The sequence below is a fragment of the Actinoplanes sp. NPDC049548 genome, assembly GCF_040676695.1.
In the GTDB taxonomy this organism is placed as follows: domain Bacteria; phylum Actinomycetota; class Actinomycetes; order Mycobacteriales; family Micromonosporaceae; genus Actinoplanes.
In genome coordinates this window covers 1-57,041 of record NZ_JBFAPM010000008.1, presented here as the reverse complement: position 1 = coordinate 57,041, position 57,041 = coordinate 1, and the positions used below count along the sequence as shown (strand labels likewise).

The 57,041-nt window shown below is 71.6% G+C and carries 51 protein-coding genes (1 of these 51 running past the window's edge); 22 read left to right on the top strand and 29 right to left on the bottom strand.

The genetic code is table 11. From position 1 onward, the window contains the following. From manA to AB0J80_RS17625, 7 genes are all read right to left on the bottom strand, one after another. On the bottom strand, nt 1–571 hold the 5' portion of the coding sequence (gene manA / locus AB0J80_RS17655; RefSeq protein ID WP_364705736.1) for a mannose-6-phosphate isomerase, class I. The gene continues 593 nt to the left of window position 1, outside the view; only the first 571 of its 1,164 coding nucleotides appear in the window; it begins with the start codon at nt 569–571; its stop codon lies off the left edge, out of view. Between the two features lie 25 nt (nt 572–596). Then, entirely contained in the window at nt 597–1,556 is a 960-nt protein-coding gene (locus AB0J80_RS17650; protein WP_364705735.1) for a cation diffusion facilitator family transporter, read from the bottom strand. Further along, entirely contained in the window at nt 1,553–2,776 is a 1,224-nt protein-coding gene (locus AB0J80_RS17645) for an SIS domain-containing protein (protein WP_364705733.1), read from the bottom strand. Before AB0J80_RS17645 ends, AB0J80_RS17650 begins: the two co-directional genes overlap by 4 nt. 148 nt (nt 2,777–2,924) lie before the next feature. Next, nucleotides 2,925–3,122 (bottom strand): Trm112 family protein, encoded by a 198-nt coding sequence (locus AB0J80_RS17640; RefSeq protein WP_364705732.1) that lies wholly within the window; start codon nt 3,120–3,122, stop codon nt 2,925–2,927. Between the two features lie 42 nt (nt 3,123–3,164). Then, on the bottom strand, nt 3,165–4,544 hold the full coding sequence (locus tag AB0J80_RS17635; RefSeq protein ID WP_364705730.1) for a phosphomannomutase/phosphoglucomutase: 1,380 nt from the start codon (nt 4,542–4,544) through the stop codon (nt 3,165–3,167). Nucleotides 4,545–4,639: 95 nt separating this feature from the next. Further along, complete coding sequence (gene nfi / locus AB0J80_RS17630; protein ID WP_364706303.1) at nt 4,640–5,260, bottom strand: deoxyribonuclease V; 621 nt, start codon at nt 5,258–5,260, stop codon at nt 4,640–4,642. Between the two features lie 29 nt (nt 5,261–5,289). Continuing rightward, a complete protein-coding gene (locus tag AB0J80_RS17625; RefSeq protein ID WP_364705728.1) occupies nt 5,290–6,723 on the bottom strand; it encodes an aldehyde dehydrogenase family protein in 1,434 nt (477 codons plus the stop codon). A gap of 108 nt (nt 6,724–6,831) precedes the next feature. Here AB0J80_RS17625 and AB0J80_RS17620 point away from each other — a divergent pair, with 108 nt between their 5' ends. The 3 genes from AB0J80_RS17620 to AB0J80_RS17610 are packed head-to-tail and all read left to right on the top strand — an operon-like array spanning nt 6,832 to nt 10,097. Then, the gene (locus AB0J80_RS17620) at nt 6,832–8,106 is read left to right on the top strand and encodes a GAF domain-containing protein (protein WP_364705726.1); all 1,275 of its coding nucleotides are present in this window, start codon (nt 6,832–6,834) and stop codon (nt 8,104–8,106) included. Nucleotides 8,107–8,145: 39 nt separating this feature from the next. Continuing rightward, a complete protein-coding gene (adh, locus tag AB0J80_RS17615) occupies nt 8,146–9,669 on the top strand; it encodes an aldehyde dehydrogenase (protein WP_364705724.1) in 1,524 nt (507 codons plus the stop codon). Further along, nucleotides 9,669–10,097, top strand: coding sequence for a DUF779 domain-containing protein (locus AB0J80_RS17610; protein ID WP_364705723.1), 429 nt, complete (start codon nt 9,669–9,671; stop codon nt 10,095–10,097). The genes adh and AB0J80_RS17610 overlap by 1 nt, the downstream gene beginning before the upstream one ends. On the opposite strand, the gene AB0J80_RS17605 is transcribed toward AB0J80_RS17610, so the two are convergent. Beyond that, the gene (locus AB0J80_RS17605; protein WP_364705722.1) at nt 10,009–10,746 is read right to left on the bottom strand and encodes a class I SAM-dependent methyltransferase; all 738 of its coding nucleotides are present in this window, start codon (nt 10,744–10,746) and stop codon (nt 10,009–10,011) included. The genes AB0J80_RS17610 and AB0J80_RS17605 overlap by 89 nt on opposite strands. A gap of 118 nt (nt 10,747–10,864) precedes the next feature. On the opposite strand from AB0J80_RS17605, the gene AB0J80_RS17600 reads away from it, so the two are divergent. Continuing rightward, nucleotides 10,865–11,767, top strand: coding sequence for a polysaccharide deacetylase family protein (locus tag AB0J80_RS17600; protein ID WP_364705720.1), 903 nt, complete (start codon nt 10,865–10,867; stop codon nt 11,765–11,767). Between the two features lie 10 nt (nt 11,768–11,777). Here the strand turns inward: AB0J80_RS17600 and AB0J80_RS17595 are convergent, their stop codons facing one another. After that, nucleotides 11,778–12,143, bottom strand: a complete 366-nt coding sequence (locus AB0J80_RS17595; RefSeq protein WP_023358955.1) for a DUF3499 domain-containing protein — start codon at nt 12,141–12,143, stop codon at nt 11,778–11,780. A gap of 291 nt (nt 12,144–12,434) precedes the next feature. Between AB0J80_RS17595 and AB0J80_RS17590 the strand changes: the two genes are divergently transcribed. Further along, nucleotides 12,435–12,815, top strand: coding sequence for a metallopeptidase family protein (locus AB0J80_RS17590; RefSeq protein ID WP_263024449.1), 381 nt, complete (start codon nt 12,435–12,437; stop codon nt 12,813–12,815). A gap of 34 nt (nt 12,816–12,849) precedes the next feature. Here the strand turns inward: AB0J80_RS17590 and AB0J80_RS17585 are convergent, their stop codons facing one another. The 3 genes from AB0J80_RS17585 to AB0J80_RS17575 all read right to left on the bottom strand — a co-directional run bounded on the left by AB0J80_RS17585 (nt 12,850) and on the right by AB0J80_RS17575 (nt 17,227). Beyond that, nucleotides 12,850–13,107: a WhiB family transcriptional regulator gene (locus tag AB0J80_RS17585; protein WP_189078882.1), complete on the bottom strand. Its 258-nt coding sequence runs from the start codon at nt 13,105–13,107 to the stop codon at nt 12,850–12,852. 560 nt (nt 13,108–13,667) lie between these two features. Beyond that, a complete protein-coding gene (locus tag AB0J80_RS17580) occupies nt 13,668–16,157 on the bottom strand; it encodes a bifunctional FO biosynthesis protein CofGH (protein WP_364706300.1) in 2,490 nt (829 codons plus the stop codon). Nucleotides 16,158–16,237: 80 nt separating this feature from the next. Beyond that, complete coding sequence (locus tag AB0J80_RS17575) at nt 16,238–17,227, bottom strand: hypothetical protein (RefSeq protein ID WP_364705718.1); 990 nt, start codon at nt 17,225–17,227, stop codon at nt 16,238–16,240. 115 nt (nt 17,228–17,342) lie between these two features. Between AB0J80_RS17575 and cofD the strand changes: the two genes are divergently transcribed. The 3 genes from cofD to AB0J80_RS17560 are packed head-to-tail and all read left to right on the top strand — an operon-like array spanning nt 17,343 to nt 19,863. Beyond that, entirely contained in the window at nt 17,343–18,299 is a 957-nt protein-coding gene (gene cofD, locus AB0J80_RS17570) for a 2-phospho-L-lactate transferase (RefSeq protein WP_364705717.1), read from the top strand. Beyond that, nucleotides 18,299–19,315, top strand: a complete 1,017-nt coding sequence (locus tag AB0J80_RS17565; protein ID WP_364705715.1) for a coenzyme F420-0:L-glutamate ligase — start codon at nt 18,299–18,301, stop codon at nt 19,313–19,315. Before cofD ends, AB0J80_RS17565 begins: the two co-directional genes overlap by 1 nt. Continuing rightward, the gene (locus AB0J80_RS17560; protein WP_364705713.1) at nt 19,312–19,863 is read left to right on the top strand and encodes an NUDIX hydrolase; all 552 of its coding nucleotides are present in this window, start codon (nt 19,312–19,314) and stop codon (nt 19,861–19,863) included. The genes AB0J80_RS17565 and AB0J80_RS17560 overlap by 4 nt, the downstream gene beginning before the upstream one ends. 4 nt (nt 19,864–19,867) lie before the next feature. Here the strand turns inward: AB0J80_RS17560 and AB0J80_RS17555 are convergent, their stop codons facing one another. Both AB0J80_RS17555 and AB0J80_RS17550 read right to left on the bottom strand, forming a co-directional pair. Further along, nucleotides 19,868–20,983 (bottom strand): sugar phosphate nucleotidyltransferase, encoded by a 1,116-nt coding sequence (locus tag AB0J80_RS17555; protein WP_364705711.1) that lies wholly within the window; start codon nt 20,981–20,983, stop codon nt 19,868–19,870. 22 nt (nt 20,984–21,005) lie between these two features. Then, nucleotides 21,006–22,151, bottom strand: coding sequence for a glycosyltransferase family 1 protein (locus AB0J80_RS17550; RefSeq protein ID WP_364705710.1), 1,146 nt, complete (start codon nt 22,149–22,151; stop codon nt 21,006–21,008). A gap of 171 nt (nt 22,152–22,322) precedes the next feature. Here AB0J80_RS17550 and AB0J80_RS17545 point away from each other — a divergent pair, with 171 nt between their 5' ends. After that, nucleotides 22,323–23,036 carry a TIGR03089 family protein gene (locus AB0J80_RS17545; RefSeq protein WP_364705708.1) on the top strand — a complete coding sequence of 238 codons (714 nt, stop codon included), beginning with the start codon at nt 22,323–22,325 and terminating at the stop codon, nt 23,034–23,036. On the opposite strand, the gene AB0J80_RS17540 is transcribed toward AB0J80_RS17545, so the two are convergent. Both AB0J80_RS17540 and AB0J80_RS17535 read right to left on the bottom strand, forming a co-directional pair. After that, on the bottom strand, nt 23,023–24,942 hold the full coding sequence (locus AB0J80_RS17540) for an acetoacetate--CoA ligase (protein ID WP_364705707.1): 1,920 nt from the start codon (nt 24,940–24,942) through the stop codon (nt 23,023–23,025). The two genes, AB0J80_RS17545 and AB0J80_RS17540, sit on opposite strands and share 14 nt — an antisense overlap. Nucleotides 24,943–24,951: 9 nt before the next feature. Then, nucleotides 24,952–25,464: an acyl-CoA thioesterase gene (locus AB0J80_RS17535; RefSeq protein ID WP_364705705.1), complete on the bottom strand. Its 513-nt coding sequence runs from the start codon at nt 25,462–25,464 to the stop codon at nt 24,952–24,954. Nucleotides 25,465–25,514: 50 nt separating this feature from the next. On the opposite strand from AB0J80_RS17535, the gene AB0J80_RS17530 reads away from it, so the two are divergent. The 4 genes from AB0J80_RS17530 (at nt 25,515) to AB0J80_RS17515 (ending at nt 28,268) form a co-directional block, all read left to right on the top strand. Continuing rightward, the gene (locus AB0J80_RS17530; RefSeq protein WP_364705704.1) at nt 25,515–26,579 is read left to right on the top strand and encodes a hypothetical protein; all 1,065 of its coding nucleotides are present in this window, start codon (nt 25,515–25,517) and stop codon (nt 26,577–26,579) included. Between the two features lie 279 nt (nt 26,580–26,858). Beyond that, nucleotides 26,859–27,281 (top strand): hypothetical protein, encoded by a 423-nt coding sequence (locus tag AB0J80_RS17525; RefSeq protein WP_364706297.1) that lies wholly within the window; start codon nt 26,859–26,861, stop codon nt 27,279–27,281. A 20-nt stretch (nt 27,282–27,301) separates the two neighbouring features. Beyond that, nucleotides 27,302–27,751 carry a SitI3 family protein gene (locus tag AB0J80_RS17520; RefSeq protein WP_364705702.1) on the top strand — a complete coding sequence of 150 codons (450 nt, stop codon included), beginning with the start codon at nt 27,302–27,304 and terminating at the stop codon, nt 27,749–27,751. Between the two features lie 10 nt (nt 27,752–27,761). Beyond that, nucleotides 27,762–28,268 (top strand): SitI3 family protein, encoded by a 507-nt coding sequence (locus tag AB0J80_RS17515; protein WP_364705700.1) that lies wholly within the window; start codon nt 27,762–27,764, stop codon nt 28,266–28,268. A 3-nt stretch (nt 28,269–28,271) separates the two neighbouring features. Here the strand turns inward: AB0J80_RS17515 and AB0J80_RS17510 are convergent, their stop codons facing one another. Further along, the gene (locus AB0J80_RS17510; protein WP_364705699.1) at nt 28,272–28,820 is read right to left on the bottom strand and encodes a Uma2 family endonuclease; all 549 of its coding nucleotides are present in this window, start codon (nt 28,818–28,820) and stop codon (nt 28,272–28,274) included. Nucleotides 28,821–28,838: 18 nt separating this feature from the next. Here AB0J80_RS17510 and AB0J80_RS17505 point away from each other — a divergent pair, with 18 nt between their 5' ends. Next, the gene (locus AB0J80_RS17505) at nt 28,839–29,432 is read left to right on the top strand and encodes a SitI3 family protein (protein ID WP_364705698.1); all 594 of its coding nucleotides are present in this window, start codon (nt 28,839–28,841) and stop codon (nt 29,430–29,432) included. A 1-nt stretch (nt 29,433) separates the two neighbouring features. On the opposite strand, the gene AB0J80_RS17500 is transcribed toward AB0J80_RS17505, so the two are convergent. Continuing rightward, the gene (locus tag AB0J80_RS17500) at nt 29,434–30,588 is read right to left on the bottom strand and encodes an acyl-CoA dehydrogenase family protein (protein WP_364705696.1); all 1,155 of its coding nucleotides are present in this window, start codon (nt 30,586–30,588) and stop codon (nt 29,434–29,436) included. A 177-nt stretch (nt 30,589–30,765) separates the two neighbouring features. Here AB0J80_RS17500 and AB0J80_RS17495 point away from each other — a divergent pair, with 177 nt between their 5' ends. Then, nucleotides 30,766–32,205 (top strand): UDP-glucose/GDP-mannose dehydrogenase family protein, encoded by a 1,440-nt coding sequence (locus AB0J80_RS17495; protein ID WP_364705694.1) that lies wholly within the window; start codon nt 30,766–30,768, stop codon nt 32,203–32,205. 135 nt (nt 32,206–32,340) lie between these two features. Beyond that, nucleotides 32,341–37,476, top strand: a complete 5,136-nt coding sequence (locus AB0J80_RS17490; RefSeq protein WP_364705693.1) for a hypothetical protein — start codon at nt 32,341–32,343, stop codon at nt 37,474–37,476. A 50-nt stretch (nt 37,477–37,526) separates the two neighbouring features. Here AB0J80_RS17490 and purE read toward each other — a convergent pair whose 3' ends face one another. The 3 genes from purE to AB0J80_RS17475 all read right to left on the bottom strand — a co-directional run bounded on the left by purE (nt 37,527) and on the right by AB0J80_RS17475 (nt 39,740). Beyond that, a complete protein-coding gene (gene purE / locus AB0J80_RS17485; protein WP_364705691.1) occupies nt 37,527–38,024 on the bottom strand; it encodes a 5-(carboxyamino)imidazole ribonucleotide mutase in 498 nt (165 codons plus the stop codon). Continuing rightward, nucleotides 38,024–39,292, bottom strand: a complete 1,269-nt coding sequence (locus tag AB0J80_RS17480) for a 5-(carboxyamino)imidazole ribonucleotide synthase (RefSeq protein ID WP_364705689.1) — start codon at nt 39,290–39,292, stop codon at nt 38,024–38,026. The genes purE and AB0J80_RS17480 overlap by 1 nt, the downstream gene beginning before the upstream one ends. 259 nt (nt 39,293–39,551) lie before the next feature. Next, nucleotides 39,552–39,740, bottom strand: a complete 189-nt coding sequence (locus AB0J80_RS17475; protein WP_364705688.1) for a hypothetical protein — start codon at nt 39,738–39,740, stop codon at nt 39,552–39,554. Between the two features lie 15 nt (nt 39,741–39,755). On the opposite strand from AB0J80_RS17475, the gene AB0J80_RS17470 reads away from it, so the two are divergent. Then, nucleotides 39,756–39,953 (top strand): hypothetical protein, encoded by a 198-nt coding sequence (locus tag AB0J80_RS17470; RefSeq protein ID WP_364705687.1) that lies wholly within the window; start codon nt 39,756–39,758, stop codon nt 39,951–39,953. 158 nt (nt 39,954–40,111) lie between these two features. Continuing rightward, nucleotides 40,112–41,347, top strand: coding sequence for a serine hydrolase domain-containing protein (locus AB0J80_RS17465; protein ID WP_364705686.1), 1,236 nt, complete (start codon nt 40,112–40,114; stop codon nt 41,345–41,347). Between the two features lie 514 nt (nt 41,348–41,861). Here the strand turns inward: AB0J80_RS17465 and AB0J80_RS17460 are convergent. The 4 genes from AB0J80_RS17460 to mca form a co-directional block, all read right to left on the bottom strand. After that, the gene (locus AB0J80_RS17460) at nt 41,862–43,889 is read right to left on the bottom strand and encodes a thioredoxin domain-containing protein (RefSeq protein WP_364705684.1); all 2,028 of its coding nucleotides are present in this window, start codon (nt 43,887–43,889) and stop codon (nt 41,862–41,864) included. A gap of 67 nt (nt 43,890–43,956) precedes the next feature. Continuing rightward, on the bottom strand, nt 43,957–46,479 hold the full coding sequence (locus AB0J80_RS17455; RefSeq protein WP_364705682.1) for a bifunctional diguanylate cyclase/phosphodiesterase: 2,523 nt from the start codon (nt 46,477–46,479) through the stop codon (nt 43,957–43,959). 880 nt (nt 46,480–47,359) lie between these two features. Next, nucleotides 47,360–47,656 (bottom strand): hypothetical protein, encoded by a 297-nt coding sequence (locus AB0J80_RS17450; RefSeq protein WP_364706294.1) that lies wholly within the window; start codon nt 47,654–47,656, stop codon nt 47,360–47,362. A gap of 426 nt (nt 47,657–48,082) precedes the next feature. Next, the gene (mca, locus tag AB0J80_RS17445) at nt 48,083–48,964 is read right to left on the bottom strand and encodes a mycothiol conjugate amidase Mca (protein WP_364705681.1); all 882 of its coding nucleotides are present in this window, start codon (nt 48,962–48,964) and stop codon (nt 48,083–48,085) included. Between the two features lie 111 nt (nt 48,965–49,075). On the opposite strand from mca, the gene AB0J80_RS17440 reads away from it, so the two are divergent. Further along, complete coding sequence (locus tag AB0J80_RS17440; protein ID WP_364705680.1) at nt 49,076–49,495, top strand: DUF4307 domain-containing protein; 420 nt, start codon at nt 49,076–49,078, stop codon at nt 49,493–49,495. A gap of 198 nt (nt 49,496–49,693) precedes the next feature. After that, nucleotides 49,694–50,188 carry a transcription elongation factor GreA gene (gene greA / locus AB0J80_RS17435; protein ID WP_364705678.1) on the top strand — a complete coding sequence of 165 codons (495 nt, stop codon included), beginning with the start codon at nt 49,694–49,696 and terminating at the stop codon, nt 50,186–50,188. A gap of 189 nt (nt 50,189–50,377) precedes the next feature. Here greA and ilvA read toward each other — a convergent pair whose 3' ends face one another. The 3 genes from ilvA to AB0J80_RS17420 are packed head-to-tail and all read right to left on the bottom strand — an operon-like array spanning nt 50,378 to nt 54,171. After that, nucleotides 50,378–51,601 (bottom strand): threonine ammonia-lyase, encoded by a 1,224-nt coding sequence (gene ilvA, locus AB0J80_RS17430; RefSeq protein WP_364705676.1) that lies wholly within the window; start codon nt 51,599–51,601, stop codon nt 50,378–50,380. Nucleotides 51,602–51,622: 21 nt separating this feature from the next. After that, nucleotides 51,623–52,990 (bottom strand): amidase family protein, encoded by a 1,368-nt coding sequence (locus AB0J80_RS17425; protein ID WP_364705675.1) that lies wholly within the window; start codon nt 52,988–52,990, stop codon nt 51,623–51,625. 29 nt (nt 52,991–53,019) lie between these two features. Further along, complete coding sequence (locus AB0J80_RS17420) at nt 53,020–54,171, bottom strand: cystathionine gamma-synthase (RefSeq protein ID WP_364705673.1); 1,152 nt, start codon at nt 54,169–54,171, stop codon at nt 53,020–53,022. Nucleotides 54,172–54,195: 24 nt separating this feature from the next. Here AB0J80_RS17420 and AB0J80_RS17415 point away from each other — a divergent pair, with 24 nt between their 5' ends. Both AB0J80_RS17415 and msrA read left to right on the top strand, forming a co-directional pair. Next, nucleotides 54,196–54,609, top strand: coding sequence for an HIT family protein (locus AB0J80_RS17415; protein ID WP_364705671.1), 414 nt, complete (start codon nt 54,196–54,198; stop codon nt 54,607–54,609). Nucleotides 54,610–54,657: 48 nt separating this feature from the next. Continuing rightward, a complete protein-coding gene (msrA, locus tag AB0J80_RS17410) occupies nt 54,658–55,317 on the top strand; it encodes a peptide-methionine (S)-S-oxide reductase MsrA (RefSeq protein WP_364706291.1) in 660 nt (219 codons plus the stop codon). Nucleotides 55,318–55,559: 242 nt separating this feature from the next. Here msrA and AB0J80_RS17405 read toward each other — a convergent pair. Continuing rightward, on the bottom strand, nt 55,560–57,041 hold a 1,482-nt coding region (locus AB0J80_RS17405; protein WP_364705669.1), incomplete at its 5' end, for a tetratricopeptide repeat protein.

Below are 57,041 nucleotides of genomic sequence, written 5' to 3'. Positions count from 1 at the left end.
CCGGCCAGGTCAGCAGGGTGCGTACCGCGTCGGCGAGGCCGGACACGCCCCGGCGCAGCGCCTCGGTGACCGGCGCGAGCCGCGCGATGCCGAGCGCCTCGAGGGCGTCGGCCGACTCCTCCGGCGGGCGGAAGCCGCACAGGGCCTCGAACGGCGTGAGCGCGACCAGCATCTCCGGCTTGTGGTGGGCGTCCGTGTAGTTCTTCGGCGCGGCCGGGTCGGCCTCCTGCGCCGCGAAGGCCCGGCGGGCGTAGTCGGCGTCCGGGTGGGCCTGCAGGGACAGCGGGGCGGCCGCGGCGAGGACCTTCATGAGGTACGGCAGCCGGGCGCCGAACTCGTCCGCGATCTCGGCGCCGAGCTGCCCCTTGGGGTCGTCGGCGATGAGCGTCGCCAGGCTGACCGGCCCGTCCGGTCCGGTGACCGTCGACGGGTCGCCGGGATGGGCGCCCAGCCACAGCTCGGCCTCGGGGCTGTCGCTGGGCGCGGGACGGCCCTGCAGCTCGGCGATCGCGGTGCGTGAGCCCCAGGCGTACGGCCGGATCACTCCGGTGAGCGGAAGTACAGCAGCCACCGGGCCGCCCCCGTTTCGTGTGTCGTCAGGTGGTGACGGCCGCGTCGGCCGAGCTCGCCGGCGTCGACTTGGCCGGGCTGTAGATGTCCGGCTCGAGGTAGATGACCCGGGCGATCGGCACGGCCTCGCGGATGCGGACCTCGGTGTCGTTGATGTGCCGGGCCACGTCCTCGGCGCGGTCGGTGGGCGGGACGGCGATCTTCGCCGCCACGAGGAGCTCCTCGGGGCCCAGGTGCAGCGTCTTCATGTGGATGATGCACTCGACGCCGTTGGTGCCGGCGATGGCCTGCTCGATCTTGGCCACGTCCTCCGGGTTGGCACCTTCGCCCAGCAGCAGGCTCTTGGTCTCCAGGGCCAGGATCGCGGCGATGGCCACGAGCAGCAGTCCGATGGCCGCCGTGCCGATGCCGTCCCAGACACCGTTGCCGGTGATCAGGGTGAGCACCACGCCGAAGAGGGCGAAGACCAGGCCGAGCAGCGCGCCGGCGTCCTCCAGCAGCACGACGGGCAGCTCGGGGGCCTTGGCCCGGCGCACGAACTCGACCCAGGAGGTCTCGCCGCGGGTGTGGTTGGACTCCTGGATGGCCGTCTTGAAGGAGAAGCCCTCCAGGCCGATGGCGATCACCAGTACGACCACCGGCACCCACTGCCACTCGTGGATGCCCTCGCGGTGCTGGATCTTGTGCCATGCCTCGTAGAGCGCGAACAGGCCACCGACGGTGAAGAGCACGATCGACACGATGAACGCGTAGATGTAGCGCTCACGGCCGTACCCGAAGGGGTGTTGCGGGGTGGCCTTGCGGGTCGCGCGCTTGCCGCCGAGCAGCAGGAGCGCCTGGTTGCCGGAGTCGGCGACCGAGTGGATGGACTCGGCCAGCATCGACGACGATCCGGTCAGGAGCCAGGCGACGAGCTTGGTGGCGGCGATGCCCAGGTTCGCGGCGAGGGCCGCGAGGATCGCCTTGGTGCCTCCGCCGGCGCTCACTGCAGTGCCTCGGGCATGGGATTCGACAGTTCCTTCATCTCGTTGATGGCGGGCACGGCCATGGGGTCGAGGTCGTGCGCGAGGGCCAGGTAGATGGATGCGAAGTCGGGTACGGCGGTGAGCGACGCGAGCCGTTCCAGGGCCGAGCCGCCCTCGGCGGTCACGACGTCGCAGCGCACGCCGCGGCGCTCGGCGAGGATCTGCACGGCGTCGGCCCGGCGCTCCTCGACGGCGACCGGCTCGTCGGCCTCGTCCTGCGGGTTGAGGCCGCCGTCGCGCATGACGACCAGGCGCAGCCGCGTGGTGGCCTCCTGCTCCTCGTCCGGGTCGGCGAAGATGTCGCGGGTCGACTCGGCCAGGCCCCCGAAGGGCCCGTCGAGCAGGCCCACCCGGCCGCGGCCGGCCTCGCCGAGCGCGCCGGCCATCACCGGGTAACGGGCGTTCGCGGCGAGCGTGTCGGCGAACCGGCGTGCCGCGACCGTGGCGAGCGGCGAGGAGCCCCACACGATCGGTACGGAACCGGCCAGGTCGAGCGCGAGGGACTTCGCCGGGTTGACGAAGGACTCGGCTCCCGGACGGCAGCGCTCGGCGTCGGCGTCGAGCCGGGCGGCGGTCTCGGCGAGGTCGGCCTCGTTGACCTTGACCAGGCCGAGACTGCGGGCGGCGAGCAGCACCGGCACCGCGAGGCCCCACAGGCTGGCCCGGGCGGGCGCGCGCCGCGGCACGGGGATGAACGGCGCCCGCGCCCGCTCGGCGACCGCCTGAAGCTCGGAGTCGGGGTTGCCGATCGCCACCAGGCGGGCGCCCCGGCGGGCGGCGGCGTCGGCGGCGGCCAGCGCCTCGGGGCTGCGCCCGGACGCGGACACGGCGATGACCACGTCGGCCGCGCCCACCCAGCCGGGCACCCCGGCGCTGCGGTGGCCGATGACCGGCACCGGGCAGCGGGGCCCGGCCACGGTGGCCAGGATGTTGCCGGTCAGTCCGGCCGTACCGATGCCGGCGACGACCACCGCGCGGGGCCGGCCCTCGTCGGCGAGCACGCTCAGGTTGGCCTCGGCGGCCAGCGCCGCGGACTCCCGGACCTGCGCGCCCGCGGAGGCGGTGGCCCGCAGCATGCCGCCGGGGTCCTTGGCGAGCATCGCCTTCTCGTCCTCGAGCAGCGACTCGTCGGCGACGCGGCGCCCGGTCAGGCCGGCCGTGCCGTCGTCAGGGGTGACCATCAGGCCACCTCCCCGGCGGGTCCGGCCGGGTGCAGCGGCGACTGCGGATCGAGGGCCACCGAGCGGCTCCTTCACGTACGCGGGCGTTGAACGGGAACCAGGTGATCCTAACCGTGGACGCCGCTGAGCACCGGGCAGGCGCTGTCCGTCAGGCCGTGGTCCCGGCCGCCGGACCGGTGCCGGGCCGGGCCTCGTCCAGCAGCAGCACCGGGATGTCGTCGCGCACCTCGAAGACGCGGCCGCACTCCGTGCAGGTCAGCGTCTGCTCCGCCGGGTCGTGCTCCAGCGGGGCGTGGTGCGTGTCCGGGCAGGCCAGGATGTCGAGCAGTTGCGGATCGAGGGCCACCGGACGGCTCCTTACGGGTGCGTTGTCAGGGACCTCGCGATCCTAGCCGCGGACGATGGCGAGCACCTCGTCGCGGAGGGCGGCCATCCGGTCCGGCTTGGGCGCCTCGACGTTCAGGCGCAGCAGCGGCTCGGTGTTCGAGGCACGCAGGTTGAACCAGGCGCCGTCGCCCAGGTGCGCGGTCATCCCGTCGAGCTCGTCGAAGGTCGCGTCCGGGAACGCGGCCCTGACCTCGGCGATCTTCGCGGCGGCGTCCGCGACGGTCGAGTTGATCTCGCCCGAGGCGGAGTAGCGCTCGTACTCGGCGGCGAACTCCGACAACGGCCGGTCCTGGCCGCCGAGCGCGGCGAGCACGTGCATCGCGGCGAGCATGCCGGTGTCGGCGAACCAGAACTCGCGGAAGTAGTAGTGGGCCGAGTGCTCGCCACCGAAAACGGCGTCCGTGCGGGCCATCTCGGCCTTGATGAAGGAGTGCCCGACCCGGCTGCGTACCGGCTCGCCGCCGCTCTCCTTGATGATCTCGGGCACGGCCGCGGAGGTGATCAGGTTGTGGATCACCGTGGCGCCGGGATACTTGGCGAGCTCCCGCTTCGCCACCAGGGCGGTGATGGCCGACGGTGAGACCGCGTCGCCGTTCTCGTCCACCACGAAGCAGCGGTCGGCGTCGCCGTCGAAGGCCAGGCCGATGTCGGCGCCGTGTTCACGGACGGCCGCCTGCAGGTCGACCAGGTTGGCCGGGTCGAGCGGGTTGGCCTCGTGGTTCGGGAACGAGCCGTCCAGCTCGAAGTACAGGGGCACGATCTCGAGCGGCAGCGCGGGCAGCAGCTGGTCGCCGAGCACGGCCGGCACGGTGTATCCGCCCATGCCGTTCCCGGCGTCGACGACCACCTTGAGCGGGCGGATGCCGCTGAGATCGACCAGCGAGCGCAGGTGCTTCCCGTAACCCTCGAGCAGGTCGACCTGCTCGATCCGCTCGGGCATCTCGGCCACGGCGTCCAGGTCGCCGAGCAGCTCCTCGGCGCGCAGCCGGACGATCACCAGGCCGCTGTCCTGGCCGACCGGCTTGGCGCCCGCGCGGCACAGCTTGATGCCGTTGTACTGGGCGGGGTTGTGGCTGGCGGTGAACATGGCACCGGGCAGGCCGAGCGAGCCGGAGGCGTAGTACAGCTGGTCGGTCGACGCGAGCCCGATGTGCACGACCGCCGCACCGGCCGAGTTGGCGCCGTGGGCGAACGCGCGGGCGAGGGCCGGACCGGTCTCGCGCATGTCGTGGGCGATGACGATCTTGTCGGCGTCGTCGCCCGACTCCCGCAGCATCTCCACGAACGCGGTGCCCAGCGCGCAGGCCACGGTCTCGTCGAGCTGGTCGGGCACGACGCCACGGACGTCGTACGCCTTCACGAGCTGGGACAGATCAGTCAACGCACACCCCTCGGCAGTTTTCCCGTCCCGCCGAGACTAACCGAGCGCAGGTGCCGGGCAGGTCGCAATCGCATGGCGTCCCCGTCTCGAGGCGGTTACCGCAAGGCGTCACGGCAGGCGCGGTCAGCGAGCCGGGTGGACTCGGGCAACCGAAAGCGGGAGGCGAGCCGCAGCGTCAACGTGCACGCGCCGTCGAGGTCCATCCGATGTCCGACAGACACGAAAACCGGCTTCACCCCCGTCCGGGTACGCAGCACCGCCCCCACCGTCTCCCCGCCGTCGATCAGGTCGGCGCGGGCGCCCCGCCGATCGTCCGGCTGCTCCCACGAGCCGACCAACGGGGTCTTACCGACGCCGAAGGCCGGCAGCCCGGTCAGCACCCCGAGGTGACAGGCCAGCCCGAAGCGCCGCGGGTGGGCCAGGCCGTGCCCGTCGCAGATGAGCACGTCCGGTTGCACCGTGAGCTTGCCGAGCGCCTCCAGGAGGGCGGGCACCTCGCGGAAGGCGAACAGCCCCGGCACGTACGGAAAGGCGGCCTCGCCCCGCACCACGGCGGTGTCCACCACCCGCAGGTCGGCGGGGTCGAGCACGACCACCGCGGCGGCGAGCCGGCGGCCGTCCTCGTGGTACGCGACGTCCAGCCCCGCCACGGTCGCCGGCTCGGCCGGTCCGCCGCCGAGGACCAGCCGGGACCGCAACGCGTCCTGGGTCGCCAGGGCCTCCTCCTCCGTACGCGGCCAGGCGCTCAGAGCTCCACCCCGGTGAGCACCATGACCCGCGGCTCGGTGTAGTCCTCCATCGCGCTCGCCACGCCCTCGCGGCCCACGCCGCTGCCCTTGACCCCGCCGTACGGCATCTGGTCGGCGCGATACGACGGCACGTCGCCGATGATCACGCCGCCGACCTTGAGCCGGCGATGCGCGGCGAACGCGGTCTGGAGGTCGTGGGTGAAGACGCCCGCCTGCAGGCCGTACGCCGAGTCGTTGATCGCCGCGAAGCCCGCCTCGTCGGACGGCACCTCGGAGACGACCAGGACCGGCCCGAACACCTCCTCGGCCACCACCTTGGCGTCGGCGGGCACCCCGGTCAGGATCGTCGGCGGGTACGTGGCACCGTCGCGCTTGCCACCGGCCACCACTGTGGCACCGGCCGCCACCGCCTCGTCGACCCAGGACTCGACCCGGCGGGCCGCCTCCTCGCTGATCATCGGGCCGACCTCCACCGCGGGGTCCGACGGGTCGCCGGTGTGCAGCGCCTCGACCGCCGCGGTCAGCCTCGGGAGCAGGTCGAGGCCCTCGTGGACGTACACGCGCTGGACGGCGATGCAGCTCTGCCCCGCCTGGTAGGTGCCGAAGGTGGCGACCCGCTGGGCCGCCCACTCGAGATCCTTGTCGCTGCCGTAGTCGCCACAGAGCAGCACCGCCGCGTTACCGCCCAGCTCGAGGGTGACGTGCTTGTCGGGGGCAGCCCGGCGGATCTCCGCGCCCACCGGCCCGGAGCCGGTGAACGACACGATCGGCAGCCGCGGATCGGCCACCAGCGCGGAGGCGCGGTCGTTGGGGACCGGCAGGACGGAGAAGATGCCGGCCGGGAGGTCGGTCTCCGCCAGGATCGAGCCGAGCAGCAACGCGGTCAGCGGGGTGGCCGGCGCGGGCTTGAGCACGATCGGCGCACCCACCGCCAGCGCCGGGGCGATCTTGTGGGCGACGAGGTTGAGCGGGAAGTTGAACGGCGAGATGCCCAGCACCGGCCCGCGCGGCACCCGCTTCACGACCGCGACGCGGCCCGTGCCGCCGGGGTCGGTGTCGAGGCGCTGCAGACCACCCGCGAACCGGCGGGCCTCCTCGGCGGCCCAGCGGAAGACCGAGACGGCGCGGTCCGCCTCCACCAGCGCCCACTTGACCGGCTTGCCGTTCTCCGCGGTGATCAGCTCGGCGATCTCCTGGCGGCGCTCGGCGATGCGGCGCGACACGTGGTCCAGCGCGGCCGCGCGCACGTGCGCGGGCAGGGCTGCGGCCTCGTCGGCGACCCCCGCCGCGGCCGCGACCGCGGCCTCGACCTGGTCCGGCTCGGCCCAGGTGGTCCGCCCGACCGTCCGGCCGTCATAGGGATGCGTCACGGTGACCTCGTCGGCCCCGTGCGCCGGTGCGCCTGCCACATAGAAAGCTGTCGCGTCCACGCCGCCAGCCTATGCCGCGGAGCCGTGGCTGAGCAGGGGCTGTGGACAAGGCTCCGGTGTTGTCGGAACGGGTGATGCGGGTCACGATGGGGTGTCTGGAGGTGGCCCATGTCCAACCCCTGGCTCGCGCTCGACCGCGGCACCGACCCCGCGGAACGGATCAGCCAGGTCGGCCGCGCCCACGAGCTGTTCCTGACCGGGGAACGACGCGTCCACCAGGTGCGCTCCGTGGTGGTCGACTCGTGGCGGCGCTCGGCCGGCGCCCTGGTCAGCCCCGACAGCACGGCGCCCATCGAGCTCACCGAGGGCGAGCTCGAGGCGTACCGGGCGGCGCACCCGCTGGCCCGCGTCCTGCCGATCTTCCGGGACCTGCTGGGCGGCCTGGCCGACGACGGCGACCACCTCATGGCGGTCTGCGACGCGCACGGGCGGCTGCTCTGGGTGGAGGGACACGCGTCGGTGCTGCGCCCCGCGGAGTCGATGAACTTCGTGCCGGGTGCCCGCTGGGACGAGGCGCACGCCGGCACGAACGCGCCCGGCACGGCCCTCGCCGTCGACCACCCCCTGCAGATCTTCGCCACCGAGCACTTCAGCCGCGGCGTGCAGCGCTGGACCTGCGCGGCGGCACCGATCCACGATCCGGCGACCGGTGCCCTCCTCGGCGCGATCGACGTGACCGGCGGCGACCATCTCGCCAACCCGCACAGCCTCGCGCTGGTCCGGGCCACCGCGCTCGCCGCGGAGGCCTATCTGGGCAGTCATCTGCAGCCGGACACCACCACGGTGTCACTGCTCGGGCGCGAAGACGCCGTGGTGGCGGTCGGTGGGCGCAAGCTACGGCTCGGCCGCCGTCACTCGGAACTCCTGTGCCTGCTTCTGGTCCACCCCGACGGGCGTACCGGAGATCAGTTGGGTTTCGATCTCTACGCCGACGATCAAAACCCGGTGACGGTACGCGCAGAGCTGTCCCGCCTGCGCCGCATCCTGGGACCGTCGCTGCTGGACTCCCGCCCCTACCGCCTGCGGGGCGAGGTGTCGGCGGACTTCCTCGACGTCACCCGGCTGCTCGATCGCGGCCTGGTCGCGGAGGCCCTGACCGCCTACACCGGCCCGCTGCTCCCCTCGTCCGACGCACCCGGCGTCGTGCGGCTGCGCCGCCTCCTCGACTCCCGCCTGCGCACGGCGATCCTCGCGGCCGGCGATCCGGGTCTGCTCCAGACCTGGCTCACCACCGCCTGGGGATCCGAAGACCTGGAGATGTGGGAGGCCTACGCCGCCGCCCTTCCTCCTAGCTCCCCCGCTCGCCTCCTCGCCGACAACCGCGTGGCCTCGCTTTCGCTCGACTACGGGCTTGCAACGTCTGTGCAACGTCTGCGTCGTTAGCGTCCGGCGCATCCCCCTCGGATACGGAGGTCGTGCGTCATGACTGTCTACTCCCCGCCCGGTTCCGACGGCGCGATCGTCGCCTACGAGTCCCGGTACGACCACTGGATCGGCGGCGAGTACGTGCCGCCCGTCAAGGGTCAGTACTTCGGCAACCCCTCCCCGGTGACCGGGCAGGACTTCTGTGAGATCGCCCGGGGTACCGCCGACGACGTCGAGCGCGCCCTCGACGCGGCGCACGGCGCGGCCGACGCGTGGGGCCGCACGTCGCCCTCCGAACGCGCGAACATCCTCAACAAGATCGCCGACCGGATGGAGGCGAACCTCGAGAAGCTCGCGGTCGCCGAGACGTGGGAGAACGGCAAGCCGGTCCGGGAGACCATGGCCGCCGACATCCCCCTCGCGATCGACCACTTCCGCTACTTCGCGGGGGCGCTGCGGGCCCAGGAGGGCACGCTCGGCGAGATCGACGACGACACCATCGCCTACCACTTCCACGAGCCGCTGGGCGTCGTCGCGCAGATCATCCCGTGGAACTTCCCGATCCTGATGGCGACCTGGAAGCTCGCGCCCGCGCTGGCCGCCGGCAACGCCGTGGTGCTCAAGCCGGCCGAGCAGACCCCGGCCTCGATCCACTACTGGATGTCGCTCGTCGCGGACCTGCTGCCGCCGGGCGTCGTCAACATCGTCAACGGGTTCGGCGTGGAGGCGGGCAAGCCGCTGGCGTCGTCGAAGCGCGTCGCCAAGGTGGCGTTCACCGGCGAGACCACCACCGGCCGCCTGATCATGCAGTACGCCTCCGAGAACATCATCCCGGTGACCCTGGAACTCGGCGGCAAGAGCCCGAACATCTTCTTCGAGGACGTCAGCCGCGCCGACGACGACTTCATGGACAAGGCGCTCGAGGGCTTCGCGATGTTCGCGCTCAACCAGGGCGAGGTCTGCACCTGCCCGTCGCGGGCGCTGGTCCAGCAGGGCCACTACTCGGACTTCCTGGCCGCCGGCGTCAAGCGGGTGGAGAACATCAAGCAGGGCAACCCGCTGGACACCGACACCCAGGTCGGCGCGCAGGCCTCGAACGACCAGCTCGAGAAGATCCTGTCCTACCTGGACATCGGGCGGCAGGAGGGTGCGAAGGTGCTCACCGGTGGCGCCCGGGCAGACCTGGGCGGGGATCTGTCCGGTGGCTACTACGTGCAGCCGACCATCTTCGAGGGCTCGAACTCGATGCGGATCTTCCAGGAGGAGATCTTCGGGCCGGTGGTCTCGGTGACCTCGTTCAGCGACTACGAGGACGCCATCAAGACCGCCAACGACACCCTGTACGGCCTCGGCGCCGGCGTCTGGACCCGGGACATCAACCTCGCGTACCGGGCCGGGCGCGACATCAAGGCCGGTCGGGTGTGGACGAACTGCTACCACCTGTACCCGGCGCACGCCGCGTTCGGCGGGTACAAGCAGTCGGGCATCGGCCGGGAGAACCACAAGATGATGCTGGACCACTACCAGCAGACGAAGAACCTCCTGGTCAGCTACTCCCCCAAGGCCATGGGCTTCTTCTGATGGGTGCCCGGGTGGACGTGACCCCCGCGGCGGCTGAGCTGATCCGCTCGCTGCGGGGACAGCACGGGCCGTTGATGTTCCACCAGTCCGGCGGCTGCTGCGACGGCAGCGCCCCGATGTGCTACCCGGACGGGGAGTTCCGCACCGGCTCCAGCGACGTGCTGCTGGAGGAGCTGCACATCGACGGGGTGGCCGAGCCGGTGTCCTTCTGGATGAGCACGTCGCAGTTCGAGGCCTGGAAGCACACCCATCTCACGGTCGACGTGGTGCCGGGCCGCGGCAGCGGCTTCAGCCTGGAGGCGCCCGAGGGCGTGCGCTTCCTGATCCGCAGCCGCGTGCTCACACCGTCGGAGCTGGCTTCTCTCCTACCGCAAAGCGGAAGTGGTTCACCAGCCGATAACCCCCGACCTTCCTCCGGTACGGGGTAGCCGCGGCGAGCACCCTCGCGGCGAGCCCGGGATCCTCGCCGAGCAGAATGCCCCGGACGAGCGCGTCGTCGTCCGGGGCTTCCCACGGCACCTCGGCGAGACCCTCCACCACGTCGACGAGACCCCCGTCCTCCAGCAGCTCCCGAAGCCCACCGGGCAGCCGCAGATCGCCGTCGGGCCGCGGCGGCCCGTCCTCGAGCGCGCGTTCGAGGGCGTCCAGCTCGTTCACCGCGGCCTCCGCCCAGTTCGCCACCGCCACGTGACCGCCGGGCACGGTCACCCGCACCATCTCGGCCAGGGCGTCGTCGGTGTCCTCGGCGAACTGCAACGCGTTGAACGACGTCGCGAGATCGAACGTGCCGTCCTCCCACGGCAGCTTCTCCGCGCCCCCGAGCCGCACGTCCGGCGTCCGGCCGCGGGCCAGAGCCACCATCCCGGGCGCGGGATCGATGCCGGAGGTCGTCATACCGCGTTCGCCGCAGTACGCCAGGAAGTCGCCGCTGCCGCAGCCCACGTCGAGGACGCGCGCTCCGGGAGGCGTACCGCTCGCATCCAGGACGGCACGCCAGGCCGGCTCGGCGAACCCGCCCCACAGCTCGGCCCAGCCCTCGGCCACATCGGACCAGCGGCCCGGATCTGCTCCGTTCACGAACCCCTCACCTTCTCCCCGAAGCGTGCCACCTCGGCGCCGCAACGCCCCCGTCACGGCGTCGGCCGACCATATTTCTCTCCGTCCTGGTTCCCGTGTTGCGGACGGAGTTGCGGCGATGCGTACCCCCAAGGTGTTGATGACCGGCCTGACGCTGGCCCTGGCCGGACTGGCCGGACTGGCCGGCTGCGGCACGGCCGTCGACCCGAGCTGGGTGGCCGCGGCGCCGGCGGCCTCCTCGGCGCCGGCGACGACCCGCCCGACCCCGGCCCACTCCCACTCGGCCGCGCCTTCCCACCCGGCTGCGTCCGCGTCCTCGTCCCCGTCCTCTTCGCCGTCGTCGGACGCCGACGGAGCCGACGTGCCGGTCAGCGTGGATCCCGAGCCGACCAAGACCAAGGAGCAGCACCACGGCGGGCCGGCGAACAGCCTCATGAAGACCGGACAGGCCGGGGTGGCCCTCACCTTCGACGACGGCCCGGACCCCGTGCAGACGCCGAAGATGCTGGACCTGCTCAAGAAAACGCACGTCAAGGCGACGTTCTGCCTCGTCGGCCAGAACGTGGCCGCGCACCCGGACCTGGTCCGGCGCATCGCCGCCGAAGGACACACCCTCTGCAACCACACGTGGCGGCACAGCTTGACGCTCGGCAAGAAGAACGCGTCGGTGATCCGCGCCGATCTTCAGCGGACGAACGACGCCATCCGGGACGCCGTGCCGGGTGCGGAGATCAGGTACATGCGCGCGCCCGGCGGGAACTTCACGCCCGAGTTCGTCGCGCAGGCCCGCGAGCTCGGCATGACCTCCATCTACTGGCAGGTCGACCCGCGGGACTGGGACCACCCCTCGGGCGAGTCGGGCGACGCCCACCAGGCGAAGGTGATCCACGGGGTCAAGCAGCACGTCAGCAAGGGCGCGATCGTGCTGTCCCACGACTACGCCCAGCCGGGGACGATCAGCGCGTACGAGACGCTCATCCCGTGGCTGAAGCAGCGCTACACGCTGATCGCCCTGCCGTGAGTCGCAGCCCTCAGTGCGAGGGCGGGATGACCCGGAGGTGGCCGCGGCGGCCGGTCTGGTGGCCGGGGAGATTGTCGTGCTCCTCCGGGCGCGGCGGCGGGGCCGGGCGGGCCGCCTCACGAACCGCGTCGGCCAGGGCGACCAGATCGTCGGTCGTGGGAGGCGGGGGCGCGAAGTCACCGTCGTGGCGCACGAGCTCCCAGCCGCGCGGCGCGGTGAGGCTGCGCGCGTGGGGTTCGCAGAGGTCGTACGTGTGCGGCTCGGCGAACGCGGCCAGCGGACCGACCACGGCCGTCGAGTCGCTGTAGACGTAGGTCAGGGTGGCGACCGCCTGTCGGGGACAGCCGTTGCGGGAGCAGCGCCGTGGGGACCTCACGGCGGCACGTTATCTCTAAGCGCGCTCGCGCGGGGCCGATGGTGCCGCGACACGCCGACCCACCATGCATCACGATTTCGACATGGCGTTCCGACACGCCGTCCCATTGGGGCGAATTCCCGGTGACGAAACGCGCCCGGCACAGCCTGACCACGTCCGAAGCGCTCGGCGGGCTAGGCTGGTCGCGTGACCACCAGTCCCGACCGCCGCCGGGCCGGATCCGATCCCGGCCGGTCCGCGCGTACGCCAGGACCGGGCCGACCCGCCCGCCGTGACCGGCACGGCCGCGGGCTGCGCGGCCGGCTCGTCCCGGCGACCGTGCCGCTCGCCCGGACCAAGGCGGAGATCTTCGACGATCTCGTGCTCGACACGGTCGAGAGCCTGGAACGCCGGTACGCCAAGGAGCTGGCCGGCGTGGAGTTCGCGGTCGAGGACGTGCCCCCGGAACTGAACGTGTACGACTCCGATGTGCTCGAGGACGGCGAGGTGCCCCTGGCCCGGCTGCTGCCGGGCCGGCCCGGCCGCCAGGAGCTCCCGCCGCGGATCGTGCTCTACCGGCGGCCGCTGGAGTTCCGGGCGATGGACCGCGAGGACCTCGCCGACCTCGTCCACGATGTGATCATCGAGCAGGTCGCCAACCTGCTCGGCGTCGATCCCGACGAGCTCTCGTAGGACGGCCCCCCGGCGTCCGCACGAGAGCCGCCGCTCACGCCACCCGGCGCTTGAGCTTGCGTCGCTCCCGCTCGGAAAGACCGCCCCAGATGCCGAACCGCTCGTCGTGACCGAGGGCGTACTCGAGGCATTCCGCCTTCACGTCGCAGCGGCCACAGATGCGCTTCGCCTCGCGGGTCGAACCGCCCTTCTCCGGGAAGAATGCCTCAGGATCGGTCTGCGAGCACAGCGCCCGCTCCTGCCACTCGGGCGCGTCCCCGAGCAGGTCTACTCCTTCTACCTGCGTTTCCATCGGCGTGCCTCCTTCTCCGCGCCGGCAGCGATGCCAGCACTGACCCCCCACGCACGCGGCGTGTTTCTTGCGGGAAATACGCGGTTCGCGGCGCATCTTTCCCACAACCCCACCCGAAATTACACGCGTGTAAGACGTGCGTCGTCAAGCCGAACCTGATAAATAGGCCCGTTATCCCGAGGCGCCGTCGCCACCTCACGGTCCCGTTCCAGCCCTATCTCTCAGAGCCGCCGAGAGGTAACGCACAGTCGGCGCGTCGCGTCCAAATTACCCCAATTTGTAATCTTGCTGCCAGGGGGTCCGGTCACCGAGACGGCCCGCAGCACGACTAACGGGCCGATGTGGGCCCGGCCACTGCCGCCCGAAGGCCCGACGACCAGACGGGTGCCGCCGACCGCACCGCCTCGGCCGGGAGCGGCGCGGCCGGAGACGGCCCGGCCCAAGACCGCCCGGCCCAGGACCGCCCGGCCCGAGACCGTCCGGCCTGAGGCGGCGCGGCTGGCGGTGAGGGCGGCTGGGGCGACGCGGTCCGGGGGCCGCCGAGGGCGACGCGCGACCCCCTACTGGCGGCCGTAGACGGTCGTGCGCTGCACCGCCGGGCGGCCCGCCGCCGCGGCCAGCTCCTTCAGCTCGGTGACCGTTCGCGCCGAGCCGTGTTCCGAGCCCGCCATCCGCGAGATCGTCTCCTCCATCAGCGTGCCGCCGAGGTCGTTGCAGCCGCCGTTGAGCATCGCGACCGTGCCCTCGTCGCCGAGTTTCACCCAGGAGCACTGGATGTTGTCGATGCGGCCGTGCAGCAGGATGCGGGCCATCGCGTGCACGACCCTGTTCTCGCGCCAGGTCGGGCCGGGGCGGGCGATGCCGGCCAGGTAGATCGGCGCGTTGGTGTGGATGAACGGCAGCGCCACGAACTCGGTGAAGCCGCCGGTCACGTCCTGCACTCCCGCGAGGACGCGGAAGTGGCCGAGCCATTGGCGGGGGTGGTCGACGTGGCCGTACATCATGGTGGAGCTGGAGCGGATGCCGAGCTGGTGGGCCGTGGTGACCACGTCGATCCAGGTGGCCGCCGGGAGCTTGCCCTTGGTGAGGACCCAGCGCACGTCGTCGTCGAGGATCTCGGCGGCGGTGCCCGGGATGGTGTCGAGGCCGGCGTCGCGCAGCTCGGTGAGCCACTCGCGCACTCCGACACCTGCCTTGGCCGCGCCGGTGACGATCTCCATCGGGGAGAACGCGTGGACGTGCATGGCCGGTACGCGTTGTTTCACCGCTCGCACCAGATCCGCGTACGCGGTGATCGGCATTTTGGGGTCGATGCCGCCCTGCATGCAGACCTCGGTGGCACCGTCGCGCCACGCCTCCTCGGCCCGGTCGGCGACCTGCTCGACCGACAGCCTGTACGCGTCGGCGTCCCGCTCGCGCTGGGCGAAGGCGCAGAAGCGGCACCCGACGTAGCAGACGTTCGAGAAGTTGATGTTGCGGTTGACGACGTAGGTGACGTCGTCGCCGTTGACCTCGCGGCGCAGGTCGTCGGCGATGCGGGCGAGCTCGTCCAGCGCCGAGCCGTCCGCCTGGAACAGGGCCATGGCCTTGTCCTCGTGCTCCGGCAGCAGCAGCCGGGCCGGGTCCTCGGCGGCCAGACGCAGCCCGGCGAGCACATCCGTCTCGATCCGCTCGGTGGTGTCGGTGGTGATGTGCGCCGCCACTTCCGTCCAGTCACCGTAGACGGAGTCGAAGTCGCCGCGGCGGTCGCTCGTGCGGCCCTCGGTGTCGATCGTCGCGAACAGGTCGGTGCGGCCGCCCGCGTACGCGTCGTCGGGCTCCTGCCACGGCAGGCCCGCCGGCATCGCGTCCTCGCGGGCCAGCCCGGACGCCTCGGCCAGCGCGGCGACGTGGGCGGCCAGGCGCGGGTCGAGCCAGCCCTCGCCGCGGCGGATGTACTCGGGGTAGATGGTCAGCCGTTCGCGCAGCTCGAAGCCGGAGCGCGCCGACATGTCGCGCAGCAGCTCGATCTGCGGCCACGGACGCTCGGGGTTGACGTGGTCGGGGGTCACCGGGGAGACGCCACCCCAGTCGTCGATGCCGGCGCGCAGCAGCAGGTCGTACTCGCCCGCGATGAGGTTGGGCGGGGCCTGGACGCGGGCGCGCGGGCCCATGATGATCCGGGCCACCGCCACGGTCGCGGCGAGCTCGCGCAGCTCGGCGTCCGGCATGCCGCGCATCGCCGTGTCCGGCTTGGCGCGGAAGTTCTGGATGATGATCTCCTGGATGTGGCCGTACTCCCGGGCGGTGCGCCGCATCGCGAAGATGGCGTCCGCGCGCTCGGCGCGGGTCTCGCCGATGCCGATGAGGATGCCGGTCGTGAACGGCACCCCGACCCGGCCGGCGTCGTCGAGCACCCGCAGGCGCACAGCGGGTTCCTTGTCGGGCGAGCCGTAGTGCGGGCCGCCCGGCTCCGACCACAGGCGGGTGGCGGTGGTCTCGAGCATCATGCCCATGCTGGGGGCGACCGGCTTGAGCCGCTGCAGCTCGGCCCAGCTCAGCACGCCGGGGTTGAGGTGCGGCAGCAGCCCGGTCTCCTCGAGCACGGCGATCGCGCACGCGCGCACATAGTCCAGCGTCGAGTCGTAGCCCCGCTCGTCGAGCCACTGCCGGGCGGCCGGCCAGCGTTCCTCGGGCTTGTCGCCCAACGTGAACAGCGCTTCCTTGCAGCCCTGCGCGGCGCCTTCGCGCGCGATGGCCAGGACCTCGTCACGCTCGAGGAACGCGGCCGGCAGCCGGTGCGGCACGGTCGCGAAGGTGCAGTAGTGGCACCGGTCGCGGCACAGGCGGGTGAGCGGGATGAAGACCTTTTTCGAGTACGTGACCACACCCGGGCGACCGGCCTCACGCAGCCCCGCGTCGCGCACGCCCCCGGCGATGCTCAGCAGGTCGTCGAAGAGCCCACCCTCGGCCGCGAGCAGGGCCGTCGCCTCGTCGGCGTCGATCGCCCGGCCGTCGGCGGCCCGCTTGAGGGCGCGGCGGATGCTGGCTTCGGTCGGCGGAATGTCCACAGCTGCCACCCGTGCAGCCTAGGCCGGAAAGAAGCCGGCTGCCGCTGAGGTCACGGCCGTTGCGCAGTGGTCTGGGACACTCAGCCCCGCGGCGGCTCCTCGCCCACGATCCGGGTGCGGTCCTCGTCGTCCGCGCGGGAGGGGATCGTCTGGGTCGGATCGGCGGGCCCGGCGGGCGGCTGCGGCTGCGGGTACGCAGAGGATGCGCCGGGAGCGGGCGGGGCGTAGGCCGGGCCGCCGTGCGGATGACCGGGAGCCGGGGCGAACGGTCCCGGCGGCGTTCCCGGTGCCGCTGGCGTTCCCGGGGCCGGAGGCGCGGAGGCCTGCTGCACAGTGGGTTGCTGCGCGGTCGGCTGCCCCCAGACCGGCTGACCCCACGCCTGCTGACCCGGCTGCGGCTGACCAGGCTGGTGCTGACCAGGCTGCGGGTGGCCCGGCTGGTGCTGACCAGGCTGCGGCTGACCGGGAGGGAACCCGGGCGGCGGGAACCCCGGCTGGCCCGGCTGCGGCGGGTAGCCCGGCTGACCGTACGGCTGCTGGCCCCACTGCTGCTGCGGGGGCTGCCCGTACACACCGGGCTGGGGCTTCGGCTTGGGCGTGTAGTACAACGTGCGCCAGATCAGGAACACCGCGTACGCCGCGACCGCGAAGACCGCGAGCCAGGCCGCGCGCACGAGCACCTCCTCGAGGGCGACCCGGATGCTGAAGCCGGCGATCTTCACGATGCCGATCAGGAACCCGAAGACGACCGCGAAGAAGCCGGCCACCGCGTACTCCACCAGGGCGGCGATGGTGATCAACCGCGCGTGCGGGTGCCGGGGCTCGACCAGCGTCGCGAGCAGCACCGCCGCCAGCGGCAGCGCGATGATCTCGACGTTGACGTAGCTGTAGAAGCTGTTCTGCACCCGGGTGAGGAAATCCTGCCCCACGTCGGACGGGACGAGCCGGATGATCGCCACGAAGAGCCAGACGGCGGGAGCGGCCACGAGGGCGTACGCGGCGATGTCGCGCAGCTGGCGGATCACCGGGAGGACCGGCCGGGCCTGCGGGGGCTGTGGCGTACTGGTCACAGCGGCTCTCCTGATCTGGCGAGGTGAACAAGTCGCCACATGCTAGTACCGATAGCCGCATCACACCCGCGCCCCAGGAGCCGCGTACCGGTGGACCGTGCGCAAGGATGGTCGGATGCGGATCGTGGTTCTGACCGGGGGGATCGGCGGCGCCCGGTTCCTGATGGGCGTGCGCGCGCATGCGCGGCGTATCGGAGCCGACGTCACGGCGGTGGTGAACGTCGGCGACGACGTGCGTCTGCACGGCCTGCAGATCTGCCCCGACCTCGACAGCGTCATGTACACGCTGGGCGGCGCGGCGGACCCCGAACGCGGCTGGGGGCGGGTCGGCGAGACCTGGGTGGTCAAGGAGGAGCTGGCGAAGTACGGCGCCGAGCCGACCTGGTTCGGCCTGGGCGACAAGGACACCGCCACGCATCTGGTACGCACCACGATGCTCAACGCCGGCTACCCCCTGTCCCAGGTGACCGCCGCGCTGTGCGAGCGCTGGCAGCCGGGGATCGAGCTGCTGCCCGCGACCGACGACCGGCTCGAGACGCACGTGGTGGCGGATGTCGGCGGCGAGCGCAAGGCGATCCACTTCCAGGAGTGGTGGGTGCGCTACCGCGGCGACGTGCCGACGCACCGGTTCGTCTTCGTCGGGGCGGAGGCCGCGAAGCCCGCCGCGGGTGTGCTGGAGGCGGTGGCGGGTGCGGATGTGGTGCTCGTGGCGCCGTCCAACCCCGTGGTGTCGATCGCGCCGGTTCTCGCCGTACCGCAGCTCAAGGAGGCCGTGGTGGACGGCCCGGCGCCGGTCGTCGGGGTGTCGCCGATCATCGGCGGGGCGCCCGTGCGGGGCATGGCCGACCGCTGCCTGGCCACGCTCGGCGTCGAGGTGAGCGCGGCGGGCGTCGGCGCGCTCTACGGCGCCCGGTCGGAGCAGGGACTGCTGGACGGCTGGCTGGTCGACTCGGTCGACGACGGCACGGATATCCCGGGGGTACGCACGAGAGCGGTGCCCCTGTGGATGAAGGACGAGGACGCGACGTCCGCGATGGTCGCGTCCGCGCTGGAGCTGGCGGGGGTGGCTTGATGGACGGGCTGGAGATCCTGCCGGTGCGCGGCATCGGCGACGTGACCGCCGGGGACGACCTGGCCGAGCTGATCACCCGCAACGCGCCCTGGCTGCGCGACGGAGACGTGCTCGTGGTGACCAGCAAGATCGTGTCGAAGGCCGAGGGCCGGCTGGTCGAGGTGCCCGCGGACGGCCCGGAGCGCGAGGCCGCCCGGGCGCGGGTGCTGGCTTCGGAGACCCGGCGCGTCGTGGCGCGGCGTGGCCCGACGGCGATCGTGCAGACCCACCACGGCTTCGTGATGGCGGCCGCGGGCATCGACGCGTCCAACGTGGACAAGACACATCTCGTGCTGCTGCCCGCGTCGCCGGACGAGTCGGCCCGCCGGTTGCACGCGGCGCTGGCGGCGCGGGGCCTGCACGTGGGCGTCATCGTCTCCGACACCATGGGCCGCACCTGGCGCAACGGGCTCACCGACGTGGCCCTGGGCGCGGCCGGGATCGCGCCGTTCCGGGACCATCGCGGCGAGATCGACCCCTACGGCAACGAGCTCCAGCTCACCCAGATGGCGGTGGTCGACGAGCTGGCCGCGGCGGGCGAGCTGGTGAAGGGCAAGTGCGACCAGGTGCCGGTCGCGGTGGTGCGCGGCTATCCCGGCGCGGGAGCCGCGGAGACCCCCGGCGCGGAGATTCTGGTCCGCGACGCTGCCAGCGACATGTTCTCCCTCGGTACGGCGGAAGCCCACGCCGAAGGACTGCGCACGGCGGCCGCCCTGCCGGAGGCCGCCACGGATCGGCCGGCGAGCGCCGCGGCGGTGCAGCGGGCGATCACGACGGCGGGGCTCGACGGCGCGGTGGCGGTGCCGTCGCCGCAGACGCTGCGGTGCACGGCGGTGGACGCGAGCCCGGCGGGGCTGATGCGCTTCGGCGCCGACGTGCAGCGGCTGAGGTCGGCGCTGGCGGCGGAGGGCCTGGCGTCCGCGGTGGCCTTCGACGAGACCGGCGCGACGATCGCCGTCTCGGAGGCCGCCCCATGACCCTCTTCGACGACACGTTCAGGGTGGTGTCCGGCTGGCAGCCCACGTCCGAGGCGGCCGCGGTGGCGCGCAAGCGCACGGTCGAGCTGCTGGGCGCCGGTCCGGTGGCGTTGACCCGGGCGCACCGGCCGGGGCACGTCACGGCCAGCGCCCTCATCGTCGACGAGCGGCGCCGCGTGCTGCTGTGCCTGCACGGGCGGCTCGGCCTGTGGATGCAGGTCGGCGGGCATTGCGAGAGCGGGGACGCCACCCTCGCGGCGGCCGCGCTGCGGGAGGCGACGGAGGAGTCGGGCATCGCGGGGCTTCGCCTCGACCCGGAGCCCATCGACGTGGACGTGCACGCGGTGCGCTGCGCCCCGGCCGACGGGCAGCCGGCCGAGGCCTCCTGGCACTACGACGTCCGCTTTCTCGCCGTGTGCCCGGCGGGTGCGGTGGAGCAGATCAGCGACGAGTCGGCGGACCTGGCGTGGTTCACCGCCGACGCGCTGCCGTCCCCGCTGGCGAGCGGCGTGGTGCAGCAGCTGGCCCCGGCGTTCGCCCGGCTCTGAGCCCTCAGATGTAGGTGAGCTCGCCCTTGTCCTTGAGCTCGTCGACGATGGACTTGACCTCCTGGGCCCGGTCGCGGGGGCAGACCAGCACGGCGTCCGGCGTGTCCACCACGATCAGGTCGCGGACACCCAGCGCCGCCACGAGCCGGCCGGAGTTGGGCACGACCACGAGGTTCTCGGCCTCGCGCAGGATCACGCCGGGCTTGGCCAGCGCCTCCTTGCCGACCACGACGTTGCCCGCCTGGTCCGACGCGAGCACCTCGCCGAGGGTGTGGAAGTCGCCGACGTCGTTCCAGCCGAAGTCGCCGGGGACCGTGCCGACCCGGCCGACCGCCGCCGCGCCCTCCATCACCGCGTAGTCGACGGAGATACGCGGCAGCGTCTGCCACACCTCGCCGAGCACTTCCTCGCGGGCCGGCGAGTCCCAGGCCTGCGCGATGCGGGAGATGCCGGCGTGCAGTTGCGGCTGCTGGCGGGCGAGCTCGTTGAGGAACACGTCGACGCGCCAGACGAACATGCCCGCGTTCCACAGGTAGTTGCCCGAGTTGACGTAGCCCTCGGCGACCTCGTACGAGGGCTTCTCCTTGAACTCCTCGACCCCGAGGACCGCGCCCTCGCCGACCGGGCCGCCGCACTGGACGTAGCCGTACCCGGTCTCGGGGCGGGTGGGGGTGATGCCGAGCGTCATGAGCAGGCCCTTGCGGGCGCCGTCCATCGCCTGCTCGAGGACGCCGATGAAGCGTTCGCCGTCCGCGATGAGGTGGTCGGCGGCGAAGGAGCCCATGACCGCTTCCGGGTCGTGCCGGGCGATGACCGCCGCGGCCAGGGCGATGGCCGCGCACGAGTCGCGCGGCGACGGCTCGACGAGGATGTTCTCCTCCGGTACGGCGGTGAGCTGACGCGACACGGCGGCCGCGTGGGCCACGCCGGTCACGACGAACACCTGGGACGGATCGGCGAGGGGCAGCAGCCGGTCCACGGTCGCCTGGAGCAGCGACGCCTCGGTGCCGGTCAGCGGGTGCAGAAACTTGGGGTGACCAGCCCGGGACAGCGGCCATAGACGAGTACCACTGCCACCTGCGGGAATGACGGCGTACAGCCCGCCCCGATTCTCACTCATGTGCACGGAGTGTAACGAACTTTCACGCCGCCACGCGGTTCCAGGTGTTGACATGCACCTCGGCGCTGGACGACCAGGTGAACTCCTTCGCCCGGTCGAAGCCCGCCTTCGCGAGGGTGAGGCGGCGCGGCTCGTCGTGCAGCAGGTCGGCCAGGTCGGTGGCGATCCGGTCCGGGTCCTCGGTCGTGTACGCCACCGCGTCGCCCCCCACCTCGGGCAGCGACAGCCGCGGCGTGGTCAGCACCGGAGTCGCGCACGCCATCGCCTCGAGGATCGGCAGGCCGAAGCCCTCGCCGAAGGACGGGTAGCAGGCCACGAGCGCGCCGCCGAGGAAGCCGGGCAGGTCCGCGTACCGGAGGTAGCCGGGACGCAGCAGCCGCAGGTGCGACGGCACCTCGGCCACCGCCCGGTCGATGTCGTCGTCGTGCCCCTGGCCACCGGCGATGACCAACGCCGGCGGGCGCGGCCAGTCGGCGACCGCGCGGGCCCAGCCGCGGATCAGGTTGGGCACGTTCTTGCGCGGCTCCTTGGCGCCGAGGAAGGCGACGTAGCCGGAGTCGCCGAGGCCGAGCCGGGCGCGGACCCGGGCCTTCTCCTCGTCACTGGGCGCGTGGAAGGCCCCCTGGTCGACGCCGTGGTAAGCCACGTCGATGCGGGTCGGGTCGGCGTCGAGCAGGCGGATCAGCTCGTCGCGCGTCGCCTTGCTGGGCACGATGACCCGCGCGGCGCGCCGCAGCGAGGTCTTGATGGCGCTGCGGAAGAAGGTCCGCTTGGTGTTGTCGTAATGCTCCGGCTCGGTGAAGAAGGTCGCGTCGTGCACCGTGACGGTCACCGGGCAACCCGCCCGCAACGGGCACGTGTAGAACGGCGAGTGCAGCACCTGGGCGCCCACCTGCTGAGCCAGCAGCGGCAGCCCGGTCTGCTCCCAGGCGAGACGGGCGGGACGGTGCGCGATGGCGGCGGGCCCGGCGATGACCTCGGCACCGGTCAGCATCCGGGAGTAACGCTCCGCATCCGAACGCTGCGCGACCACGGCGAGGTTCACCCGGTCGGGCCCGATCGCGCCGAGGGCACCGAGCAGGCCGTCGACGTATCTCCCCACCCCGCCTCGATCGGCGGGGACGCTGGTGGCGTCGACGAGGACTCGGGGCGTGCGACCGGCGGTCACGTGGCAACTCCTCACATCTGTGGGCCAGACCACTGGCAAGGGTACGCCGCTCGATGCCTCCTCTGCCGCCCGCGACGCCCCTTGGACACCTGCAAGTTCGGAGGTCTTTTCCCGGGTAGCCGAGCCGATACACCACCGTCACTGTCAGTAATCCGACTATCGTCGGAGAGGATGAACGAGACGATCCCGGCTGCCCTCGCGGCGGCGGTCCGCAAGGACCCGACCACTCCCCTGCTGACCTGGTACGACGACGCGACCGGAGACCGCACGGAGCTGTCCGGCGCCACGATGGACAACTGGGTCGCCAAGACCGCGAACCTGCTGGTCGACGGCTTGGGCCTGGGCCACGGCGACACCGCCGCGGTGCTGCTGCCGCCGCACTGGCAGACGGCGGCCATCCTGCTCGGCACTTGGACGGCCGGTCTCGCGGTGCCGCGTGATCCCCAGCCGGTGGATGCGCTCTTCGCGTGGCCGGACACCGTCGAGGCGGCCTCCGCCTGGTCCGCCGGCGACCGCTACGCGACCGGCCTGCTACCGCTCGCCATGCCCCTGCGCCCGCTCCCGCCCGGTTTCGTGGACTACACCGTGGAGGTTCGCGGCCACGGCGACCACTTCAGGTCTGTCCAGCCGGTGAACCCGGAGGACCTGGCGCTGGGCGAGGCGACGCACCGCCAGGTCTCCGCCGCGGCCATGGCCCGCGCCGCCGAGCTCGGCATCGAACCGGGCGGCCGCGTCCTGATCGACGCTCGCGCCTACCCGGACCCCGCCGACTGGCTGCTCGCGCCGCTGTACGCCGGCGCCAGCATCGTGCTGTGCGGGAACCTGGAACCGTCGGCGGTGGAGAAGCGGGTCGCCTCCGAGAACGCCACCCTCACCCTCGCCTAGCGGCGTACTCCTCGAAGGCGGTCAGGGACTCGGGGTTGGCGAGGGCGCCCTTCGCCGCCGCCCGATCCGCCGGGGTGCCGGTGAGGATGCGTTTCACGGGCACCTCGAGCTTCTTCGCCGACAGGGTGCGCGGCACCGCCCGTACCTGATGGATCTCGTCGGGGACGTGCCGCGGCGACAGCGCGGCACGCAGCTCCCGCCGGATCCGGTCGCGCAACACGTCGTCCAGCTCGAGGCCCTCGGCGAGCACCACGAACAGCAGCAGCTCGTCCTGCTCGTCGAGGTGGACGACGACCGAGTCGGCGATCTCGTCGATGCCCTCGACCACGGAGTAGAACTCGGCGGTGCCCAGACGCACCCCGCCGCGGTTCAGCGTGGCGTCGGACCGGCCGGTGATCACGCAGGTGCCGTCCTCGCCGATAGTGATCCAGTCGCCGTGCCGCCAGACGCCCGGGAACACGTCGAAGTACGCCTCGAAGTAACGCCGGCCGTCAGCGTCGTTCCAGAACCCGACCGGCATGCTGGGCATCGGCGCCGTGATGACCAGCTCGCCGAGCTGCCCCACGACCGGCTTCCCCTCGGGATCGAACGCCTCCACCCGCGCGCCCAGGGCCCGGCACGAGATCGCACCCTCGACCACGGGAAGCAGGGGCGCGCCACCGACGAACCCGGTGCACACGTCGGTACCACCGGACAGCGACTGCAGTTGCGGCTTGTCCCCGAGCACCTCGTAGATCCACCGGAAACCCTCCGGCGGCAGCGGCGCACCGGTCGAGCCGACGCCGCGGATGACGTTCGCGGGCGGCCGCACCCCGGCTTTGCGGCAGGCCAGGATGAACGGTGCGGACGTACCGAAATAGGTCACCCCGGCGTCGGCGGCGAGCCGCCAGAGCGCACCCAGGTCGGGGTGTCCGGGGTTGCCGTCGAACAGCACGATCGCGGCGCCGACCGCGGGCCCCGAGACCAGGAAGTTCCACATCATCCAGCCGGTGGTGGTGAACCAGAAGAAGCGGTCGCCGGGCCCGAGATCGTGGTGCAGGGCGAGCATCTTGAGATGCTCCAGCAGGATCCCGCCGTGACCGTGGACGATCGGCTTCGGCAGCCCGGTCGTCCCCGAGGAGTACAGGACGTAGAGAGGATGGTCGAACGGCACCGCGGCGAAGGTCAGCGGCTCGTCACCGTCGAGGCTGTCCCAGTCTCCCTGGTCACCGAGGTACGGAATGGTGATCAGGTGCTCGACGCTCGGCAGCGCGTCCCGGATCGCCGCCACTTCGGCACGCCGGTCGATCGCCTTGTCGCCGTAGCGGTAGCCGTCGACCGCGACCAGCACCCGCGGCTCGATCTGCGTCCACCGGTCGATCACACTGCGCGAACCGAACTCCGGCGCGCACGAGGAGAAGACCGCCCCGAGGCTCGCCGTCGCCAGCATCAGCACGTACGTCTCGTGGATGTTCGGGGCATAGGCCGCGACCCGGTCGCCCGCCCCGACGCCGAGGCGACGCAGCCCGGCGGCGACCTTCCGGACCTGGTCGCGCAGCTGCCGGGCGGTGAGGGTGACCGGCTCCCGGGTCTGCGAGTACGCGATGACGACCGCATCGTCGTCGCCGAGGCCCGGCATGCGCAGCACGTGCTCGGCGTAGTTGAGCGTGGCACCGGGGAACCACCGCGCCCCCGGCATGCTCGCGTCGGCCAGCGTCGCACCGGGCTCGCTGTGGGCGATGACCTCGAAGTAGTCCCAGATCGCCCGCCAGAACCCGGACAGATCGGTGACGGACCACTCCCACAGCCCGGCGTAGTCGACGACCTCCACGCCACGCTCGGCGCGCAGCCAGGCGAGGAAACGCCCCATCCGGGAGGTTTCAAGAACATCGGCCGGCGGGGTCCACAGCACTGTGCCCGTACTCATGCCGCCACCTTAATGGTCATTCAGCCGCGCGTCCTGAATCGCTTTGCGGCGGGCCAGCCGATGCTCGCGACGGATGATGGCCTCCCGGAACCGCCGCTCATCCTCCGAGGTCTCCGGAACGACAGGCGGCACGGCCCGCGGATGCCCGGACACGTCCACCCCGACGAACACCAGGTAGGCGGTCGCCACGGTGATCGGATCGCCGCCGGCGGTGTCCCACCGCTCCGCGGTCAGCCGTACGCCCACCTCCATGGAGGTACTCCCGGCCCAGTTCACCTGCGCGTACGCATGCACCAGATCACCGGTGTGCACCGGCTCGACGAACACGATCTCGTCGATCGCGGCGGTCACCGCGGTCCCGCCGCTGTGCCGGGCCGCCGCAGCCCCCGCCACATCGTCGACGAACTTCATCAGAACCCCGCCGTGCACGGTCCCGTACAGGTTGACATCGATCGCGCTCATGATCCGGCTCAACGTGACGCGCGAGTGCGAGGTGGGCCGCCCCACCGGCTGGTCACTCATGCCCGTTACGTTAATTCCTGCCGGTTGCCGCACCCGGGTACGGTCCGACCGTGCGCCATCTACGGTCGATCCTGTACGCCCTGATCCTCGCCCCGGCGGCGTGGATCCTCTGCGGCGTCGGCTTCGACGAGAACCTGACGGGACGAGCCCGCGACAACGGCGGCATCGAGTCCCTCACCGGGGTGCTGCTGTTGCTGCTGGCCGGCATGGCGTACGCGATCCTGCTCTTCGCCCCGATCTCCCCGGCCGGACCGCTCCTGGCAGGCCTGGGCTTCCTAGGGGTGGGCGCCTGGGCCCGCATCGCACCAGGCTCCTATGCGAGCGTCTGGCCGGCGGACGTGACCAAGGACGGCTTCAACGTCAGCACCCCGGGCTACGGCCTGGTGGTCCTGCTCGCGGTCCCCCTCATATGTACGGCCTTGAGCGCCCGCCGATGGGCGGCCTACGAGCCGCCGCAGGTCGTACTGATCGGCACACTCGGCCGTGCCCGGGGTGCAGCCACAGCGCCGGGCACCCCGATGGCAGCCGAACCGACAACGGTCTTCCCCGCGCCGCCGTTCCCCCACCAGCGCCCACCGGCCGACGAAGAGGAGAAGACGACGCTGCTAACGGCGTTGTTCCCGGCGGCGCAGGCGTCGGAGGAGCCGACCAGGGACGTCGCCCAGTCGGAAGAGGCGACCCGAGATGTCGCCGCGTCCGAGGACCGGACGACGCTGCTCCTGGGGGGTGATCAGACTCAGCTCCTGGGCGTTCCGGGATCCGGCGCTCCGGGATCCGGCGCTCCGGAGTCTGGCGCTCCGGGGTCTGGTGAGGAAACGACCGTTCTGCCACCGGTCGGCGAGGCCGCCGCGGCTGAGGGGGCGCCCGCGGAGGCAACGACGAAGTCGATGTCGATCCTCGGCGAAGAGCGCCCGGATCCCGCCCAGGACCCGACGACCCGCCTCGCCCCGGTCAACCCGCCCGACAAGACGCCGGGCGAGGCGACGACCCAGTCGAGCAAGACGACGGTGGCGAACGTCGAACGCCCGGCGGACGAGGCAGCGGACGACACCCGGCCGCTCACCCTGCCGGCGCCCCGCCGACCGAGCGACGACGAACCGACGACTCGCCTCTGACGCAGCCGTTGATAGTGTGCGGGCTCGATCGGGGGTGACTAGCTCATGCCGGGACGAGGCCGGGCACATGGCGACGGCGGCGAGGGATCCGGTTCCTCGCCATCACGACCCCGCGGAGGCGCGGCCGGGGCCCGGAGCGTGCATGAAGCCCAGGAGGCGACCGCCGAGGAGGCCCGGGCGGGACGCCCAGGAGCCGGCGGGCGAACCCCGCAGACCGACCCACTGATCACCCAGACGACAGGGCACCTGGGTGGAACTCCGGAGGGTCGCCCGACGCGCATCGACCCCAATCAGAGGGCGGAGGCTCGCCGCTCGCTCGACAGGGAGAACTCGGGAGCGCAGATTCTCGCCGCCCTGGGATACCGGGTGACACAGAATCCCACCCCAGACGAAGTCCTCAGGGCGAGGCAGATAACGGGCGACGACGGCGATCCGTCCTCCCGCCCGGACTACCTCGTGGAGGGCCGAGTGTTCGACTGCTACTCGCCGGCGACCGACACCGGGGTGCGTAGTGTCTGGACTGAGGTCCGGAAAAAGGTCAGACGTGATCAAACGCAGCGCGTGATAGTGAATCTGGAGGACTGGGGTGGGGACCTGACCACGCTCCGCCAACAGTTCGGTGACTGGCCGATCGACCGGCTGAAAGAGGTCAAGGCGATCACGCGAGACGGTGACATCGTGCAGATCGTTCCCGAGCCCTAAAACGATGGAGAGCATGGCGCATGGCGCTCGAGTATGAACTGACCCTGGCCGGAGAAACCCCCGTGGAGCAGATCGCCGAGCGGGCGCTGCCGGACCCTTCGGAACGCCCGACCGGAACCCCGCCCTTGCTCTCGGCCGACCTCTACGAACGGTACGGCTTCGGCGTCACCGTCCTCGCCGATGACGACGGCTATCTGGAGGTCCGAGCGGACCAGGGCCGGTGGGAGTGGGAGCCGGCATCGAACGTCTCACTGACCTTCCGCATGGACAAGGACGCCGCGCCGGAATGGACCGTGATCAACATGTTGACGGTCATCCGTCGCGTGCTGTCCACAGGTCCCGAAAATGCGGCGTTCATCCTGAACGGCAACGAGCTGTTGTTCACCCGATTCGACGGAACGCTCGTCAAGCACAACCACGCCGACTGGTGGAGCAGCTACCCGGGCGCAGACGACCTCATCACGCAATAGGCGCACCCCCTTGGCGCTCGAGTACCGGGTGGTCCTCGCGGCCGGCACCGCCGCCGAGGAGGTGGCTCAGCGGGCGATACCCGACGCCGCCGACCGCTGGACCGGCTCGCCTTCGTTTCTTTCCGTGGCTCTGTGGGACCGGTACGGATTCGAACTCACCGTCCGCTCCGGCCGTGAGGGCTACGTCGAGATCGAGGTGGACGGCGGTATACAGGTGTGGGAGCCCGAGTCCTATGTGTCATTGACGTTCCGGATGGACAAGGACGCCGACCCCGACTGGAACGTGCCGAACATGCTGACCGTCGTTCGCCGGGTGCTGGCATCCGGAGCCGAGGATGCGGCCTTCACCTTCGACATCGACATCCTTCTGCTCACCCGCTTCAAGGACGTCATCGTCAAGTTCGACAGGGACTGGTGGGCGAGTTCCGCCGAGGTGGACCAGCTCGTCGCGTGCGTCACGGCGGGCGAAGATCAGGCGAAGGTGGCTCCTGTGAAGAGCCGTCGGCCTCTGGCGTGACACTCAGAACCGCGGGAGATGATCTGCCGGGGAGGTCCGCAGCAGCCAGGCCAGAGGAATCTGCGCAACCTGCTCGTAAATCCCGTCCGCGCCCAGACGGTGCAGGGTCACCGTCAGAGCGACGTCACGGCCGACGGTCCAGTACTGCGGGATGCCGGCTGCTGCATACTCGGCAACCTTCGCTACCTGATCGATCTCCTCGGAGCCGCGTGACACGATCTCGATCACCAGAAGGAGGTCGGCAACCGGGAGCCACACGGCACCCTCTTGCGGCTTCGCCCACACCGTGAGGTCGGGAATCCGCCCGCCGTGGCCCTCGGCCCCCGGGATACGAATGCCCGCCACTTGCATGACCTGGTCGAGGGGCACTCCAGCGGTGATCAGCCAAGCCATGAGACGAGAGGCGATGACGGCGTGCTCACTGTCCGGGAGCGGCACGACGGAGAGGACACCGTCAGGACTGGTTTCGTAGCGGCGACCATGCGTATCGGCGCATATCATGGCGGCCAAGTCATCGAGCGTGATGACGCCATGGTAGTACCGCAACCGCACGAGTGGTGGTCAACCTCGGTGACTGGCGTGGTGACCTGGCCGCCCTGCGCAACAATTCGCCGCTCGCCGATCACAGCGCTCAAAGAGCTCAAAGAGCTCAAGGTCATCCCCCAGGGGATGTCGTCCCATTGCCTATCCATCAAGGAAACGACTGAGGCAGGCATGGCGATCGAGTATCGACTGACCCTTGCCGGCACCACGCAGTTCGAAGGCGTTGCAGAGCGCGCACTGCCGGACCCTGGCGAGCGCCCTGTCGGGACCGGGTCACCCCTATCAGTGGATCTCTTCAGAGATCTCGGATTCGCCGTCTTCGTGGCGACGGGGCGGAACGGGTACCTCGACGTGGAGTCGGACGAAGGCCCCTGGGAATGGGAGCCCGACTTCTATGTGTCGGTGACTTTCCGCATGGACAAGGAAGCCGACCCGCAATGGAAGGTGGCGAACATGCTGACGGTCGTCCGTCGTGTGCTCGATACCGGCTCCGAGGACGCAGTCCTCGTCCTCAACGGCGACTACGTGTTGCTCACCCGGTTCGGCGGCGAGCTCGTCAAGCACCGCCGCGAGGGCTGGTGGACGAGCTACGCCGCCGCCGATTCCATCATTCCGGGATAGCTCAGTCCTTCAGGAGCTGGCGCGCCATGACGATGCGCTGGACCTGGTTCGTGCCCTCGTAGATCTGGGTGATCTTCGCGTCGCGCATCATGCGCTCCACCGGGTAGTCGCGCGTGTATCCGTACCCACCGAGGATCTGGACCGCGTCCGTCGTGATCTCCATGGCCGCGTCCGATGCGAAGCATTTGGCCGCCGCGCCGAAGTAGGTCAGGTCCGCGTCTCCGCGCTCGCTCTTGCCGGCTGCCACGTACGTCAGCTGGCGGGCTGCCTCGAGCTTCATGCCCATGTCGGCCAGCATGAACTGCAGGCCCTGGAAGTCGGCGATCGGCTTGCCGAACTGCTTGCGGTCCTTGGCGTAGCCGAGGGCGAAGTCGAGGGCTCCCTGGGCGATGCCTACGGCCTGCGCCGCGATGGTGACGCGGGTGTGGTCGAGGGTCTTCATCGCCGTCGCGAAGCCGGTGCCTTCTTCGCCGATCATGCGGTCCAGGGGGATGCGGACGTTGTCGAAGTAGACCTCTCGGGTGGGGCTGCCCTTGATGCCCAGCTTCTTCTCCGGTGCGCCGAAGCTGACGCCTTCGTCGGACTTCTCCACCACGAAGGCCGAGATGCCGCGGGAGCGGGCGGTCGGGTCGGTCACCGCGAACACCGTGTAGTACTCCGAGACGCCCGCGTTGGTGATCCAGCGCTTGACGCCGTTGAGCACCCAGTAGTCGCCTTCGCGGACCGCGCGGGTGGTCATCGAGGCGGCGTCGCTGCCCGCTTCGGGCTCCGAGAGGCAGTACGAGAACATCGCCTCGCCCGCTGCTACCGGGGTGAGGTAGCGCTCCTTCAGTTCGTGGGAGCCGGAGAGGATGAGGGGCATCGTGCCGAGCTTGTTGACCGCCGGGATCAGGGAGGAGCTGGCGCAGGCGCGGGCCACCTCTTCGATCACGATGGCGGTGGCGAGGGCGTCCGCGCCGGCTCCGCCGTACTCGACCGGGATGTGCGGTGCGTGGAAGTCGGAGGAACGCAGGGCGTCGTACGACGCCTTGGGGAACTCCCCGCTCTCGTCCGCTTCGGCCGCGTTCGGCGCCACGCGCGCATCGCAGATCTCGCGTACGGCTGCGCGGATCGTCTCGTGGTCCTCCGGCAGCTGGTAGACGTCGAACTCAGACATCAACTGTGGCCCCTTCTCTGCAGCCTCCGGACGGGCGGCTCCCGCACTATGTTACCGACGCGTAGGGTACGCGCACTATCCTCGCCCGGGCAGCCGTTGCGACGTCATGAGAAGGTGTTTGCCACGTAACGGCGCCGGACCCCCCACCCTGCGCCCCGTGTGACTGGAGTTCACAGCGTGACGATCCCGTACCCGACCACCCAGACCGTACCCGCGTTTCCCGAGGTGGAGGTCCCTTCCGGCGCTCCCCGGCCGCGGCTGGCGTTCCTCGGGACGGGCTATCTCGGTGCGACGTACGCGATCTGCTTCGCCGAGCTCGGCTACGAGGTGCTGGGCTTCGACGTCGACGAGGCGAAGATCGCCAAGCTGGGTGCCGGGCAGGTGCCGTTCCACGAGCCGGGGCTCGACGAGCTGTTGCGGACCAACCTGGCGTCCGGGCGGCTGCGGTTCACGACGTCCTACGAGCAGGTCGCGGACTTCGCCGACGTGCACTTCATCTGTGTGGGCACGCCGCAGCGTGCTGATGGCATGGGCGCCGATCTGGCGTACGTCGAGGCGTCGGTGACGAACCTGGCCCGGCACCTGAAGCGCCGGGCGTTGATCGTGGGCAAGTCGACGGTTCCGGTCGGTACGGCCGAGTGGGTCGAGCAGCTGGTGGCCAAGCACACCGACCCGGAGCTGGGCATCGAGGTGGCGTGGTCGCCGGAGTTCCTGCAGGAGGGCTTCGCGGTCGAGGACGTGCTGCGCCCGAACCGCATCGTGGTGGGCGTGAAGACCGAGTGGGCCAACGGCATGCTGTACGCGGCGCACAAGGGGGTCTTCGACCTGGCCGCGACCGAGGACCGCGAGGTGCCGCTGGTGGTGACCGACTTCGCCACGGCCGAGCTGGTGAAGGTCGCGGCGAACGCGTTCCTGGCCACGAAGATCAGCTTCATCAACGCGATGGCCGAGGTGTGCGAGGTGGCCGGCGGGGACGTGACCCAGCTCGCCAAGGCGATCGGTTACGACCCGCGCATCGGTAACCGCTTCCTGCAGGCCGGCGTCGGTTTCGGCGGTGGCTGCCTGCCCAAGGACATCCGGGCGTTCCAGGCGCGGGCGCAGGAGCTGGGTGCCGGGGAGGCGCTGCGGTTCCTGCACGAGGTCGACCTGATCAACCTGCGGCGCCGCACGAAGGTTCTGCAGCTGGCCGCCGAGCTGCTCGGGCGCCGGCCCGGGCCGGCCGGGCCCGACCTGTCAGGCACCCGCATCGCCGTGCTCGGCGCCGCGTTCAAGCCCAATTCCGATGACGTACGCGACGCGCCCGCCCTCGCCGTCGCCGCGGCACTGGCCAAAGCCGGCGCCGACGTGCACGTGTACGACCCGCAGGGCATGGAGAACGCGCGCGCGGTGCAGCCGGCTCTCACGTACCAGACCTCCATGAACGACGCGGTCGCCGGCGCCGAACTGGTGTGCGTGCTCACCGAATGGGCGGAGTTCCGCAACGCGGACCCGCAGGCGCTCGGCGAGCTGGTCGCCGGCAGGCGGGTCATCGACGGCAAGAACTGCCTGGACCCGGTCCTGTGGGCCCGCGCCGGCTGGCAGTATCGGGGCATGGGCAGGCCGACGCCAGCCCTCTGAAGCATGACCGTTTTCCGGCCGCGGCCGCGAACCTGCCGGGTTCGCGGCCGTTTCCATTGATCTCGACCCGCTTGGGACTGTTCTAATGAGGTGTCGGAAGGGCATGCTTCGGGTGGGGCGGGTCTAGGAGGTGCCGTGGCGCAGGCTCAGGAGCCGGACAGCTACGACGAGGAGTTGGCCCGCATCGACGCGTCGATCGCGGAACTGAAGATCCGCGACATGGCGGCGGCCAAGGAACGCACCACGATCGCCAGCAAGATCCAGGCCGCGCAGTTCCAGCGGGACATCCTGGCGCACGCCAACCAGCAGCGGAAACGCGCCGCCAAGCCGGTCCGGAAGGTGCGCCGGCGCCCGGCCGAGGCCGCCGAGGGTCGGCCTTCGTGGTCGCCGCCGGGCACGCCGTACACCGGTGCGCCCGGTGTGGCCACCGACGGCGTGACCGTGCTGGTCGACGACCCGCCGCCCACCGAGGAGCCACCGCCGGCCCCGATGCCGCCACCGCGTCGGCCGCGGGTCGCGCCGCTCGCGCCGGAGCATCCGCCGCCGCATCCGCCGGAGACCTCCTCCCAGTCGGTGCAGAACATCCTGCTCGGGCTCAGCGCCCTGGTGCTCGGCGTGGCGGCGGTCGTGTTCGCCGGCGCCGCCAGCAACGCGGTCGGGCGCGCCTTCATCCTGGCGATCGGGACCGGCATCGCCCTCGCGGCCGCGCCCGCCATCTCGCGTCGCGGGCTGACGTCGACCGGTGAGACCTTGGCCGCGGTCGGCCTGGTGCTGCTCCCGATGACGCTGTACGCGTTGCACGGCAGCCCCGCTCTGGGCGGCTCCTCGGTGCCCTCCCCGGTATTCCTCGGCTTCACCCTGCTCATCACGGCGGCCGCGGCCTTCGTGTACGCGGGGATGACCCGGCTCGCCGCGCCGCGGTATGCCACCGTCGTGGCCGTGCAGCCGGTGCCGCCGCTGCTCGCGTACCCGATGATCGAGAGCCCGGCCGGATGGGCGGTCGCGTTGACCGCCGTGGCCCTCATCGACCTGCTGTTGCTGACCACCGTCATCCGCCAGGGGCGGCTGGTGCCGCGCTGGCCGGTGGGCCGGCCGGTGGCGGGCGACCGGGAGTCGCTGGCCGAGGCCGACGCCCGTGACATCGGCGCGCGCGACTTCGAGACCCGGCACGATCCGGCCGATCCGGGCTCCTACGACCCGGCCGTGCGCAGCGACCCGGCCGATCCGGACGCGGCCGACGCCACCTACGGCACGCCGGACCGTCCCGAGTCGCGGCCCGAGGAACCCGATCTCATCATCGACGGGCTGACCGGCCGGCGCCGCTGGCGCTGGCTGCCCACCCGCATCTTCCCGGGGCCGCGCCCGGCCGGTGCGCCGCCCGCAGGGTCCGTGCCGCTCGCGCCGCCTGCCACCCCGCCCTCCGCGGGCTGGCTGCGCCAGCTGACGTTCGGGCTGCTCTGCCTCGCCGCGGCCGGGGCCCTGCTGTACGCCGGTGCCGGGCTGCTGACGGCCGACACCGTGCCGGACGCCGTGCGCTCCGGGCTGATCCTGATCCTCGCTGCCGTGACCGCTTCGGCCGCCGCGCGGCTGACCGACCAGATCACCGCCAGCAACATCGCCGGCGCGGTTCTGACCCTGGCCGTCATCGCCGCCTGCGCGCGCATCGCCGACGTCGCCTCGCCCGCGTGGACGCTCGCCGCCGCGGCCGCCGCCGTCGCGGTCACCGGCGCGGTCGTCCGCATGCTGCCCGACGAGGTGCGCCGCGGCCCGCAGTACGCGTCCGCCGCCGCCCTGACCCTCATCGGCCTGTTCGTGGCGGTGGACGCCCTGCGCGCCGCCCTCGCGCCGGTCCAGGCGGCCCGCCCGGTGTGGCACGCCGACACCGCCGCGTACGCGGGCCGGATCGCGCAGGCGGCGGGTGAGTCGGGCTGGCTGCTCGCGCTCAGCGCCCTGCTCCTGACCGTCGCGGCCGCGCTCGCGCTGCCCTCGGAGTACCGCCGCGAGGGTGCGGTCATCGGGGTCGCGCTGACCGCGCTCGCCGTGCCCGCCTCGCTGGGTCTGCCCTGGTCGGAAGCGCCCTGGCCGCTGGTCGTCGCCGCGATCGGCATCGGCGCGGCGGGCCTGCTCGCGCCGACCCGCCGGGTCGCGGTCGCGCACATCGCCGCCGCCGGGGTGGTCGGTGCCTTCGGCTTCGGCGCCGCGCTGAGCGCGTCGTGGCTCACCGCCGCGGTCCTCACCGCGCTGGCCGGCGCGGGCGTCATGGTCGCGGTCGCGGCCCGGCAGATTCCGGTACGCCTGTACGCGTGGCTCGTCGGCGACTGGGCCTCCGGGGTGGCCGCCCTGGCGATCCCCGGCGCCGTGACCACCGCGGTGCTCGCCGTCAACGACCCGGGTGGCGGGCCCCCGGCGACCGAGGGCGTCACGGTTCCCGCGCTGGCCCTGGGCTTCCTCGCCGTCGCCGGCACCCTCACGTACGCGGCGGTCTTCCAGGTGGCGCGCCGCGAGGTCAGCGTCCCGATGACCGCCGGGGCCGGGCTGGGCGCCATCGCCCTCGCCCTGGCCGCGCTGCTGTCGCCCGGCTCGACGGCAGCCGACATCTGGGTCGGCGCGTTGCTGCTGGTCGCGGCCGGCCTGCTGTTCTTCGCCAAGTCCCTGGACAACGGCCGGCGCGCGGACCGGATGCTCGACGGCCCGGACATCGCCGCCGCGGCGGCCACGGTGGCCGTCTGCGGCGCCATGGCCCGGGTCACGGCCCTGGCGTTCCCGGACGCGCCGCTGGCCGTCGGGGCCGTCGTGGTGCTGATCGTGGCGTTCGGCGTACGGGCGCTGCCGGAGGACTGGCGCCGCGGCCCGGTCCGTGGTGTCGGCCTGGCGGGCCTCGTGGTCGCCGCGATCGCCGGCTGGCAGGCGCTGGCCGATGGTCTGCGCATCATCGCCGCCCCGGGCCCGATCTGGGCGTCCGATGTCAGCGGCTACCCCACCAGCGCCCCGCCCGGCGCGTGGCAGGCCCCGTTCGCCCTGCTCATCATCGCCGTGGCCGCCACCACCGCGCTCCCCCGCCCGGCCCGGTACGACGTCAGCGCGGTCTGCGTCGCGCTCGCCACGGTCGCCGCGCCCGCCGCCTTCGGACTGCCCTGGTGGTCGCCGCTGCTGATCGGCGGCGCGGTCACCATCGGGTACGGCGTCGCGGCCGTGTCCGCCGTCGACCCCCGGGCCGCCGTCTCCCGTGCCGGGGTCGCCGCGGTGGTGGCCCTGCACGCGGCCGGCGCGGGTCTCATCCGGCCCTGGTCGACGGCGGTAGCGCTGAGCATCATCGTGCTCACCGGCGTCCTCGTCGCCTGGCTGGCCCGCACCGACCTGACGTCCGCCGCGCGGCTCGGCTGGGCGGAACGGGCGGAGGCCGACGAGATCCTCGCGTACACCCTCGACGACACCGGCATGCCGCGGCACCGCGCGCTGATCGGCGGCGCCGCGACCATGGGCGCGCTGCTGGCGGCTCCGGGCGTGCTCGCCGCGGTCGCGGCCGACCAGGGCCGTACGGCGCAGGTCGTGCTGACCGCCGCGCTGGCCGGGTCGAGCCTGATGCTGGCCCTGCTCGCTCTCGCGGGCCGCTCGATCCCCCAGTACCTGCCGTGGGCCACGATCGGCCTGGTCGGCGGGGCCACGGTTACGGCGCTGGCCTCCGTGCCCAGCGACTACCCCACCGCCCTGTACGCCGCCGCGGCGGCGCTGCTCGGCGTCGTCGCGGAGCTGCTGCGCGGCGCGGTGCCGGCGCCCGGACTCACGCTGGCACCCCCGCACACGTGGCGGGAGGCGCGCGTGACCGGTCGGCGGCCCGGCCTGCGACCGAGCGGCCTGCGCGGCCGCTGGCTCGTCGACCCGGCCACCGGCGCGGTCGTCGTCGCGGCGCTGCCGACACTCCTCGCCCTGGTGTCGATCGCCCCGGCCCTGCGCGCCGCCCTCGTCGACCCGCTCGGGCAGCTCTCCGCGATCTGGGACGGCCCGATCGACGCGCTGACGCATCCGGCCTCCGGCAGCGTCGACGGCACCAGCGTGCTCGCCACCGTTCTGCTCACCGTGGCGGCCGCGCTGGCCGCGCTCGGGTTCGGCGGCAAGCCTGCTGAGGCCGTACCGGTGATCCTGCCCGGTCTTGCGATCACCCTGCTGATCGCGCCCATCGCGCTGGATGCGCAGTGGCCCGCGTCGACGTCGGCCGCGCTGGTCGTCTTCACGATCTCGATGCTGGGGCTGGCCCTGACCCCGCCGCCGGTGGCGACGCGGGCGACACTGCTGCGCTACACCCGGGCCGTCGTGTTCGTCATCGGGCTGCTCGCCGGGGGCGCCGGGCTGGCCGGCAGCCTCGCGACGCAACGGCTGACGCTGTTCACGCTCGGCTGCGCGATCGGCGTCGGGTTGGTCGCGGCGATCGCGGGCAAGAGCCGCCACGCCCGGGTCCTGGGCTGGCTGTTCGCCGCGCTGAAGGGCCAGTTGTTCGTCCTCACCGTCGCGCTGGTCGCCGGCCTGACGCCGGAATGGGCGGCGTTCGGCGTCCTGGCCGTCGGCGCGGCGCTGCTGACCCTCGAGGCCGCGCTGCCGCGACTCGGCCTGCCGGAATACCGCGTCGAGGCGACCACCGTGGAGTGGAGCGGCTACGGGTCGGCGCTGCTCGCGGGGGCGCTCGCCTACAACTCACCGTCGCACCTGGCGGCCCTGCTCGCGGCGTGGGGCGCGGTCCTCGGCCTCGCGGCGACCCGCCCGGGCCGGAGCCCGAACCAGCGCCGCAACCTGTTCTGGCTGGCGGTCGGCTTCGAGGTCATCGGCATCTGGCTCTTCGTGGCGCTGGCCGACGTGGCGCTGCCGGAGGCGTACACGCTGCCGTTCGCGGCGTTGGCGCTGCTCGTCGGCATCCTGGAGGCCCGGCAGCGGCCCGACCTGAGCAGCTGGGCGGCGTACGGGCCGGCGCTGCTCGCGGCCTTCGTCCCCACGACCGGCCTGGTGATCGCGACGGAGGCGGGTGACCTGCGGGAGCTGCTCCTGCTGCTGGGCGCGGTGGCGACCCTGATCGTCGGCTCCCGGCTGCAGCAGCAGGCGCCGGTGGTGATCGGCGCGGTGGCGACGGCGGTGGCGACCCTGCACTTCGCCACGACATTGGTGGGCCCATGGCTGGTGCTGGTGCCCGTCGGGGTCGTGCTGCTGTTCCTCGGGGCGACCAACGAGAACCGCCGCCGCACCCAGGAACGCCTCCGGGGCGCCCTGGTGCGGATGCGCTGAGCGGCGCCGCCCCCGGGCCCCGCTGTTGCGCCGCTTCTGCCCCGCGCGCCTCAGCCGAGCAGGCGCCGGCGCAGGGCCTCGTCCTTCTCGGCGACGACCTGCTCGAGGTTCGCCTGGAACGCCTGCATCTTGTTGAGCAGGCCCGGGTCGGAGGCGGCCAGGATCCGCACCGCCAGCAGCCCGGCGTTACGGGCGCCACCGATCGACACGGTGGCGACCGGCACGCCGGCCGGCATCTGCACGATCGACAGCAGCGAGTCCATGCCGTCGAGGTACTTCAGCGGCACCGGCACCCCGATCACCGGCAGCGGCGTGAGCGCCGCGACCATGCCTGGCAGGTGCGCCGCCCCACCGGCACCGGTGATGATCACCTTGAGGCCCCGGTCGGCGGCGGAGCTCGCGTAGTCGACCATCTTCTGCACGGTGCGGTGCGCGGAGACGACACCGACCTCGAACGGCACCTCGAACTCGGCGAGGGCGAGCGCCGCCGCCTCCATCGTGGACCAGTCCGAGTCACTGCCCATGATCACGCCGACGGAGGGTGTCATCACTCGCCTTCCTGCAGCCGGCGGGCGGCGCGGACCGCCCGTGCGCGTACCGATGCCATGTCGTCACCGAGCACCGTGACATGCCCGATCTTGCGTCCGGGGCGCACCTGCTTGCCGTACAGGTGAACCCGAACCCCCGGGTCGGCGGCGAACAGATGATGCAACCGCTCGTCGATCGGCATCCCCCCGGGCGGCCCACCCAGCACATTCGCCATCACCACGGCCGGCGCGGTCAGCGAGGTCTCGCCCATCGGATAGTCCAGCACGGCCCGCAGATGCTGCTCGAACTGAGAGGTACGCGACCCCTCGATCGTCCAGTGCCCCGAGTTGTGCGGCCGCATCGCCAGCTCGTTGACGACCAGCCCGGCCGGAGTCTCGAACAGCTCGACGGCGAGCAACCCGACGACACCGAGCGCGTTGGCGAGATCGATGGCGAGCTGCTGAGCCTCGAGCGCACGCTCCTCGGACAGGCCGGGCGCCGGGGCGAGAACCTCGACGCAGATGCCGTCGCGCTGCACGGTCTCCACGACCGGGTAGGCGGCGACCTGGCCGAACGGGGACCGGGCGACGAGGGCGGCGAGCTCGCGCTGCAGCGGTACGCGCTCCTCGACGATCAGCGGGGTGCCGGTGGCGACGAGCTCCTCCGCGGCGGCGGCGTCGGGGAGCATCCAGACGCCTCGGCCGTCGTAGCCGCCGCGGACCGCCTTGGCGACCACCGGCCAGCCGGTCTGCTCGCCGCCGCTGCCGCTGTCTTTCCCGCTGCCGCTGCCGCTGGCCTTGTCGCTGCCTGTGCCGCTGTTGTTGGTCTTGTCGCTTACGCGGGCTTTGTCGCTTCGGCGGGCCGCGGCGACTTCGGCGGCGAAGTCGGCGATGTCCGCCGCGGTCGACACCGGGCGCCAGCGGGGCACCGGCGCGCCCAGTTCGGAGAGCCGCTCGCGCATCCTCTGCTTGTCCTGAGCGAAGACGATCGCGTCCGCACCCGGGTAGATCTTCACGCCCTCCGCCGCCAGCGTGGCGATGTGCCCGGTCGGCACATGCTCATGATCGAAGGTGACGGCGTCGCACCCCTTGGCGAACTCCCGCAGAGCGGCAAGATCGGTATGCGTGCCGATCCGCACATCGGCGGCGACCAGGGCGGCGCTGTCGTCGGGCGACACGGACAGCACGCGCAACGACTGACCGAGGGCGATCGCGGCCTGGTGGGTCATCCGGGCGAGCTGGCCGCCGCCCACCATGCCGACAACGGGAAGGCCGGTTCGAGTATCCATCGCGGGGCAAGCCTATCGACCGCCTTTTCCCGCTGGTGAGGCGGCTGGCATCGCCCGCTTCCTGGGACAGGATCTTGCGCGGTCGGTTTCCACGGGGGCAGCGTGCGGGCTAGTACCGGTGGGGAGGTTCCTTGGCTCCCTCCCGCGGCGGGCGGCTTCCTCCCGCGGACGGGCGGCCGAAGAATCTTGGGTTCCCGGTTACCAGCTCGGGGCCCGGCTCGCTCGTAGAGGTAGTCGCACTTCCCCGCGGACGCTTGATTCACTTCTGCTTGGAATACATGGTGCGGGAACGCGTCGCAAAACCGTCGGTCAAGGCGCCGGCCTCACCGTCGCCGGCAGCAACGGCCCATTGAGGCCGAAGTACAGCCTGCTGTACCTCGATCGGCCCGGTGGCTGGATCGTCCGGAACATCGTCCGCTCCTAGCGTTGTGGTCACCACATCGATCACGACGAAGGAACGACAATGACGCAGCCACGCCCCGCATCCCGCCGCACCGCCGTCGAGCCCGCACTGTGGGTCTTGCTGCTCGTTAGCGCTGCCGCCAACGCCGTGACGTCCACCAGCGGCCTGAACCCCGTGGTGGGAGTCGCCTTCGGTGTCGTCGCCCTCAGCTGCATCGCCGGGCTGGTCGTCAGCCGCCGCCGGCGGACCCGCGGCTGACACCACGGCGGCAGCGCGCCGACGCCCTCTCAAACCTCAAGCAGAGCAGGAAGCGCGTCGGGGCAGCGATCCTGCGCGCACATGAGTCCGACACGACGGAGCACCGACGCCACCGCATCCAAGCTCAGCACCGCACCCCGTCTATTCAGGAGAACCCGATGACGAACCCGACGACTCGCCGCCCGGCCGGCCGAAACCGCCGGCGGGCCCTCCCCGTGGCCGCCGGTGCGCTGGCAGCCCTCACCGCGGGCGTGGCTCTCACCGCACCGTCCGCATTCGCGGACACCCGGCAGGACCGCCCCGCCGAAGCCGTCCAGCTCGCCGGCCCCGCACGATCCGCCGACCCCGTCCAGAAGCGGCTCGACCGCTTGGTCGCCGAGCAGAAGTTCCCCGGCGCCCTGGCCTCCGTCCGCCACACCGGCGGGCAGGTCCGCGACTACACCGCCGGCATGGGCGACCTCACATCCGGCCGCCCGGTGCCGCGAAACGGAAAGGTCCGCATCGGCAGCAACACGAAGATCTACACCGCCGTGGTCGTTCTCCAGCTCGCCGGCGAAGGCCGCATCAACCTCGACGCCACCGTGGAGACCTACCTCCCCGGACTCGTGCACGGCAACGGCAACGACGGCAGCAAGATCACCGTACGCCAGCTGCTGCAGCAGACCAGCGGGCTACCGGACTACGACGACGTCCTGTTCACCAAGCCGCAGGACCTGATCGACCTGGCACACGCCTACTACGACCCGCGCCGCCTCGTCGACGCCGCGCTGACCAAGCCACCCTCGTTCGCCCCGGGCGAGAAGTGGCAGTACAGCAACACCAACTACATCCTCGCCGGCCTGATCGCCGAACGAGTCACCGCACGCCCCATCGGCGAGCACATCACCCACCGCATCATCGAGCGGCTCGGCATGCGCGACACATACTGGCCGGGAGTCGGCGACCAGACCATCACCGGCCGCCACCCCCACGGCTACGTCGCGGCGGCGCCGAACGACCCGTGGACCGACATCACCGAGATGGATCCGTCGCTCGGCTGGGCCGCCGGCCAACTGATCTCCACCCCGGCCGACCTGCGCACCTTCCTCGAGGCGCTGGTCGGGGGCAAGCTGCTGAAGCCCGCCCAGCAGGCCGCCATGATGAAGACCGTCCCGGCCGCCGACTTCGAACCGACCGAGGGCTGGGAGTACGGCCTGGGCCTCGCCCGGCACGAACTGCCCTGCGGCGGTTACGCCTGGGGACACGGCGGCGACATCCAGGGCTTTGAGACCCGCGACCTCGTCACCCAGGACGGCCGCAGCGCCGTGGTGGCGGTGACCGGCCTGCCGACCTCGCTCGAGATGACGAAGGCGGTGTCCGAGAACGTCGACGCGGCCCTGTGCGAAGGTCGCTGAACGGTCCGATCGAGGCCGCTGAAGCCATCAAGCGAGGGCGTCCGGCACGGCCGGGCGCCCTCGATCGTGTCCCCAGCGAGGCTGTCCCGGGCAGCCTTACGAGACGAAGACCCGACGAGACAACGGCCCGACGAGACAACGGCCCAGCGAGACAACGGCCCAGCGAGACAGAAGGTCGGCAACGCGCCGGCCCCGGCACAGCGGCCCACAAGCGGTGGCCGGGCGGGGCACTGGCCCGGCAGGGCGGCGGCCTGCAGGACGGTGGCCCGCAAGTGGGTGGCCGCAACCGGGGGCGCAGCGCGGCCCCAGCGTGGCGGCCCGGCAACGCGGCGGCCCGGCAAAGCGGCGGCCCGGCAACGCGGCGGCCCGGCAACGCGGCGGCCCGAGAATGCGGCCACGACGCCGCGCCACCAGCAGCCGTCCGGTTGGCACTCGGGCCGCCGTCGCCGAGCTCTCGGCCGGTGTCCATGCACCGGACCGCGTGGGCGACCGAACCCCCGGCGGCGTCCCGAGCTCAGCTGGTCAACCGGGCCTCCAGTTCCTCTGGTGTGGTGACCGGGCGGTCGCAGACGAAACCGCGGCAGACGTACGCCGTGGCTCGGCCGTCGATCAGGGGACGGTCTGCCAGGAGGGGGACGCCGGGCTTGTCCGGCGCGCCGGCCACGATCACCGTTCCTGGCGGGGCGTGGCGGTGGGCGGTGGCGAGGAGGGGGTCATGCGGATCGGTGGTGGCGATGGCGATCTCGTACGGTCCGGCGAGCGCCGCCTCGGCCACGGTTGCCGAGTATCCGGCGAAGCGGGGGTGTCCGCCGATGAGGGGACCCACCGTTTCGAGTGCTGCGTCCGCCGCCTCGCGGTAGCGCGTCTCGCCGGTCAGGGCGGAATACGCGACCAGGCCCGCACAGACCGCCGCGAGGCCGGATGGCGTGGCGTTGTCGGTCGGGTCGGCCGGTCGGGTCACGAGGCGCTCCGCGTCGTCGGCGGTGTCGAAGAAGCCGCCCTGGCCGGTGCCGAAGTGTGCGAGGGCCACGTCCAGCAGCGTTCCTGCGAGCGTCAGCCAGCGACCTTCCCCGGTGAGCTGGTGCACCGCGCAGAACGCCTCCGCCACCGCTCCGTAGTCCTCGAGGACGCCGGCCGGTGCGCCCACGACACCGTCGCGAGAGACCCGCCGCAGCCGGCCGTCGACGATGTGCCGTTCCGCGAGGACCTCGGCGAGCGTCACCGCCGCCTGCCGCGCGGCGGACGCGGTGCCGTCGGAGTCGGCTGTGCCGTCTGGCGGTGACTCCAGCAGCAGGGCGTACTCGGCGAGAGCCGTGATCGCCAGTCCGTTCCAGGACGCCACGACCTTGTCGTCGCGGGCCGGCTGGGGGCGTTGGGCGCGGGCCGCCAGGAGTCTGCCGCGGACGTCTCGCCAGCGGGTCACCAGGTCGTCGGCGGCGGAGTCGATGTCGCGGGCGAGGACCAGGACGCTCATGCCGTGCTCGAAGGTGCCTTTGGTGGTGACGCGGAACAGGTCCGCTGCCCAGGCGCCGTCGTCCTCGCCCAGCGCCGCGGTGAGTTGCGCGGGTGTCCACGCGTACGTGAGGCCCTCGGTGCCCTCGGTGTCCGCGTCCAGGGCCGAGGCGAGGCCGCCCGCCGGGGTGGCGAGGTCGCGCAGGAGGAATGCGGTGGTCTCGTCGGCGATGCGGCGGGCGAGGGGGTCTGCGGTCAGGCGCCACAACTGGGTGTAGACGCGGAGCAGGAGTGCGTTGTCGTACAGCATCTTCTCGAAGTGCGGCACGGTCCACGTGTTGTCGACCGCGTAACGCGCGAAGCCGCCCGCGAGCTGGTCGTAGATGCCGCCGCGGGCCATCTGCTCGGCGGTGTGGCGGACGATCTCGAGGGCCTCGGCGGAACCGGTGCGCTGGTGGTGGCGCAGCAGGAACAGCAGGTTCATGTGCGGGGGGAACTTCGGTGCGCCGCCGAATCCGCCGTACTCCTGGTCGTGGTCCTTGGCGAGCTGGACCACCGCGGTGTCGAGGAGGGTCGCCGAGATCGGGGCGGTCGGGCCGCCGACCAGCTGGGCGCCGCCGATCGCCTGGACCACCGCCGAGCCCTGTTTGATGATGCCCTCGCGCTGGTCGCGCCAGGCGGTGCGGACGGACTCGAGCAGCCGGGAGAACGGTGCCTTCGGGTAGTAGGTGCCGCAGAAGAAGGGCTCGCCCTCGGGTGTGGCGAACACGGTCATCGGCCAGCCGCCCTGGCCGGTCATGGCCTGCGTGGCGGTCATATAGACGGCGTCGACGTCGGGGCGCTCCTCGCGGTCCACCTTGATCGCGACGAAGTCGTCGTTGATCTGATGGGCGATGGCGTCGTCCTCGAAGGACTCGTGGGCCATGACGTGGCACCAGTGGCAGGCGGCGTAGCCCACGGAGATCAGGACGGGCACGTCCCGCTTGCGGGCCTCGGCGAACGCCTCGTCCGACCAGGGCCACCAGTCGACGGGGTTGTCGGCGTGCTGCAGCAGGTAGGGCGAGGTCGCGGTCGCCAGACGGTTGGGCATGGGTTCAACCTAGCCTCGGAGGGCGCCGGCAAACCTTACGAAGCGCCGACGGTTCGAGGCTCCCGGGTCAGGAGGCGCCGTCGGCCCGCAACGGCACGATCTTGGCCGGAGCGGCGGCCGCCAGCTGCAGCAACGCCGCAACGATCCGATCGATCGGCAGGGGCCGGCTGAAGTGGTAGCCCTGTGCCGCCGTACACCCCAACGCGAGCAACGCCGCACGCTGGTCGGCCGTCTCGACGCCCTCGGCGACCACCCGCGCGCCGAGCCGCGCCCCCAGCTCCACCGCGCCGCGAACGACGGCGGCCGCGGCCGCGGACTCGGTCATCTCGGTGACGAACGAGCGGTCCACCTTGAGCTCGTCGACCCGCACGCGGGTGACGAAGGCGAGCGAGGAAAACCCGGTGCCGAAGTCGTCGACCGAGATCTGCACCCGCAGCTCGCGCAGGGCGGCGAGCACCTCGTCGACGACACCCTGATCGCTGACCGCCATCGACTCGGTGATCTCCAGCACCAGCCGGGCGGGCGCCACCCTGTGCCGCCGCAGGGCGTCGGCCACCTGCGCGGGGAAGGTCGCGTCGAGCAGGCTGCGGGCCGAGACGTTGACCGAGACAGGTACGTCGATGCCCGCCGCCGCCCACTCCGCGGCGGCCTCAAGGGCGTGGTCGAGAACGTACCGGGTGAACGGAGCCAGCAACTCGCCGTGCTCGATGGTCGCGACGAACGAGGCGGGCGTCAGCATGCCGCGCCGCGGGTGGTTCCAGCGGATCAAGGCCTCCACTCCGGTGGGCGCGCCGCTGCGCAGGTCCACCTCGGGCTGGAGCATCAGGACGAGCTGGTCGTCCACTTCGAGCGCCTCGTGCAGCTCGGCGGGAAGGGCCAGGTGGTCGGTGCTGCAGGCGTCGCGGGCACTGTCGTACGCAGCGACGCCCATGCGCTGTTCCTTGGCCTGCTCCAGCGCGATGCTCGCCCGCCGGATCAGCTCGCCCAGATCGGCGTGGCCGGCCTTCTCCACCACGACACCGACGGCGACGTCGAGGGCCAGCCGGACGCCCCCGATGTCGACGGGCCGGCCGATGACGTCTACCAGTTCCCGGGCCCGCCGCACGGCCTGGGGCAGCGGACTGGGCACATCGTGCAGGGGCGTCGCGGAGTCGGTGAGCGTGGCCACGGTGGGCAGCAGCACGGCGAACTCGTCGTCGCCGAGGCGCGCCACCAGCTCGTGCTCCCGGACCAGATCCGCGAGCCGGGCTGCGACCGTACACAAGACGTCGTCGCCGGCCCGATGCCCCAGCGTGCCGTTGATCTCCCGGAAGTTGTCGAGGTCCAGCAGGAGCACCGCGACCGGCTGGTCGCGGTCCTGCGACCGGAGCAGGGCCTCGCCGTCGGACAGCAACGCCCGCCGGTTGGCCACGCCGGTGAGCTGGTCGCGAACGCTGAGGTGAGCGACCCGCGCGTCCAGCACCTCGAGGCGCTCATGCGCCGCGGCATCATGCAGCGCGCCGGCCAGCGCGTCGGCGTACGCGGAAACAGCTAGCTCGTCCCGGGCCGCAGGCAGCGTCGGCTCGGCGAGCCACACCGTGATCTCCCCCACCGTGGCGTCGCCGACGGTCATCGCCCGCGTGATCACCGGCCCGGGCGCGGCACCGGGCAGCGGGTCCTGCGGCGCATCGTCCACATACCGCCGGCTGCCGGCACGCACCGCGTCGACCTCGACGACCATCGCGCTACCGGCCGGCTGCTCGACGGCGTGACGCGGACCGGGCGGCAGCGACACCTCGATCTCGACCCGCCGGGCACCGAAGACGTCCAGCGCGCCGCGCAACCCGGCTTGGACCACGGCGGCCTCGTTCGAGCCGCCGAGCGTACGCGTGGCCCGCGCGAACGCCTCCCACACCCGCCGTTCCTCCTCGGCGCGCAGGTGGTAGCGGTAGGTGCGCTGCAGCAGCCACAGCACGGGCGGGAACGCGATCAGCCACAGCGGCTCGCTGGTCAGGGCGTACAGGGCGGAGAGGCCGACCAGCACATTCCCCACGAACATGGGCAGTTTGGCATGCAACGTCCGCCCGGCGATCTGCACGGGCGTCGCATCCCGGTGCAGCGCGAGGGTGAGCACTGCCAAACCCAAAGTGATGATCAGGTACGTCGCAGCGCCGGCGATGAGCCCGACCTGCGTGCGCGAACTCCCGACCGGCGCATGGGGACCCGCCAAGGCGTACGCGACCGCAGTGGCGCCGAAGGTGCCGAGACTGAGCGACGCAGCGAGATGGAGAACGTCCCCGACGGCGCGCTGCCCGTTGAGCCACGTGATCAGCAACCACGCCGCGACAGCGCCCACCAGCGTGGCGGCGGGCAGCCACCCGGGCGGCGCCAGCGCGAAGCCGAGAATGAAGGCGGTCTCGCCCCAGGAGATGCTGACGGTCCCCCGGCCGACCCGGAACCGCAGCCGCGCCAGTTGCGCCAGCAACATCAGAGCGACGGCCACCCCGACACCGACAACCGACGGATGCTCCAGCGCGTCGGGACGCTGCAACGGCAGCGTCGCGCCGACGACAGCGAACAGAACCGCTGCGGCGAGAACAAGACCTCTCATGACGCGTACGCGAAGAGAGCGCCGGACAACCGCACCGACCCGGTCACCGGCATCCCGGCGAGCCGCGGAGGAGACAGCGGAAGGCGAAGTCATGCCACCTCCTCGCCGATCCTGTGCGGCCGGGAGGTCGACGCCGTCGTACGACCACCCGTCCGGCCCGGGAGCACGTGCCTGTCCGCTCCCACCGATCCGTTCCCGCCGGCCCAGCTGCGCTCGGTCGACTCGCCTGCTTCGCCCCACTCGGTCACCGCAGCCGCGCCGCACGCCTCCGTCTTGGCGGCCGTTGCGCTTGCTTCGCCCGCTGGGCCCGATGACTGCAACAGACGCAAGCAGACGAGTCTTCCCGCGCCTCTTCCCGCGCACGAAATGACACATTGCTGCCCGGCGTCTCGACACAAGCGGCGACGCGTCCGGACGCTCAAGCCCGAATTGGCGCACTGTGCACACAGGCCGAAGTCACGGGCCCCTGAAGGGCCAGAGCAACGCCCGCCGCGAAGCGATCGGCAGGCCCTCGGAGCCGTCATGCAGGCCGCACGGACAAGCCGGAACCGACGCACCGGAAGATCGCGGGGGCCATGCCGGAGCGGGTGCGGAAAACGCTCGTCCGGATCTTGCCCGAGGTCACAGCACACGGCTCTGACCAGCGGCACGAGTGAATGCACGTGCATCTGCAGTGGAGAATGCGGGGGGCGGATGATGGTCATCGACGGCCCCCTTTCCGCGCAGGGTCGAGGGACGTCAAAGCCCCCCGGCGGAAGGCTAAGCCAAAGCGGCGGAACGCAACAGGGGTTGACGCAGGAGCACTGTCGATGTTCGGACGGTGACGGCAGCCACGGGAGCCTTAATAAGGCAACTTGACAAAGTGGAAACTCGCCCGCCGTTACTGGGAGCGCTTGCCGGACTCGGGTCGATCCCCAGTGGAATCACCGGCGCCATCCGGCTTGACCTCGCCCTTAGTGGACGGAACGTCGGCATCACCCGCGACAGCGTCACCGGCGGGGACACCCGGAGTAACCTCGCTGCGAGCAAGATCAGCATCCAGCCGGGCGATCTCCGCCTCCCGTGCGGCATCCTTCGGATCCACAAAACTGTCGGGAAGCCGACGCAACCGCTTGTTCATGTTGCGGATCAGCAAAACCGTGGCAACCGACATCAACACGATGATGAACAGCCCCATCGGCCCAGCCAGACCGCCGGATCGGGTGTCTCCGAAGTTGTTGACCGCCACGAAAAGTTCCACCCGCCAAAGGTACGCCCACCGCCGCCCCGCCCGACCTCGGGATCCCGCACAACTCTCAATCCGCCGCTGCGAATGCCGAGAGCCATGCGCTCGGGACACCGATGATCCTCGGGTCGCGCACTCGAGGGCGTCGCCACCATCTTGACCTGCGACATCCGCTCGCCCACAGTAACGCGGATGTTGCGCCAGGTAACGAACCTGCACAAAGGCTCGGGTAAAGCGCTGGCCCGAAGGACGGCATGGGGCATAGCCGCCCTAACCAGACCCGATCGCTCGCAAAAGTCAGCTAAGGAGTCACACAGCTCCCCGACCGCCCGCGCCGACCGCGGGACTATTCGGCCCGGACCACAGGGCCGGAACCTCTCAGCGAGCCTCGACCGACTCCCGGATCCCCGCGAACAGGTCCGACTCCGGCACGGTGCTGTCCACCAGCGAACGCGCCAGTTCGAAGTCCTCCGTCGGCCACACCTTCTGCTGCAGCTCCAGCGGCACGTGGAACCAGAACCCGTCCGGGTCCACCTGCGTGGCGTGCGCGCGCAGGGCGTTGTCGCGCACCTCGAAGTACTCCCCGCACTCCACCCGGGTCGTGATGAGGTGGCCGCGGTCCGGGCGCTCCTCCGCCCTCTTGAGCCATTCGGTGTACGGCGATTCGAGGCCGGCCGCGAGCATGCCCTCGTGCAGCGCGAGCATCCGCGCCTTGCTCCAGCCGGCGTTGTAATAGAGCTTCAGCGGCTGCCACGGCTCGCCGAGCTCCGGGTACTGCTCCGGGTCGCCGGCCGCCTCGAAGGCCGCGACGGAGATCTTGTGGCACATGATGTGGTCGGGGTGCGGGTAGCCGCCGTTCTCGTCATAGGTGGTCATGACGTGCGGCTTGAACTCGCGGATGAGCTTGATCAGCGGGATGGCGCCCTCGGCCGGGTCGACGAGGCCGAAGCAGCCCTCGGGCAGTGGGGGCAGCGGGTCGCCCTCCGGCAGGCCGGAATCCACGAAGCCCAGCCAGGCCTGCTTGACGCCGAGGATCTCGCGGGCCAGGTCCATCTCCTTGCGGCGGATGTTCGCGATGTCCGCCAGCACCTCGGGCCGGTCCATCTTCGGGTTGAGCACGCTGCCGCGCTCACCGCCCGTACACGTCGCGACCAGGACGTCGACACCCTCCGCAACATAGCGGGCCATGGCCGCCGCGCCCTTGCTGGACTCGTCGTCCGGGTGTGCGTGCACCGTCATGAGACGCAACTGCTCAGCCACTGATTTCTCCCTCGACCGGACCTCGTTCCGCGGGTCCGGCTCCGGCTGCGAAGATGGACACGGCCATTCTGGCCGATGGCACCGACAGTTTTCGCACGAGAGGCCCTCCTGGTGAGCGAGACGCGCGCCACAGCGCCGGAATTCCCGCCGGGTCGTTATGGACGGCGCCGCGACGGGCGCCGCCGGCTGCTCGGGCCGGTCATCTTCGGCGTACTCGTCGTGGTCGCGGCGGTGGCTCTGGCCGTTCGTCTCTACAACCAGTACGGCGATCCGGCCTACGACGCTCAGATCGTGCGATGGACCGGGGTGACGGAGAGCCAAATCAAGATCGATTTCACCGTACGGGTACCGCCGGGCGGAAGCGCCAGCTGCGGCCTCCGCGCGCGCGACTACGACGGCAGCGTCGTCGGAACCCGGACAGTCACGGTGCATGCCACCGGCGAAAGCCGCACCATCGAGGCGTCCGAGGTCGTCGGTACCACCGCCAAAGCCTTCGTCGGCGAGGTCGTCGGCTGCCGCGCCCCCAGCTGAGGGCACGAGCGGACAAGCCCGGCAGGTAGATGCCACACGACCGGGAAATTGTCAGACCCTGGCGATACAAAGAGACGAACCGAGATCTCAGCGCCGCAGCGGATAACTCTGCGTCATCGAGAATCCGGCCGCGAGCCCACCGCTGGTAAGCTTGGTGATTCGCTCCGTACGCCTGTCCCGCTGCAAGGAGAAGAGTCTGTGACCAGTTCAGAAGCGTCGAAGACCTGGCTCTCCCAGGACGCTTACGACCGGCTGCAGGCCGAGCTCGACGAGTTGATCGCAGCCCGGCCGGCCATCGCCGCCGAGATCAACGCCCGCCGCGAGGAGGGCGACCTGCGGGAGAACGGGGGCTACCACGCCGCCCGTGAGGAGCAGGGCAAGCAGGAAGGCCGCATCCTCTACTTGAAGGAGTTCCTGCGCAACGCCGAGGTCGGCGAGGCTCCCACGGCCGACAAGGTCGCTCCCGGCATGGTCGTGACGATCTACTTCGACGACGACAAGACCGACACCGAGAAGTTCCTGCTCGGCTCCCGCGAGATCGCCTCGACGACCGACCTGACGGTCTACAGCCCGGAGTCGGCCCTCGGCACGGCGATCCTCAACGCCGGCAAGGGCCAGACGGTGACCTACACCGCCCCCAGCGGCGCCGACATCAAGGTCACGGTCGTCGACTTCTCGCCCTACGGCGCCTGACCCACCCGACGGCCGGCGCGCGACCGCGTGCCGGCCGCCCCGGCCAGGCCGTCGGTGCACCAACCCAGCGGCCACGGTCGCTCCGGCCCGGCGGGTCATGCACCAATTCGGCGGCCCACGGCCGGGCAGGCCGAGAAGCCGGGCAGGCTCAGAAGCCAGGCAGGCTCAGAACCCGGGATAGGACGAATCTCAGGGCGTGCCGGAGAGCAGGGTCACCGCGTACCCCGAGTTGCGCAGCGCCCCGATCAGCGTCGCCGAGTGGTCCGGGCCTCGGGTTTCCACCGACAGCTGCACCTCCACCTCGCCGAAGCTCAGCCGGGGATTGTGGCGCGAGTGCAGCACGTCCACGATGTTCGCCCGGTGCTCCGCGATCTGGGTCAGCAGCCTCGCCAGCTCGCCGGGCTGGTCGCCGGTCTGGACCGAGAGGCGCAGGAAGCGGCCCGCCGAGGCCAGGCCGTGCTCGATCACCCGCATCAGCAGCATGGGGTCGATGTTGCCGCCCGACAGGATGGCCACGACCGGCGGTTCCAGGTCGACCTTGCCGGTGAGCAGGGCCGCCACCGCCGCCCCGCCTGCCGGTTCGACCACCATCTTGTGGCGTTCGAGGAGCATCAGCAGGGCCTCGGACAGGTCTTCGTCGGTGACCGTGACGACGTCGTCGACCAACTCGCTGACGTGGCTGAATGTGAGGTCGCCGGGGCGCATGACGGCGATGCCGTCCGCGATGGTCGCGGATTCGGTGAGGGTCACGGGGGCGCCTGCGGCCAGGGAGGGCGGGTACGCCGCCGCCCCGCTGGCCTGGACGCCGATGATCCGTACGTCGGGCTTCATCGCCTTGGCCGCGACTGCCACGCCGGAGATGAGGCCGCCGCCGCCGACCGCGGTGATGATCGTGCCGACGTCGGGGCACTGGTCGAGGATCTCCAGGCCTACCGTGCCCTGGCCGGCGATCACGTCGGGGTGGTCGAACGGGTGGATCAGCACGGCGCCCGTCTGGTCGGCGAAGGCGCGTGCCGCCTGCAGGGAGTCGTCGACGGTGGTGCCCGCGTACTCGATTGCGGCGCCGTACCCCTTGGTTGCCGTGACCTTGGGCAGGGGGGCGTTCTGGGGCATGAAGACCGTGGCTTTCGCGCCCAGCAGGCCTGCCGCCAGGGCAACCCCCTGGGCGTGGTTGCCCGCGCTCGCGGCGACAACGCCGCGGGCGCGTTCGGCGTCCGAGAGACGCGAGATCCGGGTGTACGCGCCGCGCACCTTGTACGAGCCCGCGCGCTGCTGGTTCTCGCACTTGAGCCAGGCGGGTACGCCGAGCGTGCGGGTCAGCGGCTGGGAGGGCTCCAGCGGCGTGATCCGGACGACGCCGGTGAGCAGCGCCCGCGCGGCCTCGACGTCGGCGAGCGAAAGCAGGTCACTCATGGCAGTGATCGTGCCATCAGCTCAGACGAAGGCGTGCCGCGGCCACGGGTTGGCCACCTCGAGCAGGCCCGCGATCGACAGCAGCAGGAGCTCCGAGTCGGGTGGCCCGACGAGCTGGACGCCCACCGGCAGGCCGTCGGGGCGGCTGCCGACGGGGACCACGATCGCAGGGAGGCCGGCCACGTTCCAGGGGGCCGCGTACGGGGCGTAGCGCATGTTGTCGAGCATGTTGCGGTGCCAGCGCCCGTTCGCGTGCCCGTCGGCCGGCGGCGGGGTGGCCGCCAGTGCCGGGGTGAGCAGGACGTCGACGTTCCTGTCCTCGAAGAACTTGATGCTCTGCTCGCGCCAGGCCTCGCGCTGTGCCGGCCGCACCCAGCCGCGCTGCCAAGCGATCTTGCCGATGCGGATGTGCCGGCGGGTGCGCGGCTGCACCGCCCTGAGGTCGGTGCCGGCCGCCTCCGCGTCCCGGTAGGCGGCTCCGAACCAGGTGAGGAGTCCGGCGATGCCGACCGCCGTCGAGTACGCCGGCTCCGCGGTCACGGTGTCGTGTCCCGCATCGACCAGGAGCCGGGCCGCTGTCGCCACGGCACCGCGGTTCGGCTCGTCCGGGCGTACCCCTCGGATCGGGGAGCGCAACGAGACGCCGACCCGCAGCTTGCCCGGCGGGGTGAGTTTCGCCGGCGACCGCCCGGCCAGCACGCTGAAGCCGAGGGCGGCGTCGCCGACCGTCGTGGCGAGGATGCCGTGCTCGACCAGCCCGAACCAGCCGTCGATGCCCAGATCGCACGGGACGACGCCGCGGCCGGGTTTGAGGCCGACCAGGCCGCAGCAGGCCGCCGGGATGCGGATCGAGCCCAGACCGTCGTTGCCGTGGGCGATCGGCACCAGGCCGGCGGCGACCGCCGCGGCAGAGCCGCCCGACGAGCCGCCGGCGGTGCGGTCGAGCGACCAGGGGTTGCGGGTGGCGCCGTCCGGTCCGTCGGTGGTGCCCCACAGGCCCATCTCCGGCATCCGGGTGACGCCCACGACGACCGCGCCGGCACCTCGCAGCCGGCGGACCACCTCGTGGTCCTCCTCGGCGACGGGGGTGCGGGCGGCCGCGGAGCCGTGCCAGGTCGGCAGGCCGGCGACCGGGGTGTTCTCCTTGACGGCCACGGGTACGCCGGCGAGCGGCAGGTTGGCCAGGTCCTCCTGCTCGTCCACCTTCTCGGCCTCGACGATCGCCTCGCCGCCGCGCACCACGCGGAACGCGGTGAGCGACGGTTCGGAGATCGCGATCTGTTCCAGGTGGTCGGCGACCACCTGCGTGGCGCTCGTGTCGCCGCGGCGGACCGCCCGGGAGATCTGCTTCGCCGTGGCACCCACCCAAGTGGTCGCCAGGTTGTCCATGGCCCGTCTCCGCTAGTCCGTAGGAAGTCTCAGCCGAGCGCCTGCTCCAGGTCGGCGAGCAGATCGTCAACGGTCTCGATGCCGACAGACAGTCGCACGAGATCGGCGGGGACTTCAAGCGGGGAGCCCGCGGCGCTGAGGTGTGTCATCTGGCCGGGGTGCTCGATGAGCGACTCGACGCCGCCGAGCGACTCCGCGAGCACGAACAGCTTCGTCCGGTTGCAGACCTCGATGGCCTGCTCGGGGCCGCCCTTGGTGCGGAACGAGATCATCCCGCCGAAGCGCGACATCTGCTTGGCGGCGGTCTCGTGCCCGGGATGCGACTCGAGGCCCGGGTACAGGACCCGGCCCACCTTCGGGTGGGTCTCCAGGTAGGCGACGATCCGCTCGGCGTTGTCGCAGTGCCGGTCCATCCGTACGCCGAGAGTCTTGATCCCGCGCAACGTCAGCCACGCGTCGAACGGCCCGTTGACCGCGCCCATGGCGTTCTGGTGGAAGGCCAGCTGGTCGCCGAGGTCGACGTCGGCGGTCACCAGGGCGCCGCCCACGACGTCGGAGTGCCCGCCCAGGTACTTGGTCGTGGAGTGGATCACCACGTCGGCGCCGAGGGCGATCGGCTGCTGCAGGTACGGCGAGGCGAACGTGTTGTCCACGGCCAGCATTGCGTCGTACTCGTGCGCCAGCGCGGCCAGCGCCGGGATGTCGGCGATGTTCAGCAGCGGGTTGGTCGGCGTCTCGGCCCAGATCAGCCGGGTGTGCCCGGGACGGAACGCCGCCCGCACCGCGTCCAGGTCGTTGAGCGCCACGGCGGTCCAGTCGAGACCCCAGTTCTCGGCCACCTTGCTGAAGAGCCGGTACGTGCCGCCGTACGCGTCGTCCGGGATCACCACGTGGTCGCCGGGACGGCACACCGTGCGCAGCAGCGTGTCCTCGGCGGCGAGCCCGCTCGCGAAGGCGAGGCCGCGCCGGCCACCCTCGATCGCGGCGAGGCATTCCTGCAGGGCGTCGCGGGTCGGGTTGCCCGAGCGGCTGTACTCGTAGCCCAGCCGGGGCGCGCCGACGGCGTCCTGGGCGTACGTGCTGGTCTGGTAGATCGGCGGCACCACGGCACCCGTGCGCGGGTCGGGATCCTGCCCGGCGTGGATGGCCAGAGTGTCGAAGCCGTACTCGTTACCCGTCATGAGGGGCAAGGCTAGTCTGCGCAGATGGCCGACTGCCTCTTCTGCGGGATCGTGGCGGGCACGGTTCCCGCATTCAAGGTCGTGGACACCCCCGACGGCGTCGGCTTCCTCGACATCCGGCCCGTGTTCAAAGGGCACGTGCTGGTGGTGCCGCGTCCTCACGTACCGGAACTGACCGCTCTTGAGAAGGACCTTCTGCCCGGGTTCTTCGCGCTGGTCCAGCGGGTGGCCGCTGCCGTCCCTCCCGCGACCGGAGCAAAAGGTACGTTCGTCGCGATGAACAACATCGTGTCCCAGTCGGTCCCCCACCTGCACGCGCACGTGGTGCCGCGAACCAAGGGCGACGGCCTCCGCGGCTTCTTCTGGCCCCGGCACAAGTACGACTCCGACGAAGAGGCGACCGCCTACGCTTCCCGTATCGGCGACGCGCTCGGGTAAGGAACCAAGGGTGGACGGCGTTACACCCGGCGGATGAAGGGAGACACCGTGTTCCTGCGGAACAAGAAGCTCGAGCTGCCCACCCCCGACCAGGCCCCGCCGGGCCGCCTGATCGCGATGCCGGTGGCCGATACGCACCCGGTGCTCGGAAACCCGCTGAAGGGCCCCTGGCCGGCCGGCCTCGAGACGGCCGTCTTCGGCATGGGGTGCTTCTGGGGCGCCGAGCGCATCTTCTGGCGCCTGCCGGGCGTGTACTCCACGTCCGTCGGCTACGCGGGCGGCTTCACCCGCAACCCGACGTACGAGGAGACCTGCTCGGGCACGACCGGGCACGCCGAGGTCGTCCAGGTGGTCTACGACCCGGCCAAGATCAGCTACGAGGACCTGCTGAAGGCCTTCTGGGAGAACCACGACCCCACCCAGGGCATGCGCCAGGGCAACGACGTCGGTACGCAGTACCGCTCCGCGATCTACACGACGACACCGGAGCAGGCGAAGCTGGCGCAGGCGTCGCTGGACGCCTTCCAGCCGGTCGTCACGGCGGCGGGCCGCGGCACGATCACGACCGAGATCAAGCCGCTGGAGGCGTATTACTACGCCGAGGACTATCACCAGCAGTACCTGTCGGACAGCAAGAACCCGGGCGGCTACTGCAACCACGGCCCGAACGGCCTGACCTGCCCGATCGGTGTGGCTCGCACCAACTGACGCTTTACTGATCTGGGCTCGTGCTCGCCTTGGCGGGTGCGGGCTCAGCTCGTTTCTGCCTGCCATCCCGTCGGCCGTCGACCCACCCTTCGGGGAGCAGGTCACCGTCGGGGCCGCCACTTCGCGCGTGGCGTGAGGTGGGCGAGGAGGCTGGCGGTCCCGGCGGTGGCCTGCTCGGCTGCGCCTGGGGCGACGGGCGGGGGGATGGCTTCTGGCGCGACGGGATGGGATGGTAGCCCCGGCTACTCGGCGCTGTCGGCGATGGCAGCGTTGAGCGCGTCGAGGAGAGCGGCGTTGATGTTGGCCTGAAGGATGTGCTGGCAGTCCTCCGGGTCCAGACTTTGCCGAACACTGCGCAGGGCGATCAACGTGTCGTCTGGCCAGACGTCGTAGAGCTCATGCGATAGGGCGGCCGCTTTGACCAGTGCTGTTGCAGCTTGGTGGTACTGCCGCTGGTCCTGCGCGAGGGTGCCGAGCTGGTGGTAGGTGCCGGCGGCGCGGTGCCGGTCGCCGAACTCCACATAGAGGTCGAGGGCTCGCCGGTAGTGGGCTTCCGCCTGCTCGAACCGCCGCTGCTCCTGCGCGAGCATGCCGAGCTGGTGGTAGGTGCCGGCGGCGCGGTGCCGGTCGCCGAACTCCACATAGAGGTCGAGGGCTTGCCGGTAGTGGGCTTCGGCCTGCTCGAAGCGCCGCTGCTCCTGCGCTACCGTGCCGAGCTGGTGGTAGACGTCGGCCGTCTCGTACCTGTCGCCGAACTCCAGGTAGAGGTCGAGGGCTTGCCGGTAGTGGGCTTCGGCCTGCTCGAAGCGCCGCTGCTCCTGCGCTACCGTGCCGAGCTGGTGGTAGGTGGAGGCGGCGCCGTGCCGGTCGCCGAACTCCAGGAGGAGGTCGAGGGCTTGCCGGTAGTGGGCTTCGGCCTGCTCGAAGCGCCGCTGCTCCTGCGCAACGGTGCCGAGCTGGTGGTAGGTCATGGCGGTGCCGTGCCGGTTGCCGAACTCCAGCTCAAGGTCGAGGGCTTGCCGGTAGTGGGCTTCCGCCTGCTCGAACCGCCGCTGCGCCTGCGCGACCATGCCAAGCTGATGATAGATGCGGGCGGCGCCGTCGCGGTCGTTGAACTTCAGGGCGAGATCGAGGGCTTGCCGGTAGTGGGCTTCGGCCTGCTCGAACCGCCGCTGCTCCTGCGCGACCCTGCCCAGCTGGTAATAGGTCATCGCGGCGCTGTGCCGGTCGCCGAACTCCAGGAAGAGTGCGTTCGCTTGCCGGTAGTGGGCTTCGGCCTGCTCGAACCGCCGCTGGTGCTGCGCGACGATGCCGGCCCAGTGACGCACCTGTGCGAGCTCTCGGCGGAGATCGTCATGGTCGGGTCCGCGGTCGGCGGCGATGGCAGCGTCGAGGATGTGTCGGCGGGCGTCCTGCTGCTTCGTCTGGTCCAGGTAGCCGTTGATCGCGCCAACGATCGGGAGGACGGGCTGCTGGGTGCTTAGTCCGTGGTCGAGGGCGCTGGCGAGGTTGGCGTACTCGGTGCGAGCGATCACATGCCCCACGACACGTTGTTGCGGCTCATTCGAGACGAGCATCTGCCGAATTCGCTGTCCGAGCGCCAGGTACAGCTGGTAGTGCGCCTGCTGCGCGGCGTCCTGCAGGTCGGGGTGCTGCTGGATGCGGGTGCGCAGGAAGTACGGCAGCACCGGCAGGATCTGCACCCAGTCGGCCAGCTGGTGATG

What these genes read in the sequence shown, in the direction of transcription:
- AB0J80_RS17420 (WP_364705673.1), bottom strand. Translation starts at nt 54,171, where the DNA reads ATGACGGGTAACGAGTACGGCTTCGACACTCTGGCCATCCACGCCGGG.
- AB0J80_RS17460 (WP_364705684.1), bottom strand. Translation starts at nt 43,889, where the DNA reads ATGCCCAACCGTCTGGCGACCGCGACCTCGCCCTACCTGCTGCAGCAC.
- AB0J80_RS17470 (WP_364705687.1), top strand. Translation starts at nt 39,756, where the DNA reads ATGACGCAGCCACGCCCCGCATCCCGCCGCACCGCCGTCGAGCCCGCA.
- cofD (WP_364705717.1), top strand. Translation starts at nt 17,343, where the DNA reads ATGCGGATCGTGGTTCTGACCGGGGGGATCGGCGGCGCCCGGTTCCTG.
- AB0J80_RS17465 (WP_364705686.1), top strand. Translation starts at nt 40,112, where the DNA reads ATGACGAACCCGACGACTCGCCGCCCGGCCGGCCGAAACCGCCGGCGG.
- AB0J80_RS17480 (WP_364705689.1), bottom strand. Translation starts at nt 39,292, where the DNA reads ATGGATACTCGAACCGGCCTTCCCGTTGTCGGCATGGTGGGCGGCGGC.
- AB0J80_RS17540 (WP_364705707.1), bottom strand. Translation starts at nt 24,942, where the DNA reads ATGAGTACGGGCACAGTGCTGTGGACCCCGCCGGCCGATGTTCTTGAA.
- purE (WP_364705691.1), bottom strand. Translation starts at nt 38,024, where the DNA reads ATGACACCCTCCGTCGGCGTGATCATGGGCAGTGACTCGGACTGGTCC.
- AB0J80_RS17565 (WP_364705715.1), top strand. Translation starts at nt 18,299, where the DNA reads ATGGACGGGCTGGAGATCCTGCCGGTGCGCGGCATCGGCGACGTGACC.
- AB0J80_RS17645 (WP_364705733.1), bottom strand. Translation starts at nt 2,776, where the DNA reads ATGGTCACCCCTGACGACGGCACGGCCGGCCTGACCGGGCGCCGCGTC.
- ilvA (WP_364705676.1), bottom strand. Translation starts at nt 51,601, where the DNA reads ATGAGTGACCTGCTTTCGCTCGCCGACGTCGAGGCCGCGCGGGCGCTG.
- AB0J80_RS17610 (WP_364705723.1), top strand. Translation starts at nt 9,669, where the DNA reads ATGGGTGCCCGGGTGGACGTGACCCCCGCGGCGGCTGAGCTGATCCGC.
- AB0J80_RS17560 (WP_364705713.1), top strand. Translation starts at nt 19,312, where the DNA reads ATGACCCTCTTCGACGACACGTTCAGGGTGGTGTCCGGCTGGCAGCCC.
- AB0J80_RS17455 (WP_364705682.1), bottom strand. Translation starts at nt 46,479, where the DNA reads ATGAGAGGTCTTGTTCTCGCCGCAGCGGTTCTGTTCGCTGTCGTCGGC.
- AB0J80_RS17585 (WP_189078882.1), bottom strand. Translation starts at nt 13,107, where the DNA reads ATGGAAACGCAGGTAGAAGGAGTAGACCTGCTCGGGGACGCGCCCGAG.
- AB0J80_RS17500 (WP_364705696.1), bottom strand. Translation starts at nt 30,588, where the DNA reads ATGTCTGAGTTCGACGTCTACCAGCTGCCGGAGGACCACGAGACGATC.
- AB0J80_RS17425 (WP_364705675.1), bottom strand. Translation starts at nt 52,990, where the DNA reads ATGGACAACCTGGCGACCACTTGGGTGGGTGCCACGGCGAAGCAGATC.
- adh (WP_364705724.1), top strand. Translation starts at nt 8,146, where the DNA reads ATGACTGTCTACTCCCCGCCCGGTTCCGACGGCGCGATCGTCGCCTAC.
- AB0J80_RS17450 (WP_364706294.1), bottom strand. Translation starts at nt 47,656, where the DNA reads ATGGGGCTGTTCATCATCGTGTTGATGTCGGTTGCCACGGTTTTGCTG.
- AB0J80_RS17535 (WP_364705705.1), bottom strand. Translation starts at nt 25,464, where the DNA reads ATGAGTGACCAGCCGGTGGGGCGGCCCACCTCGCACTCGCGCGTCACG.
- AB0J80_RS17600 (WP_364705720.1), top strand. Translation starts at nt 10,865, where the DNA reads ATGCGTACCCCCAAGGTGTTGATGACCGGCCTGACGCTGGCCCTGGCC.
- AB0J80_RS17555 (WP_364705711.1), bottom strand. Translation starts at nt 20,983, where the DNA reads ATGAGTGAGAATCGGGGCGGGCTGTACGCCGTCATTCCCGCAGGTGGC.
- AB0J80_RS17520 (WP_364705702.1), top strand. Translation starts at nt 27,302, where the DNA reads ATGGCGCTCGAGTATGAACTGACCCTGGCCGGAGAAACCCCCGTGGAG.
- AB0J80_RS17415 (WP_364705671.1), top strand. Translation starts at nt 54,196, where the DNA reads ATGGCCGACTGCCTCTTCTGCGGGATCGTGGCGGGCACGGTTCCCGCA.
- AB0J80_RS17620 (WP_364705726.1), top strand. Translation starts at nt 6,832, where the DNA reads ATGTCCAACCCCTGGCTCGCGCTCGACCGCGGCACCGACCCCGCGGAA.
- AB0J80_RS17545 (WP_364705708.1), top strand. Translation starts at nt 22,323, where the DNA reads ATGAACGAGACGATCCCGGCTGCCCTCGCGGCGGCGGTCCGCAAGGAC.